Origin of the sequence: Amycolatopsis sp. WQ 127309 (assembly GCF_023023025.1) — a bacterium.
Lineage (GTDB): Bacteria > Actinomycetota > Actinomycetes > Mycobacteriales > Pseudonocardiaceae > Amycolatopsis.
The window spans coordinates 1,362,479-1,417,765 of sequence record NZ_CP095481.1 but is presented as its reverse complement, the minus strand read 5'-3'; the positions used below and the strand labels follow the sequence as shown (position 1 = coordinate 1,417,765).

Below are 55,287 nucleotides of genomic sequence, written 5' to 3'. Positions count from 1 at the left end.
GCGGGCGGCGAGCTGGTCCTCGGCCGAGTCGAGGAACTCGTCGACCTCGCGCTCGTCGTACCCGCGCTTGCCGATCAGGGGCTTCGAGAACACCACGTGGTGCACTTCCGCGGCGGTCAGGTCGTCCTCCTCGGCGAACGTCTTGGCGATGCGCCGGACGAGCTCGTCGACCTCGTGCTTGGCGTAGCCACGGCGACCGATCGGGGCGTTACCGAATGTGACCTCGGCGAGGTCTTCGGCGGTGAACGACATGGAACTCTCTCCGATTCCGGGGTTGGCGGTGCGAACTCCCGTACACCGTCCTAACCCGTGAACAGGCTCCTCGGAAGGGGCAACCCCGAAGCTCACCCCGACGGGCGCCCCGGCGCCCGCCATCGAGTGAGCGGAACTACCCAGCGCCATGTGGCGGGTTTCACACTTCGACCAGCGGGTTCAGCCGCGGCCGAACCACTTCCGGGTGCCCGGCGGCGGGGCTTCGCCGGCCACCGGGGGCGGCGGGGTCCGCAACGCGATCAGCGCCGCCTCGGCTTCGTCGAGGAACATGTCGACCTGCGCCTGGTCGTAGCTGCGCGCGCCGATCGGCATGATCGTGAAGTCGACGTAGTGGATGTCGTCGGCGGTCAGGATGTTGCGCCCGGCGAGCGCCTCGGCGATGAGGTCGAGGAACGCGTCGACTTGGTCTTCGTCGTAACCACGACGGCCGAACCGGGGCTTGCCGAACGCGATCGCCCGGACTTCGTCAGGGGTCATGGAGTCACCTTGCCACCCGTGTCAGCCCGCGTGAAAGGTGTTCTGCGCCGCAGCGAGGCCGGTCCCGACCAGGGCCTCGGTGGCGTCCGCGCAGCGGTCCACCTCGAACGGGAGCTCCTTGCGCTCGACCGTCGAAAAGTCCTTCAGCACGAAGTCCGCCGGGTCCTGGCGGCCGGGCGGGCGGCCGATGCCGAACCGCACCCGGTAGTACTCACGGGTGCCGAGCGACTTCGTGATCGAGCGGAGCCCGTTGTGGCCGTTGTCGCCGCCGCCGAACTTGAGCTTCAGGGCGCCGAAGTCGACGTCCAGCTCGTCGTGCACCACGACGACGCCGGTCGGCGGCACCTTGAAGAACTTCGCCGCGCCGGCCACCGGCCCGCCGGAGAGGTTCATGTAGGACCGCGGCTTCACGAGCACGACCCGGCGGCCGCCGAGACGGCCTTCGACCACGTCCGCGCCGCTCTTGTGCGACTTGAACTTGCCGCCGATCCGGCCGGCGAGCTCGTCCAGCACCAGGAAACCGACGTTGTGCCGGTTGCCGGCGTACTGGGGTCCGGGATTGCCGAGGCCGGCGAGCAGGATCAGCTCGCCGGCCCCGGGCAGGTCTTCGGTCACGCTCGAGCTACTCGCCGGCTTCGGCCGACTCGTCGCCCGCTTCGGCGGTGGCGTCTTCGCCCTCTTCCTCTTCACGCTGCGGCTCGTTGACGGCCACGACGAGGGAGTCCGGGTCGGTGATCAGGACGGCGCCCTGGGGCAGCTCGACCTGGGAGGCGGTGATCTGGGTGCCGATCTCGGCGCCCTCGATCGAGACCTCGAACTGGTCCGGGATGTGCAGCGCCTCGACCTCGACCTGCAGGGTGCCGACGTCCTGGTTGACCAGGCCGCCGGGGCCCGGGTTGCCGGTGACGACGACGGGGACGTCGACGATGATCTTCTCGCCGCGCTTCACGACCAGCAGGTCGACGTGCTCGATGTAGTTCTTGAGCGGGTGCACGACGATGGTCTTCGTCAGCGCCAGCTCGTCGGAGCCCTCGAGGGCCAGGGTGATGACGGCGTTGGAGCCGTTCTCCCGGACGACGCGAGCGAACTCGATGGCCGGCAGCGCGAAGTGCCGCGGGTCCGAGCCGTGGCCGTACAGCACGGCGGGGATCTTGCCGGCGCGACGCGTGCGACGCGCGGCACCCTTGCCGAACTCGGTGCGCGGTTCGACGGACAGACGTACCTCGGACACGGTGTGGCACTCCTTCAAATCACGAACATGGTGCGGTGAACAGCATGCTGCGGCGGGGATGCGATGGTCTTCTCGTTCAGGTGGTCGCGTTCGGCGGCGAGTTTCCGGGCGTGCACAACAGCCGGGAGCTACTCCGAGCCGCCGCGTCGATCACGCCGGGCACCCTGGAAGGGCCCCGCCTCGCCGAGACAACCTCAAGAGTGTAAACCAACCTCATCACGGTGGGTTGCGGCGGGTGCCAGGACCAGGCTAGAACCCTCTTGAGCCCGGGACGTGACGACACAAATCCGGTGGCGGAGCTCCGCCTGCCGGGGTGTGCTCGGCGGAGCGGGAGAGCAGGGGGCGCAGATGCGGGCTCGAGGCACGGTGGCGGCCGTGTTGCTGGTGGGCGGACTGCTGGCCGGCTGTCAGGTGGCGGTCCCCGGCACGGCCGGCGTCTCCGCGGCCGACCGGGAGAAGGCAGACCGGCGCGCCGAGCAGCGCACCGCCGTCGACGCCGCCCTCGCCGCGCTGGAACAGGCGCCCGCGCTCGCGCTGAAGTCGACGCTCAAGGGCGCCGAGCAGCAGTTCCGGGTCACCCGCGGCGGCAGCGCGGCCGGCGCCCTGCCGCTCGACGGCCGCGCCGTCCAGGTGGCGGCCGCCGACGGCCAGTTCTACCTGCAGGCCGACGCCGACTACTGGAAGGCGCACGCGATCGACGAGGGCACGCAGTTCGGCACGAGCTGGGTGCGCTCGCTCGGTTCCGAGCTGCCGCTGGACCCGGCGGCCAGGTTCGCGCCCGCCGCGCTCGCCGGCGCGCTGCGCAAGGCCGTTACCGGGATGGACCAGACGCGGGAGCCGGTCAAGACCAAGCTCCCGGACGGCACCGAGGTCTACGAGCTGGGCGCCGCGCCCAGCGTCCTGCGCGTCAGCACGGCCAAGCCGAACCGCGTCGTCAGCTTCGCTCCGGTGCTGCTCGACCCGCAGGCCGGGCCGAAGTTCGGCGCCGAGTTCCGGGTCACCCCGCTCACCGGGGACGCGCTGAAGACGTTCCACACCGACCTCGACAACACCGTCGGCGGGCTGGGCCAGCCGTTCGAGGGACTGGTGCAGGCGAGCGCCGTCGTCACGAACGACAACCTCGACTGCAAGGACTTCGTCGGCTCGTGCACGACGACCGTGGACGTCTCGACCAGCGTCGTGGGCACGCCGGCGTCCGGCGGGAAGAGCACCGTGCACATCACCCTCTCCGTCGAGGTGAGCGCCGACTCGCTCGGCGCGCAGACCTGCACGGCGGCCGCCGACGCCGAGCCGTACGCGACGGTCAAGATGTCCTGCGCGGTCAAGTTCAAGCTCCCCAACCGCACGGCCAGCTACCAGGTGCTGTCCAAGCCGAACGCGACCGCGGAGGTCCGCGCGGCACTCGACGTCAACGCGGTGAAGCAGAAGCTGGCCACGGAGTTCGCGGCGCTGGGCGGCTGACCTGGACACCTACCCCGGGGTGCGTTGCGCCCGTTGAAGTAGGTGATCTTCCGTTCCTAACATCGGCTGTGACAGCCGAATTCGAACGGAGAACGTGATGGCCAAGCTGGTGGTTTTCGGGGGGACCGGGTACGCCGGGAGCAGGATCGGCGCCGAGGCGCTGAGCCGCGGGCACGAGGTCGTCGGCGTCGCGCGCAACCCCGGCGCGGTGCCCGAAGGCGTCGAAGCGGTGCAGGGTTCGGTGCACGACGAGGACTTCGTCGCGCGGGTGGCGAAGGACGCGGACGTCATCGTGGTCGCCACCCCGGCCCGCGCGCTCGACGGCGAGAAGCTGATCGACGCGGTGCCCGCGCTGTCCCGGATCGCGCGCGAGCAGGGTGTCCGCCTGTCGTTCGTGGGCGGCGCGGCGAGCCTGCTCGTCGCCGAGGGCGGCCCGCGGCTGTTCGACACCCCGGAGTTCCCGGCCGAGTACAAGGAAGAGGCCGGCAACCACGCCGAGGTGCTCGCCCTGATGCGCGAGCAGCCCGCGGACCTCGACTGGTTCTACGTCAGCCCCGCCGCCGAGTTCGGCGCCTGGATCCCCGGCGAGCGCCGGGGCGAGTACCGCGTCGGCGGCGACGTCCTGGTGACCGACGAGAACGGCAAGTCGCACATCGGCGGCGACGACTACGCGATCGCGTACGTCGACGAGATCGAGGACCCGAAGCACCGAGGGAAGCGGTTCACGGTCGCCTACTGACGGCTTTCGGGGGTCCGGGTGGCGGAGCCCCCGGCCCGAGGCGCAGCCTCGGTTGGGCACTGAAGTTCCTTCAGCACCGGCGCGAACGTCTCGAGCATCGGCTCGAAGACGGTGATGTACGTGAAGCCGTAACGCTTCCGCCGTTCTTCCAGTTGCCCGGCGATCTCCTCGACCGTGCCCAGCAGCAGCTGGGGCGCGTCGAGGAGTTCGCGGGCGTCCGGCACGGCACTGCGCTCGGTCTTCTCGTGCCACGCCTCAGCCGCTTGCATCCGGTCGCCGGTGACTTCGACGTGCTGGACCAGCATGTTGTACTCGACGTCCCGGCTCGTTCTGGACCGGAAGTAGCCGACGCGCTCGTCCATCGCCGCGGCGTTGTCGAGCTTGAAGGTGCCGGGCGGCTTGCCGGGCTGCTGCCTCAGGCCCGCGAAACCCACGACGTCCGCGTGTTCCGCGGCCAGTCCGAGGACGCCGTCGCTGTTGCCGGCGATGAGCAGCCGCGGCATTGCGAGGCCTTCGTCGTCGAAGTGGTTCCGCAGGTAGCCGAGGCTTTCGGCGAGGTAGCCGATCCGGGCCGACGCCTTCTGCCACGGCAGGCCGGCGTTGTCGAACTCGGCCTTCATGTGCCCGGAGCCGAGGCCCAGATCCAGACGTCCGTCGAGCAGCGCGGCCGTCGACGACGCTTCGCGCGCGAAGAGCGCGAGGTTGTAGAACGGCACGTTGGACACCAGCGTGCCGAGCCGCGGCCGCTCGGTGACGGCGGCGGCCATGGCGAGCACCGGGAACGGCGCGAACCGCCCGGTACCGAGGTGATCGGGCACGGTGATGACGTCGTAACCGAGCTCTTCGGCCCGCCGGCACTTCGCGATCCACGCGTCCCGGCTGCCGATTTCCCGGAAGCTGACGCCGAACTTGAACTTCCCCATGCCGGCGACGCTAGCTCTGCCGCGGGCCGGGTGTCGCGGCCTTTCGCGGGCAGCGGAAAGCCCGCCCTCCACAAGGGAGAGCGGGCTTTCCGGGGGAACCTCAGGCCTGGCCGTCGAAGAGCGACGTGACCGAGCCGTCCTCGAAGACCTGCTGGATGGCTTCCGCCAGCATCGGGGCGATCGACAGGACCGTCAGGCCCTCGAACCGCTTCTCCTCGGGGATCGGGAGCGAGTTCGTGACGATGACCTCGCGCGCCTTGCACTGCGAGAGGCGCTCGGTCGCCGGGTCCGAGAGGATGCCGTGGGTCGTCGCGATGACGACGTCCGCCGCGCCCTCGTCGATCAGTGCTTCGGTGGCCTTCACGATCGTGCCGCCGGTGTCGATCATGTCGTCGATCAGGACGCAGAGCTTGCCCTCGACCTTGCCGACCACACGGTTCGCGACGGCCTGGTTCGGCTTGTCCGGGTCGCGCGTCTTGTGGATGAACGCGATCGGGCGGTCACCCAGCGTCTGCGCCCACTTCTCGGCCAGCCGCACGCGGCCCGAGTCCGGCGAGACGACGGTGATGTCGGCGTCGCCGTAGGTCTTCTTGATGTGGTCGGCCAGCACGCTCTGGGCCATCAGGTGGTCGACCGGGCCGTCGAAGAAGCCCTGGATCTGCGCGGTGTGCAGGTCGACCGTCATGATCCGGTCGGCGCCCGCGGTCTTGAACAGGTCCGCGATCAGCCGGGCCGAGATCGGCTCGCGGCCCTTGTGCTTCTTGTCCTGGCGCGCGTACGGGTAGAACGGCATCACCACGGTGATCCGCTTCGCGCTCGCCCGCTTGAGCGCGTCCACCATGATCAGCTGTTCCATCACGTACTCGTTGATGGGGGTGGTGTGCGCCTGGATGACGAAGGCGTCGGTCCCGCGGACGGACTCCTCGAACCGGACGAACAGCTCGCCGTTGGCGAAGGTGTGGGCCGTCTGCGGGGTGATCGTCACGTTGAGGTGCTCGGCGACCTCTTCCGCGAGCTCCCGGTGCGCCCGTCCGGAGAAGAGCATCAAGTTCTTCTTCGGCGTACCTGACTTCGGACTCATGCTGGCGACTCCCCGTCGGTTCCTGCTGCTGAATCGGCGTCGAGGGCGGCCTGGGCCGCCTCCGCCGCGGGCGTACCCGGCCGGCGCCGGATCGCCCAGCCTTCGATGTTGCGCTGCGGCGGCGCCGACACCGCGAGTGTGCCCGGCGGGACATCCTCGCGGATCACGGCACCTGCACCACTGTAAGCGCCGTCACCGATCCGCACCGGGGCGACGAACGTGTTGTCCGCGCCCAACCGGACATGTGACCCGATAACGGTCTTGTGCTTGTTGACGCCGTCGTAGTTCACGAACACGCTGGAGCAGCCGATGTTGCTGTTCTCGCCGATCGTGGCGTCGCCGACGTAGGTCAGGTGCGGCACCTTCGTGCCTGCGCCGATGTCGGCGGCCTTCGTCTCGACGAACGCGCCGAGCTTGGCCTTGACACCCAGCTTCGTGCCCGGCCGCAGGTACGTGAACGGGCCGACGTTGACGCGGTCGCCCAGCTCGGAGTCGGAGCCGTGCACCCGCACCACGGAGGCGCCGGCGCCGATCGAGACGTTCGTCAGCGTGCTGTCCGGGCCGACCGTGCTGCCCTCGCCGACCGACGTGGTGCCCTTGAGCTGCACGCCGGGCTCGAGCACGACGTCCCGCGAGAGGGTGACGCCCGCGTCGATCCACGTCGAGGCCGGGTCGACGACCGTGACGCCCTCGCGCTGCCAGCGGCGGACGATCCGGCGGTTCAGCTCGGCGCCGAGCACCGACAGCTGGACGCGGTCGTTGACGCCTTCGGTCAGCCACGGGTCGTCGACGACCAGCGCGCCGACGCCCTTGCCGTCGCCGCGGGCGATGCCCAGCACGTCGGTGAGGTAGAGCTCACCCTGCGAGTTGTCGGTGGAGAGCCGGCCGAGACCGTCCGCGAGGACCGAAGCGTCGAAGGCGTAGACGCCCGAGTTGATCTCGGTGATCGCGGCCTGCTCGGGACTGGCGTCCTTGTGCTCGACGATCGCGGTGACCGCACCCGCGGCGTCCCGGACGATCCGGCCGTAACCGGTCGGGTCGGGCACCACGGCGGTGAGCACGGTGACGGCGTTGCCCGAGCCGGTGTGCTCGGCCAGCAGGGCCGCCAGCGTCTCGGTGTCCAGGAGCGGGACGTCGCCGTAGCTTACGAGCACGGTGCCGGTGAGGTCCGCCGGGAGCGTGGCGAGCGCGCAGGACACGGCGTGGCCGGTGCCCTTCTGCTCGGCCTGCACGGCGGTGCCGACCTCGCGCCCGAGGTCCTTGGCGACGTCGGTGATGCGGTCGCCGACGGCTTCGCGACCGTGGCCGAGCACGACGACGAGGTGGGCCGGGTCCAGGCCGGCGGCGGCGCGGACGGCGTGCTCGACGAGGGGCCGCCCGGCGATCGGGTGCAGCACCTTCGGCGTCGAGGAACGCATACGGGTGCCTTCACCCGCGGCGAGGATCAACGTGCTCAGCGGGCCGGTCAACGACGCTCCCAACGGTTACCAACGAATGGCTTCTGTCGGGCACCGATCCTAACTGTGCTCTTCGGGGTCCCACGCTGGGTCGGTCGGTAGGCCTTCGCTCGCCCACGCCGCGGCCGGGTCGGACGCCATCGAGTTGGCCGACGCCACCTGGTTGCCGCCGCCGCGTTTCGCCTGGTACATCGCCGCGTCCGCCCGCGCGAGGACCTGCTCGCCGCGTTCCTGCGGGCGCAGTGAGACGAGCCCGATCGACAGCGTGACGCCGTGGGAGAGGTGGTGCGGCAGGCCGGCGACGGACTTCACCGCGCGGCCGAGCGCCATCTTCGCCGCCGACACCGGGGTGCCCGGCAGCAGCACGATGAACTCGTCGCCGCCGTAGCGCGCCACCAGGTCGTCGCCGCGCAGGGCGTCACGGAGTGTGCTCGCGACGACACGCAGCACGTTGTCGCCTTCGGCGTGCGACTGCTTGTCGTTGACGCCCTTGAAGCCGTCGAGGTCGACGAGCGCGACGGCCAGCGGCTGCGCGTCGGCCGAGGACGCGAGCTGGCGCAGCTTCTCGTCGAGCGCGCGCCGGTTCGGCAGGCCGGTGAGCGGGTCCTGCAGCGCCTGCTGGGTGATCGCGCCGTGCTCGGCGGACAGCCGTTCGTGCTCGCGGCGGGCGTTCAGCGTGGCGATCTGCGACTCGCGCAGGCTCCACATCTCCGACTCCAGCCGGGTCGCGTAGTCGATCAGCGACTGGCTGGCGCCGGACGCGTAGTCCGGGCTGGTGTCGAGGCGGGCCAGCTCGCGGGCGATGTTCAGCCGCATGGACGGCTGCGAGGAGTCGTCACCCAGTGATTCGCGGGCCTCGCGGAGCACGTTCAGCGCGTCTTCGCGGCGGCCGGCCTTGTCGAAGCAGCGGGCCAGCGCGATCGTCACGATCTCGCGTTCGCCCGGGTAGCCGATGCCGTCGTGGAGGCGCTGCAGCCGGTCGATCTGGTCCTCGTCGGGCTGGTGCAGGGCGAGCGCGGCGGCGAGCACGCCGACCTCGTCGACCGCGGCGACGCCGGCCTGGCGCGGGAACAGCGACTCGCTGTAGGGCCCCTCGATGGCCATCGCCATCGAGGCGGCGGTGCGGAACTTCTCGGCGCTCTCGTCGTACTCTTCGATCCGCTCCAGCCGCAGGCCCCAGCCGAGCAGCATCTTCACCCGGTTCAGCAGCTGCAGGGTGATCTCGTGCGGGGTGGCGCTCTCGCGGATCGCGACGGCGGCGCGGCTGCTGACCTCTTCGGCGGCCTCGTACACACCGAGCTGGTTGAGCACGATCCAGCAGTCGTTCAGCGTCGACCACAAGAGCCGGTTCCAGGCGCGGACGCCGACCTGGCGGTCCGGGGTCGTCGAGTCGTCGAGGATGGCCAGCGCGCGGGCGATCTCGGTGAGCGCGGCGTCCTCCTGCGCGGCCAGCACGAGGCGGCGCCCGCGCAGCGCGTGCGCGTCGGCCCGCAGCAGCGCGAGGCCGTGGCGCCGGGTGTGCGCGAGCATCTCGTCGAGCCGCGGCTCCGCCTCGGCGGCCAGGCCCTTGGTGACCAGCCGCGCGGTCGCGGACGCGCGCAGCAGGCGCGCGACCAGCAGCGGTTCGCCGCGGCGCTGGGTCTCGTCGAGGAGCTCGTCCATCTGCGCGACGATCTCGAGCTGGCTGGCGTAGTCGGACCGTTGGACCACGGCGGTGAGCTCGCGCGCGCGCCCGACGAGCCAGGCGTCGGACATCTCGACCAGCGCTGGTCGCCTGGCCGCTACCGGGTCGGTCGCCTCTTCGGTCAGCGCCAACCTCCCGGTGTCGTGGTTCGGGGTACTCGGCAAATGGTGTTTCCGCTGCTCCGCCGCCAGGATTCGAACCTGAACTGTCAGAACCAAAATCTGAAGTGCTGCCGATTACACTACGGCGGATTGCTCCTGGTCAGGATAGCGACGATCGGGTGTCGTCCGCGCGGGGGATGCGTTACGCGCCCGTCTGCCGGGTACTCGGGTCCGAAGTACCGGTGAGAGGTTCAGCCACTCCCCACCCGGCGGAACCTCCTGTACCGTAACTTACGGCATCGTAGGTTAGGTAACCCTTTGTAGGGGCACCACGCAGGAAGAAGTGAAGCGTATGACGGCCACGCTCGACCGTTCGCAGCCCACCGGGGAGCCGCCGGCTCCCAAGGGGCCCAAACCTGTCACCGAAGGCACCCGCGGAATCGGCGTGCAGCTTTCGGTCTACTTCGGTGTGATCGCGCCGTTGGTGGCACTGCTGGTCGCGGTGCCGTTCGCCTGGGGCTGGGGACTGAGCTGGGTCGACGTCGGCGTCTTCGTGGTGTTCTACGCGATCAGCGGGCTCGGCATCACGGTGTCGTACCACCGCTACTTCACGCACGGGTCGTTCAAGGCCAAGCAGTGGCTGCGCGTCGTCATGGCGATCGCCGGCAGCATCGCGTTGCAGGGCCCGGTCATCACCTGGGTCGCCGACCACCGTCGCCACCACGCGTTCTCCGACCGCGACGGCGACCCGCACTCCCCGTGGGCGTTCGGCACCTCGCCGTGGGCCATCGCCAAGGGCTTCTGGCACGCGCACATGGGCTGGCTGTTCGAGCGCGACCAGACCAACGCCGAGCGCTTCGCGCCGGACCTGGTGAAGGACCCGGCGATCAAGAAGGTCGACGACCTGTTCTGGCTGTGGGCCCTGGTCAGCCTGGCGCTGCCGGCGCTGGCGGGCGGGCTGATCTCGTGGTCGCTGTGGGGCGCCGTGACGGCGTTCTTCTGGGCCGGGCTGGTCCGCATCTGCGTGCTGCACCACGTGACGTGGTCGGTCAACTCGATCTGCCACATGATCGGCGAGCGCCCGTTCGCGGCGCGCGACAAGTCGGCGAACTTCTGGCCGCTGGCGATCTTCTCGTTCGGCGAGTCCTGGCACAACCTGCACCACGCGGACCCGACGTCCGCCCGGCACGGTGTGAAGCGCGGCCAGATCGACATTTCCGCGCGCCTGATCTGGATCTTCGAGAAGTTCGGCTGGGTGCACGACGTGCGCTGGCCGACGCCGCAGCGATTGGCCCGAATCGCCACGGAGAAGAGCTAGCCTCACTGTAGGGTTCGGCGAGTGGCGGGGAGACGACGTTCAAAACGTGAGCAGGTCACCGGGGCACGTCCGGCCGCCCCGGTGACCCGCGTCCGGATGACCGGCACCGAGCGCCGTCAGCAGCTGCTGAACGTGGCGCGGGCCCTGTTCGCCGAAAAGGGTTTCGACGGCACGTCGATCGAGGAGATCGCGCACCGCGCCAACGTGTCGAAACCCGTGGTGTACGAACACTTCGGCGGCAAAGAGGGCATCTACGCGGTGGTCGTCGACCGCGAAACCCAGCTGCTGCTGGAACGCATGGTCTCGACGCTCCACGGCGGTCACCCGCGCGTCATGCTGGAACAGGCGGCGATCGCGCTGCTGTCGTACGTCGAGGATTCCCACGACGGCTTCCGCATCCTGGTCCGCGACTCCCCGGTGGCGAGTTCCACGGGCACGTTTTCCACGGTCCTGAACGACATCGCGAGCCAGGTGGAGCACATCCTGGCCCAGCAGTTCGCCGCGCGCGGTTACGACGAGAAGCTGGCGGCGCTCTACGCCCAGGCGCTGGTGGGCATGGTGGCGCTGACCGGGCAGTGGTGGCTCGACGCGCGGAAGCCGAAGCGCGACGAGGTCGCCGCGCACCTCGTGAACCTGGCCTGGAACGGGTTGTCGCACCTGGAGGACAAGCCCAAGCTCCGGCTGAGGTGAGTCACTTCAAGGCTTGGAGCGCGATCTTGCCGAGCATCGCGGTGAGCGCGGCTTCGAACTCCAGTGAGTTGTCGGATTCGCCGGAGACCGCGTGGGTGAGTTCGTGCAGCAGCGTCGCGCAGTACGCGGCGGCGCCGGCCAGCTGACTGCGGTGGATCACGATCCGGTTCTCGCCCGGCTCCCACAGGCCCAGGGTGGACTCCCCGGTGACGTCGAGGCGCATGGTCTCCGAGATCACGACGCTGTGCACGCCGGCCCGGCGCAGGTCGATCCCCGCGAGGCGGGCGACGGCGTCGGTCAGTGCGTAGACGGAGTTCTCCCGCGGTGACAGCTCGGCCGTGCTCACCAGCGTGAAGACGAAGCTGTCGTTCCAGGCCTCGCGGTAGCCGCTCAGGTCGAGCAACGGCTTGCCGTCGAAGTCGGTCTGCTGGTTCAGCTTCGCCGACACCTCCCCGGAGACGGTCACCAAGCGGTAGCCCTCCTGCTCGGCGTAGCGGAGCTGCGGAGTGCCTTCCTGCAGCTCCGACGGCGTCACGAAGACGACTTTCTCGTGGGTGGCCAGGACCGTGCACGCGTGCAGGGTGATCTCGCGCCAGCTCAGCTCGTCGTGCATCCGGCCGGTGGCGAACTCGGCGAGGTCGTCGGCCAAGGGGGAGGCGACCTGGGCCGAGCGGCACTGCTTGAGGATCGCCTTGACCCGGTCGGTGTAGGCGGACCGGCCGACGTTGCTGCGCTCGCGGTTGAGGGCGCGCCGCAACGGCGCGTTGATGTCGGTGATGTTGTAGGAGAACAGGAAGTTCGGCTCTTCCGCGACGAGGAGCCCCTTGACGTAGATCCGGCCGGGAGCGGCGGGATCGATCCGCTTCAGGACCTGGCCGGCCGAGGTGCTCTCCAGCAGCTCGTCCCCGCTGTAGTGCAGGAAGAACCGCCGGGCCGCCGCGACGTCGTCGTCGGTGACGCCGCGCAGCTCGACGTCCGTGCCGGACAGGCCCGGGTCGGCCGGTGGGCGGATCACGGCGTGCAGGGTGCGCACGTCGGCGAACGACTCCTTCGCCCGCTGCCTGGTGGTGATGTCGCCGTGCCCGCTGCGGATCACCACGTCGACGTCGTGGCGGTCGAACACGGCCAGCGCGTCCTTGAGGCCCATGCCGAACTGGCCGATCACGACGTCGGAGCCGCGTTTCTCGTCGTTCTCCTTCTGCGTGAGGTGCTCGTAACGCAGTCCGCGGCCGAAGTCGGCCACGTGCCACGCGCCCGCGGGGTCCTTGGTGATCACCGGTTCGACGGTCCGGGTGAGCGCGTGCTCGTCGAGGGCGTTGGCGATGATCTCGCGGATCGCGAAGGCCACCGGCCAGTGCTCCAGCACCCGCTCGATGTTCAGGTCGAAGAACTGTTCGGCAGCGTCGTTCATCTCAGCAGTCCTGTTTGGCGCAGGTGGTCGAAAATGATCTTGTCCACGGCCGAAACGCGGTCGCGGTCCGCGTAGCCGAGCCACGTGATCTCTTCGATCTCGCTGCTCGCCACCAGCGTTCCCGTGTACTCCGCCGTGAAGCACGTCATCCGGACCACCACGCCGGACGCCTTGCCGTCCGCTTGGGCCTCGAAGACGCCGGCCGGCGCGATCGTCGGCTCGGTGATCGCCACGGAGACCTCTTCGCGGACCTCCCGGACCAGCGTCTGCGCGTCCGTCTCGCCCGGCTCGCGCTTGCCGCCCGGGAGGTAGTAGACGTCCTTGCCGCGCGAGCGGGTGCTCAGGATGCGGCCGTCCACCAGGTGCAGCCACGCGATCTTGTCGATCTCGGTCATGCCCCGATCGTAGGCACTAGGGTCGGGGACATGGGGAACAGCAGGGAAGTAGTGGTGACCGGCGGCGGCACGGGCATCGGGTACGCCGTCGCGGCGGCTTTCGCGGCGGCCGGCGACCGCGTCACGATCACCGGACGTCGCGAGCAGGTGCTCACGGAGGCCGCGACGCTGCTCGGCGCGCGGCCCGTCGTGTTCGACGCCGCCGATCCCGCGGCCGTCGAGACCGCACTGGGCGAGTTGCCGGACCGGGTCGACGTGCTCGTCAACAACGCCGGCGGCAACACGGACTTCGCCGGGGACACCGAAGAGGGCCTCGCCGGGTTCGCGGCCGCGTTCGAGCGCAACCTCCGGTCCAATGTGGTCAGTGCCGCGCTGGTGACGCACGCACTGCGCGACCGCCTCGCCGACGGCGCCCGGATCGTGACGATCGGCTCGATCGCCGCCCACACCGGCGCCGGCTCCTACGGTGCCGCGAAGGCCGCGGTCGAGGCGTGGAACGTCAGCGTGGCGCAGGAGTTCGGCGCACGCGGGATCACCGCGAACGTCGTCGCGCCGGGACTGATCGGGGACACGGAGTTCTTCCACGGCAAGCTCAGCGACCGCCGCCGCGAGCGGCTGGTCGGGAACACGATGAACAAGCGACCGGGCACGCCGGAGGACGTCACGGCCGCGGTGACGTTCCTCGCGAGCCCGGCGGCGGGCCACGTGACGGGCCAGGTCGTCCACGTCAACGGCGGGGCCTACCTGGGCGGTTAGGGCCTGGTCGAGCCCCGGCCGCGACGCCAGAAGGCCGGCCGCCACCAGTACAGCGTCGTGAAGTCGCTGGGCCCAGGCGATTCCGCGACGCCTCGAGGCTCGAAGTCGTCGAGGGCGAGATCGATGGGCCGCCACCCGTCGTCGATCGGTTCGGACGCGGCGGCCGTGCGCACGAGGCCGGTGAACCTGAACTCCATCGCGCCGAGTTCGGCGTAAGTGCGCTGCGCTTCGATCAGGGAGGGACCGTTCGCGCCGCCGCCGTAGTCGGGCCAGCGCAGCTGGACCCGGTCGTCCTCCCAGAAGCACACGCTGCAGATGTCGAAGGAGCCCGGCGGCTCCCCGAACACCAGGTGCCCGCAGCACGGGCACGGGTAACTCACCTCGGCATCCACAAGGGCTCAGCCTGGGCGGCCGACAGTCGCGGGTCAAGCCGAACAACCAGGACGTTGGAAGCCGGTCCCCGGGCGCCAGGTCGGCGATGGCGCTCGGGGACCGGCGCGGGTGCTGCCGCGGGAACGGGTTCTTCGGACCGCGTCCAACACTCGTCGGTGGCGGGCGAAACTCTTGGTGCACACCATGTTCCGCGATCCGCGCGCGATCCGACAGTGTTCCCGGCACCGGCTCGGTGTGTCTTTCGCATGAATCAGGCGGGCGTGACCTTCAGCAGCTTGTCGTTCGTGCCGTCCGAGGTGGTCACGTACAGGGCGCCGTCCGGGCCGCTGCGGACCGCGCGCAGGCGGCCGAACTTGTCGTCGAACTCCGGGGGCAGCGTGACGTCGAGGACCTTGCCCGCGGGGTCCAAGTGGTACAGCAGCAGCTTCTGGCCCTTGAGCGCGACGACGACGAGCGCGCCGTCGTTCGGCCCCCACTGGGCGCCGGTCAGGAAGGCGTCGCCGCTGATCGCCTCGGTGATCTTGCCGGAGGTCCACAGTGGACTCACCGCGTCCGGGAAGCGCTTGAGGTCGGTCATCGGCACGCTCTCGTCGTAGCTGGAGTCCGTGCCGCCCTTCGACGGGTCCCAGCCGTAGTTCGCGCCCGGTTTCAGCAGGTTGACCTCGTCGTCGAACGTCGGGCCGTGCTCGGCGGTGATCACCTGGCCGCTGCCCGGCCGGATCGCCACGCCCTGCAGGTTGCGGTGTCCGTAGGTGTAGACGAGCCGCTCGTGCGGGTCCGACGACGTGATGAACGGGTTGTCCGGCAACGGCTTCCCGGTCTTCGCGTCCAATCGCAGCACCTTGCCGCCCAGGGAGTGGCGGTCCTGCGAGACGGTCGACTTCGCCGTGTCGCCGGTGCCGACCAGCAGCGCGCCGTCCGGCGCGAACGTCGGGCGGCAGCCGGAGTGCCGGCCGCTCGGGTTGATCGGCAGCCCGGTGAGCAGGTCCTTGACCTTCGTCGCGCTCCCGCCGTCGGCCGCCAGCGTCCAGGTGACCAGCCGGATGTCGACGGGCTTGCCGCCCTCCTGGTGGTCCTGGCAGGTGATGAACTCGCGGCTGGTCGTGAAGTCCGGGCTGATCACCATGCCGAGCAGGCCGCCCTCGCCCTGGGCGAAGACGTCGGAGAAGTCGGCCTGCACCTCGGTGGCCCGGCCGTCGCGGACCAGCGCGAGCTTGCCGGGCCGCTGCGGCACGAGGATGCCGCCGTCGGGCAGGAAGCCGATGTCCCAGCCGTGCTCGAGGCCCGCGGTGACCGTCTCGACCTTGAGCTTCCCGGTCGCCGCCGCCGGAGTGGACGGTGGTGGCGGGACGCTCTGCACGGGCGCGCTCGACGCCCCCGAGCAGCCCGTGACCAGCAGGGACACCACACCGATGAGACCCAGCACACGCCGCATACGGCTCATCCTGCCATCAAGCGGTGAAATCGCCGTTCGCCGCCGCGCGCGTGAGGAACTCCAGGTCCGCGTCGCCGGGGAGGTAGTGCCCGGTGCCGGGCACCAGGTCGACGACGGCGTCCGGTGCGAACGCCTCCAGCCGCCGTTTGGTCGTCGCGGAGTCGACCATGACGTCGTCCGTGCCGGCGACGGCGTAGACCGGCACGGCCAGCCGGGCCAGCGCGGCGTCGTCGAACGCCGGGAACGGGCCGGTGCGGTAGCGGTAGTTCGCCGAGACGAGCAGCTGGTGTTCGAGGACATCGGGCGACCTCGCGTCGCCGAGGACACCGGCCACCGACCTGCGCCGGCCCCGCTCGCCCAGCAGTGCCCACAGCACGGCCTTGACCAGGAAGGCCTTCTTCATCGGGCCGAGGCCGATCGGGGAGCGCAGCACGAGCGCGGTGACGCGGTCCGGGCGCCGGGTCGCGTAGTCGAGCGTGAGCCAGCCGCCGAGCGACGACGCCAGGAACGCCGCCGACGGCACGCCGAAGTGGCCGAGCACGGCGTCCAGCCAGGCCGCGTACCGGTCGGTGCCGAGCGGCGGGCGCGTCTCGGCGCTCAGCCCCGGCTCGCCGACGATGTCGACGGCGTACACCCGGAAGCGCTCGGCGAGCGCCGGCAGCCGGGGCGCCCATTCGCCGGAGTTGCTGCCGGAGCCGTGCAGCAGCACCAGTGCCGGAGCGCCGGCCGGGCCGGAGACGAGCACGAACGTCTCGCCCTCGGGCGTCGGCACCCGGACCTGCTCGTGGGGGACGGGCCACGCCGTCAGGACGTCGAGGTAGCGCTCACGCAGCAGCCGAGCGCCCGCTTCGGACTTGTATATCGTCATGAAACATACTCTAACCTTCCCTATCAAGTGGATAAATAGGGAGTTTTACGCCCCCGGTTGCACCAAGCCGGACTCGTAGGCGAACACCACCGCGTGCACCCGGTCACGCAGCCGCAGCTTGCCGAGGATCCGGCCGACGTGCGTCTTCACGGTCGTCTCGCCGATGTACAGCTTCCCGGCGATCTCGCCGTTGGACAGCCCGCGCGCGATCAGGCCCAGCACGTCCTTCTCGCGCTCGGTCAGGACGTCGAGCTTCGCGACGTCCACCGCGTCGTGGCGGCGGTCGAGGTACCGGTCGAGCAGCCGCCGGGTGACCGACGGCGCGACCATCGCGTCGCCGCGCAGCACGCCCCGGACCGCGACGAGCATCTCTTCCGACGGCGCGTCCTTCACCAGGAACCCGCTGGCTCCGGCGCGCAACGCGGCGTAGGCGTACTCGTCGAGGTCGAACGTCGTGATGATCAGGACGCGCGTGTCCGGCAGCTCCGCGCAGATCCGCCCGGTCGCCGCGACGCCGTCGAGCACCGGCATCCGGACGTCCATCAGCACGAGGTCCGGCCGCAGCTCCCGGGCCTTCGCGACGGCCTCCTCGCCGTTGGCCGCCTCGCCCACGACCACGAGGTCCTCTTGGCTCTCGACGATCATCCGCAGCCCGACCCGCACCAGCTCCTGGTCGTCGCAGAGCAGCACCCGCACGCTCACGGCCCGACCACCAGGCTCGCGCGCACCCGGTAGCCGCCGTCGGCGAGTGGCCCGGTCGTCAGCTCGCCGTGGTACATCTCGACGCGCTGGCGCATCCCCGCCAGCCCGCGGCCGGACGACGGCAGCGGTGGCGAAGGCGCGGCGCCGCCGCCGGTGTTCGTCACCTCGATCCGGGTTTCGCGGGGCCCGAAGGCGACTTCGACGCGGCCGGTCGCGTCGGCCGGGGCGTGCTTGATCATGTTGGTCAGGGCCTCCTGGACGATCCGGTACGCCTGCAGCGCGGCGCTCGCGGGCAGGCCGCCCGGGTCGCCGGTGACGTCGAGACTGACCGCACGCCCGGACTGCTCGACGAGCTCGCGCAGCTCCGCCACGGTCGGCTGCGGGCTGCGCGCGGCCGGGCCGGCGTGCAGGACGTCGAGGAGCCGCCGCAGCTCGGCGAGCGCGTCGCGGCCGGTGCGGCTGATGGTGTCGAGCGTGCGGTCGACGACGGCGGGGTCGCGGTGGCGGGCGAGCTTCGCGCCCTCGGCGTTCAGCACGATCACGCTCATGCTGTGCGCGAGGACGTCGTGCAGCTCCCGCGCGATCCGCGCGCGCTCCTCGGCGGCGACCGCGCGGGTCTGGGCGTCGACGCGTTTCCCCTCCGCCGCGGTGAGCTGTTCCTTGGCGTGGAAGAACTCCCCGAGCGCCCAGGCGGCGATGTGCAGCGGGAGGGTCCCGACGACCGTGAGGGTCGGGTTGTCGGAGTACGTGCCCCAGGTGAAGCCCCACATGACGTCGAGGGCGACGACGCAGGCGGCGATCAGCGCGCCGAACCGCCGGTCGCCCAGCTTCACGAGGGTGAACAGCACCACGGCCATGCTCAGTTCGGCGCGGCCGCGGTCGAACGCCCAGATCTCGTTCGTGTAGGCCGCCGTGGCCCCGGCGATGATCAGCGCCGCGGCGAGCCGCGGGTAGCGGCGCCGCACCAGCAGCGGCAGCAGGAACAGCATCGGGATCGCGCGGGTGGACCACGGCGCGGGCCCGTTCCAGTTGGGCGCCAGGGAGACGAACACGGCGTACAGCGGCAGGTCCACCGTCCACCGGTGCCGCCGCACCCACATCACCAGTCGTTCCACGGACCGAACGTAACGCGGGCGCCGGGCCCGTGGCGTCCTTCCTCCGGTCCGACCTCGTCCTCCTCCGGGAGGACACGCGCGGCCGATCCGGCGGATTCGCGGCCACGTCCGCCGTTCCTAACGTCGGGATCATGTCGATCACCAGCGAATTCCTCCGCCACCCGATGCTGACGGGCGCGATCGCGGCCAGTTCGCCGCGGCTCGCCGAGACGATGACGGCGGGCCTCGGCCTGGAACGCGCGGCCCGCGTCGCCGAACTGGGGCCGGGCACCGGCGTCTTCACCGAAGCCGTCCTCGCGCTGCTTCGCCCCGAAGCGTGCTTCACGGCCGTAGAGATCAACCCGCGTTTCGCGGACGCGCTGCGGGATCGGTTCCCGCAGGTCGACGTCGTGACCGGCTCGGCGGAACACCTTGCCGCCGCACAGTTCGACGTCGTCGTGTCCGGTCTGCCGTGGACGGCCATGACCGCCGAGCGGCAGCACCGCATCCTCGACGCGGTCATGGCGTCGCTCGCCGCGAACGGCCGGTTCACGACGTTCGCGTACGCCCACGCGGCCTGGACGCCACCCGCGCGCCGCTTCGCCGCGTCCCTGCGAAGCCGCTTCGCTGTCGTAGAGCGCACTCCGGTCGTGTGGGGGAACCTGCCGCCGGCGTTCGTCTACCGCGCGGCGCTGCCGGTGAGCGTGGGGAGGACCTGGCGTGGACAGCCTGCTGCGGCCACTGCTTGACGCGCCCGCGGTGGTCGTCTACCCGGTTTGCGGCCTGCTGATCACGGCGGAAACCGCGCTGCTGCCGGGAATCGTGCTCCCGACGTTGTCGGCGGTGCTGTGGGCGGGCGCGGAACTGCTGGTCGGTCAGCTGACGGCGTCGGCCGTCTGAAGCAGGGCTTCCGCGGTTTCGGCGTCCGCCGGCAGGAAGGTCTCCAGCTTCAGCTCCGACACCGTGACGTCGGCCGCGGTCGCGAACGTCGTGATCGCGGTGATCAGCCGCAGCTCACCGACCGAAGTGGACAGCCGGACCGGGACCGCGAACCCCAGGTGGTCCGGGGCCGGCGGGGACGCCGGTGGCAGGTACGACTGGAGCTCGGCGAGCTGCGCGGCCAGCCGGTCGTCGGGGTTGCGCGCGAGGTCGTTGCGGATGCGCTCGAGGATGTGGCGCGCCCAGTCGTCGAGGTTGCGCACGCGCGGCGCCATACCCTCGGGGTGCAGCGCGAGCCGCAGCGTGTCCACCGGCTCCGCCAGCAGCTCCGGCGCGACGCCCTCGGTGAGCAGGCCGAACGCGTCGTTCTGCGCGACCAGCACGCCGTAGCGGTCGACGACGATCGCCGGGTAGGGGCGATGGCCGTCGAGCAGCCGCCGCAGGCCGTCGAGGACCGGCTTGATCGCCGGGGAATCGAGCCGCGTTTCCGGGTACGAGGGCGCGAAGCCGGCGGCGTAGAGCAGGCCGTTGCGTTCGCGCAGCGGCAGTTCCAGCGACTCGGCGACGCGCAGCACCATCCCGCGGCCGGGGAGCGAGCGCCCGCTCTCCATGAAGCTCACGTGCCGTTGCGTCGTCCCGGCGCGCAACGCCAGGTCGAGCTGGCTGAGGTGCCGCCGTATCCGCCAGTCCTTGAGCGCCGTTCCGAAGTTCACCCGACCATCATCGCGGTCCGCGCCATTCCCCGCGAGGAATTGAGCCCATACCCCGGTGCGAACAGGCTTGCGGCATGACGAAATACGGCCTGGTCGTCCCGACCTACCAGCCCATCCTCGACGCCGGGCGGACCGCGCCCGAACTGGTCGAGACCGCCGTCGAGGCCGAACGCCTCGGCCTCGACTCGGTGTGGGTGGGCGACACGCTCGCCCGCGCCCCGATCGACGCGCTGACCATCCTGGGCGCGTTCGCGGCCCGCACGTCCCGCGTCACGCTCGGGACGGCGTCGCTGCTCCCGGCGCTGCGCGACCCGCTCCTGACGGCGAACCAGCTGCTGAGCCTCGACCTGCTCAGCGGCGGCCGGCTCACGGTGGCCGTCGGCGCCGGGTTCGCCGGGCGGAGCGAGCCGGAGTTCGCGTTCACCGGCGTCCCGTGGGCCCGCCGGCGCGCGCGGCTGGACGACATCGTGGCGCTGTGGCGGGCCGCGTGGCGCGGCGAGACGTCGTTCCACGGGCCGGTGCTGGACTACGGCTCCCTGCCGGTGTTCCCGGCGCCCGCGCGCCCGGGCGGCCCGCCGGTGTGGCTGGCGGCGCACACGCCGGGGGCGCTGGAGCGCGCCGGCCGGTTCTACGACGGCTGGCTCCCGTACCCGCCCGACCCCGCGGACTACGCCGCCGGGCTGGCCGGGATCCGCGCGACGGCGTCGCGGCCGGTGACCCCGGCGCTGTTCGCGACGGTCCTGGTCGAGGACGACGCCGATCGCGGGACGGCGCTGCTGGAGGAGTACTGCCGGCGCAACTACGGCATGCCCGCGGACTTCGTCCAGCGCATCCAGATGCAGGTCACGGGCTCGGCCGCGGAGGTGGCGTCGCAACTGCGCGAGTACGCCGGCGCCGAGCACGTGCTGCTGCGGGTCGCGAGCACCGAGCCGAAGGTCTTCGACGAGCAGCTGCCGCGGCTGGCGGAGGTGGCGGCGGAACTGCGGGCCGCGTAACGCGGGCGGGGCGGCACCGACTCATCGGCATGGCGAAGGTGAACTGGTCGGCGCGGCAGCCGCTGCCGGCGGTCCCGGCCTGCCGCCTGACCGCCGTGCTGCGCGAGGCGCGCCGGGCGACCGGCCGCGACCGCGAAACCGGCCGGATCGAGCCGGGCAAAGCGGCGCTGAGCGGGAACTGGCTGGGGGCCGTCGGCTACCTGCTGCTGGTCGACCAGGTGGGGAGCGCCTGCCGGGCGCCCGGCCCGCCGGTCGTCCGGGCGCTGCGGCAGTTCGCGCCCCGGGTGGGTGAACCGGAACGGGAGGCGCTCTACGCCCTGCGCTGCTCGCTCGTCCACGACTTCGGGCTGGTCACCGTCGGCGGACCGGGCCGGACCCACCACTTCATGCTGGACGACGCGGCGGGGTCCGGCCCGGTCGTGCGGCTCCCGCCGGAGCCGTGGGACGGCCGCGCCGAGCACTGCCGGCGGCTCAACGCCACCTGGGTCGACCTGCGGGCGCTGGGCGACCTGGCCGAGGAGGTGGTCCGGCGGTTCGCGGGCCGCCACGACCAGGCACCGGTGCCCCGCGGCCGTCGATCCCGGCCCGCGCGCCGACCGGCTCCGGGCACCCGCGCGGCCAGCGGTGATCGGAAACCTGTCGGTGGTGGCACGTAGGCTGGGGACCGTGACAAACGCTTCACTGTCCGGACTCCTCACCGCCGTACTTCCCGACCCGGCCCTGCGTGGAGTGGTCGAGCGCGCCGGTGCGCCGCTGCTCGAACTCCAAGGGCCGATCGCCGCGCGCCAGCTCGTCGCCGGCGCCCTCGCCTCGGACGACGGCGCCGGGAAACCCGTGCTCGTCGTGACCGCCACCGGCCGGGAGGCCGACGAGCTGACCGCGGCGCTGGGCGCGCTGCTGGGCACGAGCCGGGTCGCCGACTTCCCGTCCTGGGAGACCCTGCCCCACGAGCGGCTCTCGCCCCGCGCCGACACCGTCGGGCGGCGGCTGGAGGTGCTGCACCGGCTGAAGACCGGGGCCGACGACCTGCGCGTCGTCGTCGCCACCGTCCGCAGCCTGATCCAGCCGATGGCCCCCGGGCTCGGCTCGCTCGCCCCGGTCGACCTGGTCGTCGGCGAGGAGCAGAGCTTCGACGCCCTGCTGGAACGGCTGGTCGAGCTGGCCTACACCCGCGTCGACATGGTCGAGAAGCGCGGCGAGTTCGCTGTCCGCGGCGGCATCCTCGACCTGTTCGGCCCGACCGCGCAGCACCCCGTCCGGGTCGAGTTCTGGGGCGACGAGGTCAGCGAGATCCGCGCGTTCGCCGTCTCCGATCAGCGGTCGCTGCCCGGTGAGATCCCGCGCGTCACCGCGCCGCCGTGCCGTGAGCTGCTGCTCACCCAGCCGGTCAAGGACAAGGCCGCGGAGCTGGCGAAGACCTACGAAGCCGACGCGCACCTGTCGGAGATGCTCACCAAGCTGGCCGACGGCATCCCCGTCGAGGGCATGGAAGCGCTCATCCCGGTGCTCTGCGAAGGCGAGCTGGAGCTGCTCACCGACGCGATGCCGGTCGGCACCCACGTCCTGCTGACCGACCCGGAGAAGATCCGCGCCCGCGCCGCCGACCTCGTCCGCACCGGCCAGGAGTTCCTCGAAGCGTCCTGGACGACGGCCGCGGCGGGCGGCCTGGCCCCGATCGACCTCGGCTCGTCCGCCTACCGCGGGCTCGAGGGGATCGCGTCCCACGCGCAGGACACCAAGCGCACCTGGTGGACGCTCAGCCAGCTGACCAGCGAAGACCCGGACGTCTACCGCGTCTCGGTCGAGGCGGCGCCGGCCTACCGCGGCGAGATCGACCGCGCGACGGCGGACCTGCGCGCGCACACCGCGGCGGGCGGCACGGCGGTGCTCGTCGTCGCCGGTCAGGGCACCGCGGCCCGCGCCGTCGAGCAGCTCTCGAGTGCCGACGTCCCGGCGTCGCTGGCGGGTGACGGCGTCACGGGCTCGCTCCCGCCCGGCACGGTCACCGTCACCTGCGGCGCCCTCACCGAAGGGTTCGTCTCGCCGGAGCGCGCCCTCGTCGTGCTGTCGGAAGCCGACCTCACCGGCCGCGGCGCCGGTGCCGGAACGTCCACAAAGGACCTCACCACCAAGATGCCGTCGCGGCGGCGCAACGCCGTCGACCCGCTGGCCCTCAAGAACGGCGACTACGTCGTCCACGAGCAGCACGGCATCGGCCGGTTCGTCGAGATGGTGCAGCGCACCGTCGCCGGCGCGACCCGCGAGTACCTGCTGCTGGAGTACGGCTCGTCCAAGCGCGGCCACCCCGGCGACCGGCTGTTCGTCCCGACCGACCAGCTCGACGAGGTGTCCAAGTACGTCGGCGGCGAGCTGCCCACGCTCAACAAGCTCGGCGGCTCCGACTGGAAGAACACCAAGGCACGGGCCAAGAAGGCGGTCAAGGAGATCGCCGCCGAGCTGGTCCAGCTCTACGCCGCGCGCCAGGCCGCGCCCGGGCACGCGTTCGGCCCGGACACGCCGTGGCAGGGCGAGCTGGAAGACGCCTTCCCGTTCACCGAGACCAACGACCAGCTGGCCGCGATCGACGAGGTCAAGTCGGACATGCAGCGCGGCGTCCCGATGGACCGCGTGATCTGCGGCGACGTCGGCTACGGCAAGACGGAGATCGCCGTGCGGGCCGCGTTCAAAGCGGTGCAGGACGGCAAGCAGGTCGCCGTCCTCGTCCCGACGACGCTGCTCGCCCAGCAGCACCTCAACACCTTCCACGAGCGGATGCGCTCGTTCCCGGTGACGATCAAGGGCCTGTCCCGGTTCACGAACAAGACCGAGTCGGACATCATCCTGGAGCAGCTCGCCGGCGGCGAGGTCGACATCGTCATCGGCACGCACCGCCTGCTGCAGACCGGGATCCGCTACAAGGACCTCGGTCTGGTGATCGTCGACGAGGAGCAGCGCTTCGGCGTCGAGCACAAGGAGCACATCAAGGCGCTGCGCACGCACGTCGACGTCCTGACGATGTCGGCGACGCCGATCCCGCGCACGCTCGAGATGTCGCTGGCCGGCATCCGCGAGATGTCGACGATCCTGACGCCACCGGAGGACCGGCACCCGATCCTGACCTACGTCGGCTCGTACGACGACAAGCAGGTCGGCGCCGCGATCCGCCGCGAGCTGCTGCGCGACGGCCAGGTCTTCTACGTCCACAACCGCGTCTCGTCGATCGAGAAGGCCGCGCGGCACATCCGGGAGCTGGTGCCGGAGGCGCGCGTCGTCACCGCGCACGGCCAGATGAACGAGGACAAGCTCGAAAAGATCATCCAGGGCTTCTGGGAGAACGAGTACGACGTCCTGGTGTGCACCACGATCGTCGAGACCGGGCTGGACATCTCGAACGCGAACACGCTGCTGGTCGAGCGCGGCGACCTGCTCGGGCTGGCGCAGCTGCACCAGCTGCGCGGCCGCGTCGGGCGTGGTCGCGAGCGCGGGTACGCGTACTTCCTGTACCCGCCGGAGGCGCCGCTGACGGAGACGGCGCACGACCGGCTCGCGACGATCGCCCAGAACACCGAGCTGGGCGCGGGCATGGCGGTCGCGATGAAGGACCTGGAGATCCGCGGCGCGGGCAACATCCTGGGCGCGGAGCAGTCCGGGCACATCGCCGGTGTCGGGTTCGACCTGTACGTGCGGCTGGTCGGCGAAGCGGTCGACGCCTTCCGCCGGCACGCGGGCGCGGAGCCGACGGAAGACGAGGAGCTGGCCGACGTCCGCGTCGACCTCCCGATCGACGCCCACCTGCCGCACGACTACATCCCGGGCGAGCGGCTGCGGCTAGAGGCGTACCGCAAGATCGCGGCGGCGCCGGACACCGAGGGCCTGGACGCGGTGCGCGAAGAGCTGATCGACCGCTACGGCCAGCCGCCGGCGCCGGTCAACCGCCTGCTCGCGGTGGCGCGGTTCCGGCACACCTGCCGCGAGGCGGGCGTGACGGAGGTGGCCGTGCAGGGCAACACGATCCGCTTCGCGCCGCTGCCGCTGCAGGACTCGCAGATGGTCCGGTTGAAGCGGCTGTACCCGAAGGCGATGTTCAAGGCCGTGACGAACACCGTGTCGGTGCCGAAGCCCACGGAAGGCGCGGCGGGCGGCCGCATCGGCGCCCCGACGCTGCGCGACGAGGAGCTGCTCGGCTGGTGCGCCAAGCTGCTGACGCAGCTGACGAAGAAACCCGCGGCGGTGTAAGGGAAACGGACGTCCGGTTGCGTACCGGACGTCCGTCGCTCAACCGACTTCGCTGAACATCGGCGGCATCGGGTTCGCCAGCCCCATCCGCACCTGCTCGACCGGCACCGGCACCGCGCCGGCGTCCGACATGGGCTTCGGCCGTGGCCGGCGCGGGTTGCGCGTCCCCGCGCCGCCACCGCGGCCCGGGTACACCAGCAACCCGCGCGCCGGATCGGGCACGGCGTCGAGCGCCGCCGTCACGACCGGCAACGCCCGGAACGCGTCGCGGCTCTCCTCGGAACGGAATTCGATCTCCAGCACGACGCCCCAGCGGTGTTCGTGCCACACCCACTGCTCGGCGCCGTTCGTCAGTGCTGCTTCGGTCAGTGCGTCACCCCGGGCGAGCCGCCACAACGAAGCCGTGGACTCGCCATCGAAGACCTCGATGGTCAGCCAGTGGTCCATGCCGACGACGGTACGCCCGGCGAAACCGAACGGGTGTTGCGTTTCGGCCGCGAAGGTGTGAGAGGGTATGCGCTGTGATGCGGATCATGGGGCGCCCTCGCGCGCTGGTGGCGGTCGTTGCCGGCGCTCTCCTGCTCGCCGGGTGCGGTGCGGGCCCCGGTCAGGTCGGCAGTGCGGTGATCGTCGGCGACCGCTCGGTCTCCCTCGACCAGGTGCAGTCGATGATCGACCAGGCCGTCCGGGACCAGCCGTACGCGCAGAAGCTCGCGCGTGAGCACAAGATCGACCTGCTCGGCCGGGAGATCATCCGGCAGTCCGTGCTCCACGAGCTGACCCTGCGCGCCGCGAAGCAGGAGGGCATCGTCGCCGACCAGGCGAAGATCGCCGGCCTCGCCGCGAAGGAGTCCGCCGCCCCGGTCACCGACACCGGGCAGGGCGACCAGGTCGCCGTCACCGAGATCGTCTCCAAGCTGCGCGACAAGAACGAGACGGCCGGCGACGTCGTCCTGGAGCAGCAGCTCGCCGAGAAGTACCTGCCGAAGCTGTCGGTCGGCGCGGACTACGTCGGGATCAGCGCGGCCGCCGCGAACGACAAGGACGCCCGCGCCCGCGCGTTCGACCTCGCGAAGCAGTTCGCCGACGACCCGGGCAAGATCCAGGGCGCCATCCAGCAGGCGAGCCAGGCGGCGCAGGCCGCGCAGCAGGCCCAGCAGTCCGGCGGCCCCGGCCCGGCCCCCGGCGACGTCTCCGACGCCGGGCTCACCGAGCTCTTCGGCGCTTCGCAGTACCTCGCGCTGGCGCAGACCGCGTTGTTCGGCTCCGCCGCGAACAGCGTCGTCGTGTTCCAGGCGCGGATGCCGACCAAGCCCGACTGGTACGTCTTCGTCGTCCGCACCCGCGGCACCGACAAGGCCGTGCCGGCGGACCAGGAGGCGCAGAAGCCGACCGACGAGCAGCTGACCGCCATCGGCACCCGGCTCCTGCAGCCCTACGTGGGCCCGAGCGGGCTGCGCGTCAACCCCCGGTACGGCGTGTGGGATGTTGTGAGCATGAACCTCGCGACGAACCAGGACGCCACCCAGGGCACCGTGCTGCCCTTGCGCGGTGCCGCTCCCGCGCAGCAGTGAGCCGGGGCGTCGTCGTAGTCGTCCGCGGGGCGACACTGCCCGCCGCGGCGCTGAAGGTCCTTCGTGAGTCCACCGCCGTCTTCGCGGCCTCGGACGTCGACCCCGCGGTGTTCGGGGTCCCGGCGATCACGGAGGCGCTGTCGCTGAAGGGCATCGTGCTGCTCACGACGTCCCGCGAAGAACCCGCCGCGGCCGTGCTCATCGCGACCGGCGCGCAGGTCATCGACACGCCCGTCCCGCCGCTGGTCGAAGCCGCGGACGTGATGGACCGGCTCCGCTCGCCGGGCGGCTGCCCGTGGGACGCCGTGCAGACGCACGAGTCGCTGCGGCAGTACCTGGTCGAGGAGACCTACGAGCTGCTCGACGCGATCGAAGACGGCGACCGCGAGGCGCTGCGCGAGGAGCTCGGCGACGTCCTGCTGCAGGTGCTCTTCCACGCCCGCGTCGCCGCCGAGGACCCGGCGGACCCGTTCGGCATCGACGACGTCGCGGCCGCACTGGTCGAGAAGCTGGTCGGCCGGCACCCGCACGTCTTCGCCGGCGCCGACGAGGTGCGCACGGTCGAGCACCAGAACGCCAAGTGGGAAGAGCTGAAGCAGCGCGAGAAGCAGCGTCTGTCCATTGTGGACGGCGTCGCGCTCGGCCAGCCCGCGGTCGCGCTGGCCGGCAAGCTCGGCCAGCGCAGCGGCCGCGCCGGCATCCCGCTGGACCTCTTTCCCGAGGGCTCGAACGCGGCGGCCCAGCTGTTCCGCATCGCGGCCACGGCCCGCCGCGCGGGCGTCGACCCCGAGGGCGAGCTGCGAGCGCTGGCGAAGGAGTTCGCGCTGGAGGTCCGCGCCGCCGAGCAGGCCGCGCGCGACGCGGGCCTGGAGCCGACCACCCTGGAGGCGGACGGCTGGCGCAAGTTCTGGCCCACCCGCGACTGACCCCGGACGCCACTTTCGCTGGGAAAGATGCGTCCGAGGGCGCCTGGACGTATCTTTCCTAGGGAAAGTGAGCGTGACGCAGGTCACACTCGGGTGAGAACCGGGGGCGATCTTCCGACGTCTTCCCTGGTGTGAGGATGAAGCCACTGGAGGACGCCGACGAGGAGCACCTCGTCCGGCGCACGGCCAAGGGCGACCGCGCGGCGTTCGAGGAGCTCTACCGCCGCACGTCGCCCTGGCTGGCCGTGCGCCTGCGCCGCCGGTGCGCGGACGAGCAGGTCGTCGCCGAGGTCATGCAGGAGACGTACCTGGCCGTCTGGCGCGCGGCGGGCTCGTTCGCGGGGTCCGCGGCCGGCGGTTCCGCGGTCGGCTGGGTGTGGATCATCGCCGCCCGGCGGCTGGTCGACGCGTTCCGCCGGCGGGCGCACCACGCGCAGCCGCCGCCGGTGATGGCGCTCGACGTCGCGCCGGTGCCGGGGGCCGAGGAAGAAGCGCTGGCGGCCGCGGTCGGGGACGAGGTCGGCGACGCGCTGCGCGACCTCGCGCCCGAGCTGCGGGCCGTGCTGCAGGCGATGGTGCTCGACGGGCTGACCGTCCGCGAGACCGCCGTCCTGCTCGGGCTGCCGGAAGGCACCGTCAAGACCCGGGCCCGGCGGGCGCGGATCGCGATGCGGGAGGCACTGTCATGAAGCATCCGTCGGACGAGCTCATCGCCGGCTACACGGCGGGCGACGACCTTCCCGGTGACCAGCTCTGGGGCGTCGAGGCGCACCTCGAGACGTGCGCGGTGTGCCGGGCGCGGCTGGCCGTGCTGAGGCCCGCGCAGCCGGTGGTGGACCTCGTCTGGTCGCGGCTCGCGGTGGACATCGAGCTGTCGGGCACGCCCGCGCACCCGCAGCCGACAGCGCACCCGCGGCGGCGGTGGCTGTTCACCTGGACCACCCCGGTGATGGTGCCGTGGCTGGCGATGATCGTGCTGCTCACGCTGGTCGTGGTGGCGTTCGACCGGATCTGGCCCGCGACGTTCGACACGACGGCGGTGCAGCTGCTCGCGCCGCTGCTGCCGGTGCTCGGCGTCGCCGCGTCGTGGGCGCGGGGCCTCGATCCGGCGTACGAGGTCGTCGTCGCGACCCCGCGGGCCGGGCTGTACCTGATCGCGCGGCGGACGGTGGCGGTGCTCGTCGTCGTCCTGCCGGTGCTCGGCGTCGCGGGCTGGCTGACCGGCACCGGGTTGGCGCTCTGGCTGGTGCCGAGCCTGGCCTTCACCACCGGCACGCTCGCGCTGGGCGGCCTGATCGGCGTCACCCGCGCGGCCGGCGTGCTCGGCGCGGTGTGGGTCGCGGCGGTGGTGCTGCCGAGCGTTGTGGCGCACCGGCAGACAGTTGCGCTCAGTGCCGGTGCGGTGCCGGTGTGGGCGGGGATCTTCGCGCTGACGACGGTGGTCGTCGCCCTGCACAAGGGCGCGTTCACCCGGCTCGGCGTCGGCGACTAGGGAGGAAGACATGCGTGCTGTCGGGGCCGCCGAGATCGCGCCAACGGCCTACGCCTGGGAAATCCGGGCGGAAGGGCTGAAGGTGCGGGTCGGACGGCGGAAAATGGCGGTGGACGGGCTGGACCTGTCGCTGGGCAAGGGGGTGCACGGCCTGCTCGGGCCGAACGGCGCGGGCAAGACGACGCTGATCCGGGCGCTGGCGACGGTGCTGCGGCCGGCGGAAGGCCGGCTGACGCTGCTCGGCGCACCGGCCGGGGGGCACGCCGGGCAGCGCGGCCTGCGCCGCCGGATCGGTTACCTGCCCCAGGACTTCGGCTACTACAAGCGGTTCACGGTCCGCGAGTTCGTCGAATACCTGGCGTGGCTCAAGGAAATGCCGAAGGCGGACATCCCGGGCGCGGTGCAGCGCGCGATCGAGCGCGTCGGGCTGGCCGACCGAGCCGGCGACCGGATGAAGACGCTGTCCGGCGGCATGGTGCGCCGCGTCGGGATCGCGCAGGCGATCGTCAACGACCCGGACATCCTGCTGCTCGACGAGCCGACGGCCGGCCTGGACCCGGCCCAGCGCGTCCGGTTCCGCGAGCTCGTCCAGGAACTGGGCCAGGACTCGTGCGTGCTGATCTCGACGCACCTGGTCGAAGACGTCGGCACGGCGTGTTCCGACGTCGTGCTCTTCGCCGAGGGCAAGCTGGTCTTCCAGGGGACGCCGGGCGAGCTGGCCGCGGCGGGGACCCCGGACCACGTCGGTGACAGCCCGATCGAGCGCGGTTATTCGGCGCTGCTGAACCACGAGCACGGCAAGGGGGCGTGGTGATGGTCTTCCGCATCGAACTGCGGCGCTCCATCGCGCCCTGGGCCGGGCTGGCGCTCGCCGTGGTCGCGCTCGGGTTCCTGTTCCTGCTGTCCGGGCCGTGGTGGAAGGTGCCCGCGTCGTGGACGGCGAACACGACGACCACGGCGTTGTGGCTGCGGTTCTTCTTGGTGTTCCTGTGGCCGATCGCCGTCGGCGCCGGGGCGATCCAGGGCATGCGCGACAGCCGCTCCGGCATGGTCGAGCTGCTGTCCACGACGTCCCGGCCGGGGTGGCACCGGGCGCTGCGGCTCGCCGGAGCGGTGGGGGCGCTGAGCGCGCTCGGGTTCGTGCTGGTGTTCGGCGTCGGCCTGGCCGAGGTGCTGGGGCACGGCGGGTTCGTGTCCGTGAGCTTCCTGCCGGTCCTGTTCGTCGGCCTGCTCGCCATCGTGGCCGGGAGCTGGGTCGGCCTGGCGGTCGGGCGGCTGCTGCCGCACCCGCTGACCGCGCCCGCGCTGGCCGTGCTGACCATGGCGGTGTCGATCCTGGTCTGGGCGTCGGGCGCGCTTTCCGGGGCGTACAGCCGATTCGGGCTGCTGACGCCGGTCTTCAGCGAGCCACGGGGCATGCTGACGACGACCGCGACCTCCGTGGACCTCGGGCAGACGGCGTGGTTCGCGGGTCTCGCGGCGACGGGCTTCCTGCTGCTGGCGGCGGATTCCGCGCGGGCCAGGGTCCTGGGCCTGCTGCCGGTGGTGGCCGCGGCGGCGATCGCCCTGCCGGTCTTCCCGGCCTTCGCCGACGGTCTCATGGCCGCCGACAGCGTCGCCGCGCGGAAGCTCTGCGACGGGCCGATCTGCGTCAGCCGGGCGCACGAGGACAGGCTGGCCGCGCTGGCCGGGCCGGGTCGCGAAGCGCTGGCGCTGCTGGCGAAGCTGCCCGGCGCGCCCACCCGGATCGAGGAGCGGACGGCGCCGTCTTCCGTCACCGATCGGCCTGCCCGCGATCCCGGCGTCGTCTACCTGGACTTCCAGGTCAACGACGACCTGCTGACGGCGGACGCGAGCACCCTGCGCGCGGCGGTGCTGTCCGGCGCCGGGCTGCCCGGGTGCGTGCCACCGAGCTACGGCGACTCGTCAGACCTGGGGGCCCGCATGATCGCGGCGGGGTACTTCACCGGCGAGCTGAAGCAGCTGCCCGAGTACGCCGGGAGCTGGTTCCGCCTGGAGTCCGCTCCGATCGAGCAGGCGTGGGCGAAGTTCCGCGCGCTGCCGGCGGACGTCCAGTTCGCCCGGATCGTCGCGCTGCGCCAAGTGCTGCTGACCTGCGACGGCGACCCGATCGACACGCTCGTGCCGGGGGCGCTGCGATGAGGTGGGCGATCCTCTACGCCCGGTCGAGGCAGCTCCCGGCGGCGTTCGCGGCGCTGCTGGTGGCCACGTTCGGCCTGTGGTTCCTGGGCCGCGATTCGTGGGACACCCTGCTGGTGGTGCTGACGCTGGCGGCCGGGATCGCGGTGGCGGCGATCGGCCTGAGCGGCCAGGACCCGGATCTCGACCGTGCCGCGGCCCTCCCGTGGCCGGTCCGGCGGTTCGCCCACCTGGCCCTGATCGGCGTCGCGACGGGCGCGCTGGTGCTGGGGGTGCAGCACCTGGGCACGCCAATTGTCGACTTGTCGATCATAGTCCGCGACGCGGCGGGCTTGGCGGGCTTGGCCGGCCTCGCGGCCACGGTGGCGGGCGGCCAGTTCGGCTGGACGCTCCCGCTGGCCTGGTGCGCGATCGGCCCGTTCGTCCCGGACGACGACTCGACCGGCGCCCGCATCGCCGCGTGGATGCTGCAACCCCCGGCCACCACGGCGGCGACGTGGACGGCGGCGGTGCTGGCGCTAACGGGAGCGACGACCTACGCGGCCCGGGGCGGCCGCCGGTAGCCACGCACCGGACCGGCCGGGGTGGGCGCCGGGGTGACGGCCGGGGCGGGCGCCGTCTGTGGGGCGTGACCGGCCAGGCGTGAACATCTGGTGCGGGCTCAATCGGAGCCCGCGTCTCGGCGTGGATGCTGCGCCCGCCGGGTACCGCGGCGCCCGCCGGTAGCCACGCACCGGACCGGCCGGGGTGACGGCGGCGGTGGGCGCCACGGCCGGGGCAGGTGCCGTCTGTGGGGCGTGACCGGCCAGGCGGTGAACATCTGGTGCGGGCTCAACCGGAACGCGCGTCTCGGCGTGGATGCTGCGCCCGCCGGGTACCGCGGCGGCCACACCGGAGGAAGCCATGCTGCGCGTGTTGTTCGATGTCGAAGATCTGGCCCGGACCCGGTTCGCCGCCGCCGGCGATCAGGCGGGCTGGCTCCGGGCGGGGATCGGCGACCTGCTCAACGCGCTGCACCCGCGGGTCCGGTGGCAGGCTCCGGTCCTGTCGATCCGCGACCTTCCGGACCGCGCCGTCCGGCTCGGTGGGCGGGGACTGCTCGTCGACTCCACCGCGCGCCGGCTGCGGTTCGTCCCCGAGGCGGCGCAACCGGTGCTCTACTGCCCGGCGGCGCCGCCGGTGAAGCGCTGCCCGGCCGACGCGTTGAGCGACGTGCTGGGCCGGACCCGCGCCGAGATCCTCCGGCTCCTCGGCGACGGCGAACGCTCCACCGCCGAGCTGGCGGAGGCGACGCGGATCAGCCCGTCGCGGGCGTCCCAGTGCGCGACGGCCCTTCGCGCGGCCGGTCTGGTCGCCACGCGGCGGACCGGGCGGTCGGTGCGCCACGGGCTCACCGGGCACGGCCACCGTGTGCTGCGCGGCTGACCGTCCACAGTGGAGCCATTTCGGGATGCGCAAAACCCTGGGGTCTCCCCGGAGCCCGCCACTAGCCTCCCGGAGTCCGGCACGGTGCCGGGCGTGGGGAGGTTTTCCATGCGGGTCATCAGGTCGGTGGTCGCGGCAGCGGCGGTCGTGGCGGCGATGTTCGGTTCGGCGGCCGTGGCCGACGCGGCGGTGACGACGCCGTGGCGGATCGAGTACGGCGCCAGTGTGGCCGCGGGAACCATCGGGTGGAGCGACGGCCGTTCGGCGACGGTGTCCGGCACGATCCACGCGGTCAGCGGCTACCGCGAGGTCTGCGTCTGGGGTGTCAACGGCACCTCCACCAGCCCCGTCGAGTGCGACGCGACGTTCCCCGGGGTCGACCCGTCCTTCTCGGAAGTCCTCACCATCAACAAGGTCGGCGGCGTCCAGGTGATCTACATCCACCTGTCCGACCAGTACGACCACGACTTCGGTCAGCTCCGCTGCACCCGGGCCGGGTGCGTGCACCAGTGACCGGCGCCGGTGCGGGCACCCCCAGCGCCCGCACCGGCGGCACCGACGTCAGACGTTGCGGATGTTCGTCTCCAGCTCCAGCGGCTCCCGGTCCCAGTCCTCGACGCCGAAGGCGAGGATGCGGGCCGGGTGGATGCGGATCACCGCGTCGTCGAAGTGGTTGTCCGGCAGGCTGACGCCGACCAGTGCCTCCGCGCGGCCGCGGATCTCCAGGCAGCGGACCCGCCACGGGTTCGTCGACGGGAGGTCGTCGACGACGAACGCGACCTGGTCGTTCGTCGCGATGTTGCGGAACTTCTTGCTGGTGCGCAGGTTGTGCCCGGTGACGTCGACGGTCTTCTCGTCGGGGTTGTAGCGGAAGCCGACCGGGTTGACCTGGAGCTTGCCGTCGGGCTGGGCCGTCGCCAGGCGGCCGAGGGGCTGGTCAGCGAGGTACGCGAGCTCTGCTTCGGTGAACATGCGTCCAGCATTCAACTTCAAGCGAGCTTGAAGTCAAGAGAAGACGCCGTCGGCGAACACGAGCTTCGTGAACCGCTCGCCGATCCGGCGGTGCGCCGCCGCGTCCGGGTGCAGGTTGTCCGGCAGCGGGAACTCCGCGAAGTCGGCTTCGCCGTACAGCTCGCGGCCGTCGAGGTAGTGCAGCCGGGCGTCCTGCCGGGCCGCCACGATCCGCTCCAGCTCGGCGCGGATGACCTCCAGCGTCAGCTTGCCCGCCGCCGTCTCGGCGGGGTCGCCGGTGGCCCGGAACCGCACCTCGCCCGCGGCCAGCGCCTCGTGGTCGAAGTCGCCCGGCCCCGGCGTCCGTTCGTGGATCGGGCAGAGGATCGGCGAGACGACCAGCAGCGGCGTGTCCGGGTGCCCGTCGCGGATGGTGTCGAGGAACCCGTGCACGGCCGGGCCGAACGCGCGCAGCCGCATCAGGTCGGCGTTGACGACGTTGATGCCGAGCTTGACGCTGATCAGGTCGGCCGGGGTGTCGCGCAGCGCGCGGGCGGTGAACGGGTCGAGCAGCGCGTTGCCGCTGAACCCGAGGTTCACCAGGTCTACTCCGGCGGCGGTGGCGGCGAGCGCGGGCCACGTCCCGGACGGCGTCGCCGCGTTCGAGCCGTGGCTGATCGAGCTGCCGTGGTGCAGCCAGACCCGGCCGCGGGCCGGCACGGTCTCGACCGGCGCGTCGGTGCGCAACGCCACCAGCTCGGTGATCTCGTTGTGCGGCAACCAGATCTCGACGTCCTTGGCGCCGTCGCCCAGCCCGGCGAACCGGACGCGGCCGGTCGGGCCGTCCGCCCGCGACCCGGCGCCGGTGCGCGGATCGACGGTCAGCGTGCTGCCGCCCTCGACCACGCCCGACTGCGCGAGGCGGCCGTCGACGAGCAGGTCGTAGACGCCGTCCGGGCGCGGCGGGGCACCCGCGTACACCAGCTTCGTGGGCCGGGTTTCCAGCTCGACGACGTCGGCGCGGGTCCGGAACCGCAGCCGCACGCCCGCGGGCTGCGCCTCGGCCATGGCCAGCCGCGGGTCGGTGTTCTGGGCCCGCGCGTGGGCGGGCAGCCGGTGCGGCACCAGGCCGAGCTCGGTGGGTTCCAGTTCGAGCGCGCCGAGAACCAGCGATGCGGTGAGGGCGGTGGTGATCATGTCTGCGGCCAATCGCGGAGAAGGGTGTCGAGTACGGCGAGGAGCCGGGTCCAGGATTCCTGCGAGGCGGGGGAGCTGTGGTCGAAGCCGCCCTGGGACTCCAGGTCGACGTAGCCGTGGAAGACGCTGCCCAGCAACCGCACGGCGTGCGTCTCGTCCGGCCCGGTGAGGTCGTAACCCCGCAGGATCGCGCGCATCATCTGCGAGTGCCGGACCCCGGCGCTCGCGGCGGCGGTCTCCGGGTCGAGCCGGAACCGCGCCGCGGCGTACCGCCCGGGGTGCTCCCGGGCGTAGTCGCGGTAGACGTCGGCGAAGGCCACGAGCGCGTCGCGCCCCGCTCGCCCCGCCAGCGCGGCGGCCGCCCGGTCGGCGAGCTCCTCCAGTGCGAGCAGGGCGATCTTCGTCCGCAGGTCGTGGGCGTTCTTGACGTGCGAATACAGGCTCGCGACCTTGACGTCGAACCGCCGCGCCAGCTCCGACGGCGTCACCTGCTCGAAGCCGGCCTCATCGGCCAGTTCCGCCCCGGCGCGCACGACGCGTTCCGTGGTCAACCCAGCACGAACCATGACTACACTCCCTTTTGCCTAAAGCGAGTGTAGATCAACCTAAAGCCTTTAGGCAAACAGGGCGTCGCCCCAGGAGCCGGTCGGCGAAACGCCCGGCGGGACGGCGAAGTGCGCCGAACCCGTGTGCTGGACGTACTCCATCATCGCGTCCTTCGACGAGAGCGCCTGCTGCATCGGGACGTACTGCTTGCGCGTGTCCCGGTTGAACGCCAGGAAGAACAACCCGGCCTCCAGGTGCCCGACGCCGTCCGAGCCGTCGACGAAGTTGTAGCCGCGGCGCAGGATCCGGGTCCCGTTCAGCGCCTGGTGCGACGCGAGCCGGACGTGGGCGTCCTCGGCGATCAGCTTCTCGCCGCCCGCGCCGCCGACGTCCAGGTCGATCTCGTCGAACTCGTTTTGCTGGCCGAGGGCCGCGCCGACGCCCTTGGTGCGGCCGATGATCTGCTGCTGGCCGTCGAGGGTCTCGCGGTCCCACGTCTCGATGTGCATCCGGATCCGGCGCGCCACCAGGTAGCTGCCGCCCGCCATCCAGGCCTGCCCGTCGGCCGGCGTGGCCCACACCTGGTCGCGCAGGAAGTCGGTGTCCTCGGACTTGATGTTGTTCGTGCCGTCCTTGAACCCGAACAGGTTCCGCGGGGTCTGCTGCGCCCGCGACGTCGACGAGCTGCGGCCGAAGCCGAGCTGCGACCAGCGGACCTCGGTGACGCCGAAGCCGAGCCGCACCAGGTTGCGCACGGCGTGCACGGCGACCTGCGGGTCGTCCGCGCACGCCTGGATGCATAGGTCGCCGCCGCTGCGGGCGGGGTCGAGCTTGTCCTTCGGGAACAGCGGCAGGTCGATCAGCTGCGACGGCCGCTTCGCCGCGAGGCCGAAGCGGCCGTCGAACAGCGACGGCCCGAAGCCGATGGTCAGCGTCAGGTGCGACGCCGGCAGGTCGAGCGCCTCGCCGGTGTCGCCCGGCGGGGCGAACTCGCCGCCGCCGACCGCGCCGTTCGCGACGACCTCCTGGCCCGCCGTCATCCGGCGGGCCGCGTCGGTCCACGTCTTGAGCAGCTGCCGCAGCTTCTCGCGGTCCTTGGTGGTGACGTCCAGGGCGGCGAAGTGCAGGTTCGCCTGGGCCGGCGTGACGATCCCGGCCTGGTGCTCGCCGTGGAAGTCGACGGTGGTCACCGCCGCTTCGGCGTTGCCGCTGGTCGCTTTGTCGATCCCGATGCCCGCCGCGGCCCCGGCCCCGGCGAGCGCGACACCCGCTCCCGCCAGGCCGAAGAGCTTCCGACGGGAGACGCGGGTGCCGTTCTCGGTCACTTGGAAACAACCTCCGCAACCTTGCTCAGCGGCTCGCTCAGCGCGTCGACGGCACTGGCGAACGCCTTGATCTCGTCCTGCGACAGCTGGTCGTACAGCTTGTAGCCGTCACCGACGCGGGTCTTGTCGAGCAGGCCCTGCACGTTCGCGAACTCCTTGTCCAAAGTGGACACGAGGGCGGGGTCGCGCTCCTGCAGCAGCGGCCGCAGCGAGGCGATCGCGCCCTTCGAGCCGTCCACGTTGGCCTGGAAGTCCCACAGGTCCGTGTGCGAGAAGGTCTCCTCCTCGCCGGTGATCTTGCCGGTGGCGACCTCGTCGAGCAGGCCCTTCGCGCCGTTCGCCAGGTCGAGCGCGGTCAGCTCGAGGGTCTTCGTCTTCGAGACCAGGTCCTTGACGTCGGTGAGCAGCTTGTCCGCGATCTGCGGGCTGTCCGGCTTGAGGCCGGTCACGTAGAGGTCCTTCTCCAGCCGGTGGAAGCCGGTGAACTGCTGGCCCGGCTCGAGGTCGGCCTCGCGCACGTCGATGGCCGGGTCCAGGTCGCCGAACTTCTCGGCCACCGGCTCGATGCGCTCGTAGTAGACGCGGGTGGTCGCGTACGCGGCCTTCGCCTCGTCGACCTTGCCGGCCTTGACGAGGTCGACGAACTTGCCCGTCTGCTCCTCCAGCGCGGCGGTGTTGTTCGCGACGTAGTCGGCGTAGCTCTTGGTGGCCGCGGCCTTCTGCGCGTTGGCGTCGGCCTGCTTCGGCGCGCCGCCGGTGATGGTGAAGTCGCCGCGGATGCCGTTGCCGGCCATGCCCGGCTTGCACGCGGTCTGGTACTTGCCCGCGTCGGACGCCTCGACGATCAGCCGCCGGTTGAGGCCGGGAGCGATGTTCTCGACCTCGCCGATGATCCGGTCGCCCTCGGCGTAGAGGTAGAACTCGGTGACCTTGGCGCCCTTGTTGGTGATCTCGAAGGTGACGTTGCCCGCGGCCGCGGTGTTGACGGAGACGGTGCACGTGGTGTCCGAGGCCTCGACCTTGATCGGGCCGCCGGCCGCGCCGGTCTGGGCCGCGTCGCCGCTGCCGCCCTGGCCGTCGCACGCGGCGAGCGTCACCAGCGCGGCGGCGCCGGCCACCAGGGCCAGCGGGGTTCTGTGGGTCTTGCGCACGGTCACTCCTTCGGGGCGGCCGCGGCGGCGGGCGCCGGCGCGGTCTTCTTGCTGGGCTTGAGGAAGAGGGGCAGCACGATGACGACGTAGGCGACCCACGCGATGGCCTGCAGCACGGTCGTCTGCTGCGAATAGTTGAGGATGCCCTTGAGCAGAGCGCCGTACCAGGACGTCTCCGGCAGCACGTTGGACGCGTCGAAGGCGAGGGTGCCGATGCCCGGCAGGAACGCGGCCTCCTGGAGGTCGTGCAGGCCGTAGCCGAGCACGCCGGCGGCGACGAACACCAGCAGCACGCCGGTGATCGTGAAGAACTTGCCCAGGTCGAAGCGGACGGCGCCCTTGTAGAGCAGGAACGCCAGGACGACCGCGGCCGCGATGCCGATGGCGAACCCGATCAGCGGCTGCGCGGTGTCCGACTGCGCGGTCTGGACGGCGGAGTAGAAGAACACGGCGGTTTCGAGGCCCTCGCGGCCGACCGCGAGGAAGGACAGCAGCAGCACGGCCATCGGGCCGACGTCCAGCGCGTCGTCCATCTTCCCGCGCAGCTCGGCGGCGATGCTCTTGGACGCCTTGCGCATCCAGAAGATCATCGCCGTGACGAACACGACGGCGACGATCGACAGGCTCCCGCCGAGCAGCTCCTGGTGCTCGAACGAGAGCTGGGCGGTCGTGTAGGTCAGGACCGCGCCGACGGCGATCGACAGCAGCACCGCCGCGCCGACCCCGGGCCACACCCAGCGCAGCGCGTGGCGTCGCTCGGTCTTGACCAGGAAGGCCACGAGGATGCTGACGACGAGCGCAGCCTCCAGGCCTTCGCGTAGCCCGATCAGCGCGCTCGAGAACAACACCGGTCCACCTCCCTGTTCTTCTGGTCCCGTGAAGTTTTTAGGTAAGGCTCACCTGTAAGTCCAGCGAGCGCACGTCCGGGGAAGCCCGAAGAACCGGGCAAAAGGGACCGAGGGTGGAAGTTAGGTTAGGGTAACCGCAGGTCAGCGCACTGCGCGTCGACTCGATAACAAAATCTGTGACGTCGCTGGCAGCAGACCTGTTTTTACCCTGCGTTTGCCTGGTCAGGCGTCCGTGGTCCCTCTTGAGTGGCTCCGTAACCTGATCGGGTGGCCGAAACCGCTCAGCCGACCGTCACGCCTCCGGACTCGCCGCCCTCGGGTGGTCCACCGCGGCGCTATCTCGGCCGGGCGGCGCTCGCGGTGGGTCTGGTGCTCACCGGAGTGGTCCTCGTGCTCACCATCGGTGTCCGGAACCCGGACGCGCCGGCGGCCCCGCCCCCGGCCCAGCCGGCGCTCGCGATCCCGGTGCAGCGCCCGCAGCCCGGCGCGGAGTCGCCGCGGGCCGGGCTCGCCGCGCCGGTCGACCGGCCGCAGGTGTCCGACCAGGCCGAGCTCGACGCGTGGTCGGCGCGCGTCGCGGACAAGACGCACATCCCGGCGCGCGTGGTTTCGGCGTACGGCCGGGCGGAGATGTGGATGCAGCGCCAGAAGCCGACGTGCCACCTGTCGTGGGCGACGCTCGCGGGCATCGGCCGGGTCGAGGCCGAGCGCGGGAAGTTCGACCTCTCGGCGATCCGGCCGGACGGCCGCGTCGTCATGCCGGTGGTCGGCCCGCCGCTGGACGGCTCTCCCGGCGTCCCGGCGGTGCACGACACCGACGGCGGCAAGCTCGACGGCGACAAGTCGTGGGACCACCTGATCGGCCCGCTGCAGTTCCCGCCGGCGACGTGGAAGAAGTACCAGGAGCGCGCCAACGGCGACGGCGGTACGCCGGACCCCCAGAACGTCGACGACGCGGCCTTCACGGCGGCGCGCTACCTGTGCTCGGGCGGCGACGACCTGGGCACCCCGGCCGGCTGGTGGCGGGCGGTGCTGTTCTACAACTCGGCCGTGACGTACGGCCAGGACGTCTTCAGCGCGGCGGACGCCTACGCGGAGGCGAGCGTCGCGCCGTAACGGCTCACAGCTCGCGGTCGGCGAACAACGGCGTGACGGCCATCAGCACCAGCAGCAGCACTCCGGCGTAGGCACCCAACGTGGCGAAGATCCCCATTTTCGTTCCCTCCTGGTTCCTTGCGGTCTGGAACCAGCTTCGCCCGCGGAGGGGGGTTCGCGGATCGGCCGAGGGGCCCGGAGAGATCGGCCGAAAGTACGGTCCTCCGGCCCTGGTGCCCGGTCCTTCGGGGGAGGTGCTCAGTCGCGCAGCGCGATGTGCGCCTTGACCTCGCTGATCGCTTCCAGGTACTCCGGCACCGGGTTCATCGCCGAGGCCATCCGCATCTGCGCCAGTGCCTCGACGAACCGGCCGAGGCGCTGGAGGGTGCGGCCCAGGATGAAGCGGGCGTAGTGGTCCGTCGGATCCAGCTCCAGCACCCGCGTGAACGCCTGCTCGGCGCGCCGCAACTGGGCGGAGTGGAAGTAGGCGCGCCCGGCGAGCAGGTGCACCGACGGTTTGTCCGTCTCGGATTCCAGGAGCGGTTGCAACGCCTTCAGCGCGTCGAGCGGGCGACGGCGGCCGACGAGGTCTTCGGCCTGGCGGAAGGCATGGAACCGCGACTCCTCGGGAGGCTGCGAAGCAGCTGCGGCGTCCGTCATGGTCACTCCCACTTTACCTCGGGAGAGGGGCTAACACACGTCCGTGAACGGGACGTGATGGACTGTGCCGCCATGAGCAGCGGGTACCGGGGCTTGGCGCCCTACCTCTACTACGCCGACGCCACCGCGGCGCTGGCCTGGCTGACCAGGGTCTTCGGGTTCACCGAGGAGGTCCGCTTCTGCGACGCCGCGGGCGAGGTCTTCCAGGCGACGCTCCGCGCGGGCGACGCGCGGATCCAGCTCGCGGGCGTCGGCCCGGACTACTGGCAGGCCAAGGGCGTCGACGGCCCGGTCGGCCAGCTCAACATCCTGTACGTCGACGACGTCGACGCCTGCTACGAGCGGATCGCGGCGGCGCTCGGCGACGAGGGCGAGCTCGACCCGCCGCAGGACCAGCCCTACGGCGCGCGGGTGTTCACCGTCGCCGATCTCGGCGGCAACAGCTGGACGTTCTGGCAGCAGACGTCCGACGTCGTGGAGCTGCCGCCGGGCTGGCGGGCCGTCCGCGCGGACGGCTGAAGACGCTCGCGGACCGGCCGCTACCGGCCGTGCCTCCAACGGGTGAACTGCGGTGACGGCTAGGCTGGGCGCGAAACCGCAGGCACGACGCACCGAGGAGCATGGCGTGGCTCTCATCGAGCAGGTAGGCGCGCGCGAGATTCTGGACTCGCGCGGCAACCCGACCGTCGAGGTGGAGGTCGCCCTCGACGACGGCACCCTGGCCCGGGCCGCTGTCCCGTCGGGAGCGTCCACCGGCGAACACGAGGCGGTCGAGCTCCGTGACGGCGACACCGGTCGCTACAACGGCAAGGGAGTCGAGCGCGCGGTCGCCGCGGTGCTCGACGAGATCGGCCCGGAGATGGTCGGCATCGAAGCCGTCGACCAGCGGATCGTCGACCAGAAGCTGGTCGACCTCGACGGCACGCCGGCGAAGTCCCGCCTCGGCGCGAACGCCATCCTCGGCGTCTCGCTGGCCGTCGCGAAGGCCGCCGCCGAGTCGGCCGAGCTGGAGCTGTTCCGCTACCTGGGCGGGCCGAACGCGCACGTGCTGCCGGTCCCGATGCTGAACATCCTCAACGGCGGTTCGCACGCGGACAGCAACGTCGACGTCCAGGAGTTCATGATCGCGCCGATCGGCGCGGAGACCTTCCGCGAGGCCCTGCGCTGGGGCGCCGAGGTCTACCACTCGCTGAAGTCGGTGCTGAAGGGCCGCGGCCTTTCGACCGGTCTGGGCGACGAGGGCGGCTTCGCGCCGAACCTGGCGAACAACCGCGAGGCGCTCGACCTGATCCTGCAGGCCATCGAGAAGGCCGGGTACACGCCGGGCCGCGACGTCGCGCTCGCGCTCGACGTCGCCGCGACGGAGTTCTTCGCCGACGGCGCGTACACCTTCGAAGGCAGCAAGAAGAGCGCGGAGCAGATGTCGGCGTACTACGCCGAGCTGATCCGCGACTACCCGATGGTCTCCATCGAGGACCCGCTGAGCGAGGACGACTGGGACGGCTGGGTCACCCTGACCGCCGAGGTCGGCGAGAAGGTCCAGATCGTCGGCGACGACCTGTTCGTCACCAACCCGGACCGGCTCGAGGAGGGCATCACCCGCCGCGCCGCCAACGCGCTGCTGGTGAAGGTCAACCAGATCGGCACCCTGTCCGAGACGCTCGACGCGATCTCGCTGGCCACGTCGTTCGGCTACAAGTCGATGATGAGCCACCGCTCCGGCGAGACCGAGGACACGTTCATCGCGGACCTCGCGGTCGCCACGAGCGTCGGCCAGATCAAGACCGGCGCCCCGGCCCGCGGCGAGCGGATCGCCAAGTACAACCAGCTGCTGCGCATCGAGGAGACCCTCGGTGACGCCGCCCGGTACGCCGGCGAGCTGGCCTTCCCGCGGTTCAGCGCCGAGGGCTGAGCCTGCTATGGCGGACCGGGGGAGGGCACCACGCAGCCGGGGCGGCAGTAGCCGCGCCGCCGGCGGCGGTGCCACGCGGGTAGGCGGGTCGTCACGGGCCCGCCGCCCCGAGGCGGCGCGGGCCCGCCGCACCGGCGACGCGGAGACGACGAGGGACCGGCTGCGCCGGGGCCTCGCGCAGAAGCGCGCGTCGGGTGCGGCGAAGGTGCTCGGCATGTCCACCACCCGCCGCGCGGCGGTGGTGGCGATCGTGGTGTGCGCCTTGGCGTTCACCATCGCCGTGCCCCTGCGCACGTACCTCTCCCAGCGGACCGAGATCCGCCAGCAGCAGGCACAGCAGGCGTTGCTGCAGCAGACGGTCGCTCAGCTCCAGGGCCGCAAGGCGGAGCTGAGCGACCCGGCGCAGATCGAGGCGGAGGCGAGGCGCCGGCTGCGGTACGTCAAGCCGGGCGAGACGCCGTACATCGTCCAGCTGCCGGAGGACAAGGCCCCGGACGCGGTCCCGCAGCCGGGACAGCAGCAAGTCCCGGACGGTTCCTGGTACGACAACCTCTGGAACCAGGTCTCCGGCGGCTGACGTCCCCCCGGCTTCCCAGCGCCCCAATGTGGCGTTGGGTGCATCTGACGCACCCAATGTGGCGTTGGGTGCGTTGAACGCACCCAACGCCACATTGGGGCGTATGGGTCGCGGCCGGGTGGTGAGCCCCACGCATTAACCTTGGGTGCGTGAACAGCACGCAGCAGCACCGGTTCGAGCCCGTCACCGACGCCGACCGCGAGGTCATCGCGGCGCAGCTCGGGCGGCCGCCGCGAGCCCTGCGGGCCGTTGCCGCCCGGTGCCCCAGCGGGCATCCCTCCGTGGTGCAGACCAGCCCGCGGCTGGAGAACGGCACGCCGTTCCCGACGCTCTACTACTTGACCTGCCCGAAGCTGAACTCGATGATCGGCACGATCGAGGCGTCCGGGGTCATGAAGGAGATGACCGAGCGGCTCACCACCGATCCCGAGCTGGCCGCGCACTACCAGCGCACCCACGAGACCTACCTCGCCGAGCGCGACGCGATCGAGCCCCTCGGCCACCAGGTCACCGCCGGCGGCATGCCCGGGCGCGTCAAGTGCCTGCACGTGCACGTCGCGCACTCGCTCGCGGTCGGTCCCGGCGTGAACCCGTTCGGTGACGAGACCCTCGCGCTCCTTAAGGCGAACGGGTGGCCCACGGGAGACTGTGCCGAGTAACGAACGCAGGCCGTGAGGAGATAACTGGTCTGGGTGAGCGAAAACCCCGATCCGGGAAGATCCCGACTCCCGAAGGGGTGAAACCGTGCCCCGGGTACGGCAGGCTGTCACCCGAGGGGTTCCGGCCAGGAGGGTTTCGAGTTATGCGTGTGCGGCGACTGCCTGACGCAGTCGGGAGCTACACCCGAAGATTCGGGATCCGCCACCGCAGCGCGTACCCGATCGTCCTCGGCGTCCTCGCGGTGATCCCGGCCCTGGTCGCCGGCGGTGGCGTCCTCGGCTGGCTCGGCGGCAGCGGTGACCACCCCCGCGACGCCGCGCTCGCCCAGGGCTACGACCCCGGCCGCGCCGCCATCCAGCAGATCGCCGTCGACGGCACCCTCCCCGGCGCGCCCATCCCGCTGCCGCTGCCGGCCTACGAGCTGCCCGACGGCCCCCTCGGCATCCCGGCCACCGCGCTCGCCGCCTACCACAACGCTGCCGACATCCTCGGCCGTGAGCAGCCCGCGTGCCACATCGACTGGGCGCTGGTCGCCAGCATCGGCCGCATCGAGTCCAACCACGCCCGCGGCGGGTACGTCGACGCCGCCGGCACCACGCGCGAGCCGATCCTCGGCCCGGAGCTCAACGGCCAGGGCGGGTTCGCCGCGATCCCGGACACCGACCAGGGCCTGCTCGACACGGACCCGGTGTGGGACCGCGCGGTCGGCCCGACCCAGTTCATCCCGGGGACCTGGCGCGGGTACGCCTCCGACGGCAACGGCGACGGCAAGTCCGACCCCAACAACATCTTCGACGCGGCCCTGGCCACCGGCCGCTACCTCTGCTCGGGCGGCTTCGACCTGGGCAACCCGGACCAGCTGCGCGGCGCGATCTACCGCTACAACAACTCCGACACGTACGTGAACACGGTCGTCCTCTGGGCCGACGCGTACCGCAGCGGCATCATGCAGATCCCGGACAGCACGATCCCGATCGGCGCGCCCAACGCGGCGTCCGGGCCCCCGCCGCCGTCGATCCCGCCCCCGCCGGTCCCGACGACGACCCCGGCCGCCCCGCCGACGACGACCACGCCGGGCGGCACCTCGACCGCGCCGCCGACGACGTCGAAGCCGTGCGCCCCGCCGACGACCACGCCGACCACGACGACGGAGATCAGCGTCACCACGGTCCCGTCCCCGACGACGACGCCGGCGGACCCCAGCACCACGCCCGGCGGTCCGACCACGACGCCGACCCCGAGCTGCGGCGCGGTCGTCACCTCGGTCAGCACGTCGACCACCACGACCACGACGACACTGGCACCCACCAGCTGAGGCGAAGGCGTCACTTTCCCTAGGAAAGATGCGTAAACGGCCCCGCGAGTGACACTTTCACGACGAAAGTGACGGGTTGGCTAGGGTGGATCCCATGCCTCGTGTTGCCGCGATCGACTGTGGGACCAACTCCATCCGCCTGCTCGTCGCCGAGCTGACCCCGCGCCACGACGGCACGGTGGACCTGCGCGACCTGCACCGCGAGATGCGGATCGTCCGGCTCGGCCAAGGCGTCGACGCCACCGGTGAGCTCGCGCCCGAAGCGCTCGAACGCACCCGCGTCGCGCTCGCCGACTACACGATCGCGGCCCGCCGCAAGGGCGCCGAGAAGGTGCGCATGGTCGCCACCTCCGCGACCCGCGACGCGAAGAACCGCGACGACTTCTTCCGCATGACGCGCGAGACCCTCGGCGTCGAGGCCGAGGTGATCAGCGGCGACGAGGAAGCCCGGCTCAGCTTCACCGGCGCCGTCGGGGAGCAGGATCCGGACGACGGCCCGTTCGTCGTGGTCGACGTCGGCGGCGGCTCGACCGAACTCGTCCTCGGCACCTGGGACGGCCGCAAGGCCGAGGTGCTCGCCGCGAAGTCCGTCGACATCGGGTGCGTCCGGATCACCGAGCGCGCCCTCAAGAGCGACCCGCCGACCGCCGCGGAGATCGCCGCTGCCCGCGAGCTCGCCGGGAAGGTGCTGGCCGAGGCGTTCGACGTCGTCGACGTCTCGCGCGCGAAGACCTGGGTCGGCGTCGCCGGCACGGTGACGACGCTCTCGGCCATCGCGCTCGGCCTCGCGGAGTACGACAGCGAGCGCGTCCACCTGTCCAAGCTGGACGCCGCGGACATCGACCGGCTCGCCTCGGGCCTGCTGCACGCCGACCACGCCACCCGCGCGGCGAACCCGGTGATCCACCCCGGCCGGGTCGACGTGATCGGCGGTGGCGCCGTGGTGGTCCAGACCCTCGCCGCGCAGCTCGCGGCCCGCGGCGGCCCGACGGAGCTGATCATCAGCGAGCACGACATCCTCGACGGCATCGCGCTTTCGCTCGTCTAGACCGGTCACGGTCGGTCACTTCGACATGACGCGCGCGCGGCGGTGGCCAGGCCTCCGCCGCCCGTTCGCGGGCCCGAAAGGGCTTGTGCCACAACGGGTTTCGCGACCCACCCTGGGTGAGCGCGCGATGACAAGGCGTCCGGACTACTCCGTCCGGCGTATCCGGTTTCCTACGTTGGTTGTGCTCCAACCAGGTGGTCCTGACGGTCGTCACACATTTGCAACACCGCACTCCTGTGATCACCTTCGCCGCCCCCGATAGCGTGCGTCCCATCTTTCGGACAGCCGGATTGTGGAGGGGATCATGCGTCGTTCGCGCAGGCTCTGGGGAAGTTCCGCGGTGGTGACCACGCTGGCACTGGTGCTCGCCGCCTGTGGCGGTGGTAGCTCAGGCGACTCCACGGGCTCGGGCGGGACGGACCCGGACGGCACGGTCAGCGTCTACGGCACGGAACCGCAGAACGCGCTGGTCCCGACCAACATCAACGACCTCGGCGGCACCAAGGCCATCCAGGTCATGTTCGCCACGCTGGTCGGCTTCAAGGGAGCGGACGCACAGCCGTTCAACCTGATGGCCGACTCGATCACGACGACCGACTCCAAGGTCTACGACATCAAGATCAAGCAGGGCTGGAAGTTCCACGACGGCACCGAGGTGAAGGCGCACAACTTCGTCGACGCCTGGAACTACGGCGCCTACGCCCCGAACGGGCAGCTCAACACCGACTTCTTCTCGAACATCCAGGGCTACAAGGACGTCCACCCCGAGGACAAGAACGCCAAGCCGGCCACGGACAAGATGTCCGGCCTGGTCCTCAAGGGCGACTACGAGTTCCAGGTGACGCTGGACGGGCCGTTCTCGGTGTTCTCGATCAAGGTCGGCTACCAGGCGTTCGCGCCGCTGCCCGACGTGTTCTTCAAGGACCCCAAGGGCTTCGAGCAGCACCCGGTCGGCAACGGCCCGATGAAGTTCGTCTCGCGGACGCCGAACCAGGACATCAAGCTCACCCGCAACGACGACTACAAGGGTGACGACAAGGTCCACTTCAAGGACCTGAACATCAAGATCTACGCCAGCCAGGAGACGGCCTACCAGGACCTGCTGAGCGGCCGGCTCGACTTCATGGAGGCGCTGCCGCCGTCGGCCGTCGCGGGCGGCAAGTACAAGGCCGACCTGGGCGACCGCCTGGTCACCGGCCACCTGCTCGGGATCAGCACCATCGCGCTGCCGTACTACGTCCCGGGTTACGACAACCTGGAGCTGCGCAAGGCGGTCTCGATGGCGATCGACCGGGCCCAGATCACCAAGACCGTCATGAACGACACCTACGTGCCCGCGGACAGCTACATCGCCCAGGGCATCCCGGGTGCGCGCGCCGGCGTCTGCCAGTTCTGCAAGTTCGACCCGGCCGCGGCGAAGGAAGCCTTCGCGAAGTCCGGCTTCAAGGGCAAGCTGACGATCGCCTCCAACGCGGACGGTGGCCGCAAGGAACCGCTGACCGCGGCGTGCAACAGCATCAAGAACACCCTCGGAGTCGAGTGCGACTTCGTGCCGGCCACCGACTTCGGCCAGTGGCGCAGCATCGTGACCGGCAAGAAGCTGACGGGCATGGGCCGGTCGGACTGGTCGGCGGACTACCCGTCCATCGAGGACTTCCTCAACCCGATCTACAAGACCGGTGGCTCCTCGAACGACTCGTCGTACTCGAACCCGCAGGTCGACTCGGTCCTCGCCCAGGCGGACGCCACGGCCGACAAGGACGCCGCGGTCAAGCTGTACCAGCAGGCCGAGGACCTGATCGCGAAGGACCTGCCCTCGATCCCGGTGTGGGACGAGAAGGGCGTCGCGGCGAAGTCGAAGAACCTCAAGTCCGCGGGCCTGGACTTCCGGCGCATGCCGGACTACCCGTCCATCGAGGTCCTGAAGAAGTGACGCGCTGACCTGCCGTAACCACCACACGGCGTCGTGAGTGGTAATGAGGGTTCCAACCCGAATTACCACTCACGACGGCCGGCGCGCACTAGGAATCCGTCATGATCCGCTATGTCCTGCGACGGCTGCTCCAGCTGATCCCGGTCTTCTTCGGCACCACGTTCCTGATCTACGTCCTGGTCTGGGCCGTGCCCGGCGACCCGTTCGCCGGCAAGTGCGGGCAGACCGCCTGCCCCCAGGCCTACATCGCGCAGATGACCGAGAAGTTCCACCTGGCCGACAACATCTTCGTCCAGTACTTCAAGTACCTCGGGAGCCTGTTCACCGGCGACTGGGGCGAGACCTTCAACGGCACCTCGGTCGGCGAGCTGATCGCGACGTCGTACCCGATCACGCTGCGCCTGGCCGTGGTCGCGGTGGTCATCGAGGCCGTCATCGGCCTCACCGCCGGCGTGCTGACCGGCTTGCGCGGCAAGGGTTTCCTCGACAACCTGGTGCTGGTCTCGACCACGTTCCTGATCTCGCTGCCGGTGTTCGTCACGGCGATCGTGCTGCAGCTGGCCCTGGGCACCAACGGCCTCGGCCTGATCGAGGCCAGCGTGTCCGACAACCCCAGCATCGGCGAGCTGATCGTGCCCGGCATCGCGCTGGGCAGCCTGTCCATGGCCTACGTCGCCCGGCTGTCGAGAACGAGCATCGCCGAGAACCGCCGCGCCGACTACGTCCGGACGGCGATCGCGAAGGGCCAGCCCACCAGCCGCGTCGTCGGCGTCCACCTGCTGCGCAACTCGGTGATCCCGGTGCTGACGTTCCTCGGCACCGACCTCGGCGCGTTGATGGGCGGCGCGATCGTCACCGAAGGCGTGTTCAACATCAACGGCCTCGGCGGCCTCATCTTCCGCGGCATCCAGAACCGGGAGAGCGCCACCGTCGTCGGCGTGGTCGTCCTGCTGGTGCTGGTGTACCTGCTGATGAGCCTGATCGTCGACCTGCTCTACGCCGTTCTCGACCCGAGGATCCGCTATGACTGACCCGAACCTGGTGGGCGGCGGCGGGGCCGACGCGGCCGAGCTGTCCCGCATCGACGACTCCGCGACCAGCCCGCAGAAACCCCGCAGCCTGGCGGCCGACGCCTGGCGCCAGCTGCGGCGCAAGCCGGCGGTCGTCGTCTCGGCGGTGATCATCCTGGTCATCGTGGCGATCGCGATCGCGCCCGGCCTGTTCAGCTCGCGCGACGCGGGCTTCAGCGACCTGACCCACGCCAACGAAGGCCCGTCCGGGGCCGCCTGGTTCGGCTACGACAACCAGGGCGCCGACGTCTACGCCAGGGTGATCTACGGGACCCGCGCGTCGCTGCTGGTCGGGGTGTTCTCGACGCTGCTGACCGTGCTCTTCGGCTCGCTCGTCGGCATCGTCGCCGGGTACTACGGCCGGTTCGTCGACAGCCTGCTGTCGCGCTTCGGCGACATCTTCGCCGGCCTGCCGTTCGTGCTCGGCGCGATCGTCATCCTGACGACGTTCAACGCGCCCGGCACGAGCCCGGGCGCGGTCACGATCATCGTCCAGGTGGTGTGCTCGATCGCCGTGCTGAGCTGGCCGGTCGCGATGCGCATCATGCGGTCGGCGACGCTGGTGGCCAAGCAGCTCGACTACGTCAAGGCCGCGCGCGGCCTCGGCGCGAGCACGCCGCGGATCATCTTCCGGCACCTGCTGCCGAACACGATCGCGCCGGTGCTGGTGTACGCGACCATCGCGCTCGGCGCGTTCATCGGCGCCGAGGCGACCCTGGCCTACCTGGGCATCGGCGTGCGCGCGCCGGTGATCTCGTGGGGCGTGATGATCAGCGACTCGCGGGACTACTTCCGCAGTGACCCGCACATGCTGCTGTTCCCCGGTGCCTTCGTCACCCTGACCGTGCTGGCCTTCGTGATGCTGGGCGACGGCATCCGCGACGCGCTCGATCCGAAGTCGAGGTAGATCCCCTTGTCCGACAACGAACTCCTGCTCGAAGTAGAGGATCTGCACGTCGAGTTCCGCACCTCGGACGGCGTGGCGAACGTGCTCAACGGCGTCGGCTACTCGGTGCACGCCGGGGAGACCCTGGCGGTGCTCGGCGAGTCCGGCTCCGGCAAGAGCGTCACAGCGCAGACCGTGATGGGCATCCTCGACACGCCGCCCGGCGTGATCACCGGCGGCGCCGTGCGCTGGCGCGGCGAGGACCTGCTGACGGCGTCCGAGGACCGCCGCCGGGAGGTGCGCGGCAGCGAGATCGCGATGATCTTCCAGGACGCGCTCTCCGCGCTGAACCCGGTGTTCACCGTGGGGTTCCAGATCGAGGAGCAGCTGCGGGTGCGGCTCGGGATGTCCCGCAAGGACGCCCGCAAGCGCGCGATCGAGCTGCTGGACGTCGTCCGCATCCCGGCCGCCGACCGGCGGCTCAAGGACTACCCGCACCAGTTCTCCGGCGGGATGCGCCAGCGCGCGATGATCGCGATGTCGCTGGCCCTGGACCCGGACCTGCTCATCGCCGACGAGCCGACCACCGCGCTCGACGTCACCGTGCAGGCCCAGATCATGGACCTGCTGGGGGAGATCCAGGCCGAACGCAAGATGGGGCTGGTGCTCATCACCCACGACCTGGGCGTGGTCGCCGAGGTCGCGGACCGGATCGCGGTGATGTACGCGGGCCGGATCGTCGAGCAGGCCGACGTCGTCGAGCTGTTCCGCGCGCCGGCCCACCCCTACACCGCCGCGCTGATGGACTCCCTGCCCCGGCTCGACCTCAAGGGACAGACGCTGGAGACCATCAAGGGCCTGCCGCCGAGCCTGCTCGACGTCCCGCCCGGCTGCCCGTTCCACCCGCGCTGCAAGCGGGCCGAGGACCGCTGTTCCTCGGAAGTCCCGGCGCCCCGCGGGATCGGCTTCGGCCGGACCAGCGCGTGCCACTTCGCCGAAGAGGTGGTGAACTCCCGTGCCTGAGCCCATTCTTTCGGTCACAGACCTCAAGAAGTACTTCCCCGTCCGCACCGGCGTCCTGTTCAAGCGCACGGTCGGCCAGGTCAAGGCGGTCGACGGCGTCTCGTTCGACCTGCTGCCCGGCGAGACGCTCGGCGTCGTCGGCGAGTCCGGCTGCGGCAAGTCGACGCTGGCCCAGGTGCTGATGCGCCTGGAGGAACCGACGGGCGGCACCGCGAAGTTCGAAGGCCGCGACATCTTTTCGATGCGCGGCAACGAACTGCGCAAGCTGCGGCGCGAGATCCAGATCGTGCTGCAGGACCCGTACACGTCGCTGAACCCGCGGATGACCGTCGGCGACATCGTCGGCGAGCCGTTCGAGATCCACACCGACGTCGCGCCGAAGGGCTCGCGGGCGAAGAAGGTGCAGGAGCTGCTGGAGGTGGTCGGGCTCAACCCCGAGCACCTCAACCGCTACCCGCACCAGTTCTCCGGCGGGCAGCGCCAGCGCATCGGGATCGCGCGGGCGCTGGCGTTGCGGCCCAAGGTGATCATCTGCGACGAGCCGGTGTCCGCGTTGGACGTCTCGATCCAGGCGCAGGTGATGAACCTGCTCGGCGACCTGCAGGGCGAGTTCGGGCTGTCGTACGTCTTCATCGCGCACGACCTTTCGGTGGTGCGGCACCTGTCCAACCGGGTCGCGGTGATGTACCTCGGCAAGGTCGTCGAGATCGGCACCGACGAGGAGATCTACGAGCGACCGTCCCACCCGTACACCCAGGCGCTGCTGTCCGCGGTGCCGGTGGCGGACCCGGCGCTGCGCGGGCAGCGGCAGGTCATCCGGCTGACCGGCGACGTGCCGAGCCCGCTGGATCCGCCGTCCGGCTGCCGGTTCCGCACGCGGTGCTGGAAGGCGCAGGACATCTGCGCCACGGAGGTGCCGGAGCTGGTGCCGCGGACCGACGGGCACTTGTCAGCATGTCACTTCGCCGAGCAGAAGTCCGTTGTTCCATAACGTACGTTTGGCCGTTGTAACCCCATTGTCCGATCTATACGGTCCGGAGGGAACCGCTTTCCGAGGAGGAGAAACGTGAAGAGACCCAGGCTTCTCGCCGCGGCGCTGGCCGTCCCGCTGTTCGGGGCGCTCACCGCGGTGGCGGTCCCGGTGGCGTCCGCGCAGCCCGCGCTGGCCGGCCCGGCGACCGAGTTCACCGTGCTCGCCAAGGACGTCCAGAGTGTCGCGAGCGCGCAGAAGGCGATCCGCGACGCGGGTGGCACGGTGCTGGAGACCAACAGCGCGGTCGGCCTGATCAAGGCCAGCGCCCCGGCGACCGGCTTCACCGAGCGCGTCTCGGCGAACCGGTCCGTGTTCGGCGCGGCCAAGGCGCAGGTCATCGGCTCGGTGCCGAAGGACGGCAAGAAGGCCAAGAACAACAACGTCGAGAAGGAAGGCCGCGGCACGGCCAAGGGGAACGCCGCCGCGAAGAAGGCCGTCGGACTGGACCCGCTGGACGACCAGCTCTGGGGCCTCAAGTCCGTCCGATCGGACCTTTCCCGCACCAAGCAACCGGGCAGCAAGCAGGTCAAGGTCGGCATCATCGACACCGGCATCGACGGCACGCACCCGGACATCGCGCCGAACTTCGACGCGGCCGACTCGCGCAACTTCGTCAAGGACATCCCGTTCGACGTCAACGGCGTCGAGGTCGACGGCCCGTGCGAGTTCCGCGGCTGCGTCGACCCGGTGAACCACGACGACGGTGCCCACGGCACGCACGTCGCCGGCACGATCGCCGCCGCGGCCAACGGCTTCGGCGTCTCCGGTGTCGCGCCGAACGTGACGCTGGTGAACATCCGCGCCGGCCAGGACTCGGGCTACTTCTTCCTGCAGCCGACCGTCGACGCGCTGACCTACGCCGGCGACGCCGGCATCGACGTGGTCAACATGAGCTTCTACACCGACCCGTGGCTGTACAACTGCACCGCGAACCCGGCCGACTCGGCCGCGGAGCAGGCCGAGCAGCGCACGATCATCGAGGCGACGCAGCGCGCGCTGAACTACGCGCACCGCAAGGGCGTCACGATGGTGGTCGCGCTGGGCAACCAGCACACCGACCTCGGCGCGCCGCAGCCGGACACCACCAGCCCGGACTACCCGGCGAACACCACGCACCCGCGTCAGGTCGACAACGCCAGCTGCCTCAACCTGCCGGTCGAGGGCAACCACACGATCGGCGTCGGCGCGTTCGGCCCGTCGCAGGCGAAGGCGGACTACTCGAACTACGGCACCGAGCAGATCTCGGTTTCCGCACCGGGCGGCTACTTCCGCGACGGTTTCGGCACGCCGTGGTTCCGCACGGTCGAGAACGAGATCCTCTCGACGTACCCGAAGAACGTCGCCCTCGCCGAAGGCAACATCGACGAGGCGGGCAACGTGACGCCGGCCGGTGTCGCACTGGGCGTCCAGAAGGCCACGGCCACGGACGGCCGCGTCGGCTACTACCAGTGGCTGCAGGGCACGTCGATGGCGACGCCGCACGCGGCGGGCGTCGCGGCGCTGATCGTCTCGCAGTACGGCAAGAAGTCCGGCGCCGGTTTCGGCCTGGACCCGGACAAGGTCCAGCGCGTCCTCGAGGGCACGGCGTCGAAGATCGCCTGCCCGGTCCCGCGCACGGTCGACTACCTGGACGAAGGCCGCGACGCCACGTTCACGGCCACCTGCACGGGTGACGCGTCGTTCAACGGCTTCTACGGCCACGGCGCCGTAGACGCCTACGCGGCGGTGACCCACGGGTCGCAGTACCTGAAGTAGCTCGCACGCGAACGGCCCGCTTCCCTTCGGGAGGCGGGCCGTTTTCGCGTCAACCTTTTGACCGGTTCGTGCGTGTACTCCCCGAGGCGAGGGGGAGACGTGTACGAACCGACGAAGGCCGAGGTCGAAGCGGCCGGTTTGTGGCTGGCCAAACGCGGCGTCGAGGTGGCGCGGCCGACGCCGTTGCTCGCGTTGCGGCTGGGTGCGCGCCGGGCCGCGCGGCCGCCGGGGTACTGGGCGTGGTGCTTCCTGGTGCTGGCGGTGGTCGTGCTCGCCGGTGGCGTCCTGCAGTTCCTGGCGCTCTGGCTCCACACGCCCATGGGTGGCGTGTTCTTCGCGGCCTACGCCGGTGTGGTGGTGCTCGTCTGGCTCCCGGTGCGCTGGGCGGACCGGCGGGCCGCCCCCTTGCTGGGCGATCGACGGCTCGACGTGCCCCGGCCGTCGTGGCGGGAGGCGCTCGACGGCTGGTACCTCGCCTCGGTGCTGATCACCTTCGGCGGCGGCGCGCTCCTGGCCGTCGCGATGTGCGTGACGACGTCCGCGTGGGTCTGGGCGGTGGGCTGGCTCGGGATGCTCGCGCTCGGCGCGCTCGTGGTGGCGGTGGTCCTCACCGGCGTGGTCCGGCGGCCGGTCCTCGCCGAGGACGAGACGTCGCTGGTGATCGACGCCGTCGTGCGGGCCGAGGACCCGTACATCACCTTGCCCGCGTTGTTCGCGCTCCCGGTGCTCTTCGACCCCCTGACGTCGGGCCGGCAGCCGCACGAGTTCACGCCGTGGCTCGTCGGCTACGTCGTCCTCGCCTTCGCGACCCTGCTCGTCGGCCGCTACCGGCAGTACCGGCGCCGGTCGCTGCCGGCAGGGATCTACGAGGTGGCGGTCCGATGATCATGGTGACCGCCGCGGAGCAGGAAGCGGCCCGGCGCTGGCTGGCCAAGCGCGGGCAGCGGGTCGAGCGGCCGACGCCGGTGCTGACCGCGTTGATCGCGACGAGGCAGGCCTTCAACGGCCGCTGGTTCCCGCGCTACGTCGGCTACGTGCTGCTCGTCTTCGTCGGCGGGCTGGGGTACACGCGGCTCTTCGGCCCGGGGATGACCGAGAGCTATCCCGTCTACTTCATCTACTTCGCGCTCCAGCTCGCCGCCCGGGACAGCGGTCACCTCCGCTCACGGGAACTCCGTGAGTACGTCCCGTCGACGAAGCCGGCGGAACCGTGGTGGCCGGTCCTCGGCGGCTGGTTCCTCGCGTCCGTCGCGGTCGCGTTCGGCGGTGGGATCGCGCTCGCCGTCACGATGTACGCGACGACGCCCGCCCGGACGTACGCCGTGAGCTGGCTGGGGCTGCTCGCGTTGAGCG

The 55,287-nt window shown here is 71.2% G+C and carries 58 protein-coding genes, 1 tRNA gene and 1 pseudogene (2 of these 60 only partly in view); 35 read left to right on the top strand and 25 right to left on the bottom strand.

Annotated features, from left to right (window positions below; all coding sequences use genetic code 11):
- From MUY22_RS06090 to MUY22_RS06070, 4 genes are all read right to left on the bottom strand, one after another.
- Positions 1 to 252 carry the 5' portion of a DivIVA domain-containing protein gene (locus MUY22_RS06090; RefSeq protein WP_247057948.1) on the bottom strand. Its footprint begins 105 nt before the window's first position, so the window shows 252 of its 357 coding nt (coding positions 1-252); the start codon lies at positions 250 to 252; its stop codon lies off the left edge, out of view.
- A gap of 180 nt (positions 253 to 432) precedes the next feature.
- On the bottom strand, positions 433 to 750 hold the full coding sequence (locus tag MUY22_RS49605; protein WP_305879357.1) for a DivIVA domain-containing protein: 318 nt from the start codon (positions 748 to 750) through the stop codon (positions 433 to 435).
- Between the two features lie 21 nt (positions 751 to 771).
- Positions 772 to 1,365, bottom strand: coding sequence for an aminoacyl-tRNA hydrolase (pth, locus tag MUY22_RS06075; RefSeq protein WP_247057946.1), 594 nt, complete (start codon positions 1,363 to 1,365; stop codon positions 772 to 774).
- Between the two features lie 7 nt (positions 1,366 to 1,372).
- Positions 1,373 to 1,981 (bottom strand): 50S ribosomal protein L25/general stress protein Ctc, encoded by a 609-nt coding sequence (locus MUY22_RS06070; protein ID WP_247057943.1) that lies wholly within the window; start codon positions 1,979 to 1,981, stop codon positions 1,373 to 1,375.
- Positions 1,982 to 2,016: 35 nt separating this feature from the next.
- Between MUY22_RS06070 and MUY22_RS06065 the strand changes: the two genes are divergently transcribed.
- The 3 genes from MUY22_RS06065 (at position 2,017) to MUY22_RS06055 (ending at position 4,181) form a co-directional block, all read left to right on the top strand.
- Positions 2,017 to 2,187 carry a hypothetical protein gene (locus MUY22_RS06065; RefSeq protein WP_247057941.1) on the top strand — a complete coding sequence of 57 codons (171 nt, stop codon included), beginning with the start codon at positions 2,017 to 2,019 and terminating at the stop codon, positions 2,185 to 2,187.
- A 160-nt stretch (positions 2,188 to 2,347) separates the two neighbouring features.
- Positions 2,348 to 3,442: a hypothetical protein gene (locus MUY22_RS06060; RefSeq protein ID WP_247063676.1), complete on the top strand. Its 1,095-nt coding sequence runs from the start codon at positions 2,348 to 2,350 to the stop codon at positions 3,440 to 3,442.
- Positions 3,443 to 3,539: 97 nt separating this feature from the next.
- Positions 3,540 to 4,181: an NAD(P)-dependent oxidoreductase gene (locus MUY22_RS06055; RefSeq protein WP_247057939.1), complete on the top strand. Its 642-nt coding sequence runs from the start codon at positions 3,540 to 3,542 to the stop codon at positions 4,179 to 4,181.
- On the opposite strand, the gene MUY22_RS06050 is transcribed toward MUY22_RS06055, so the two are convergent.
- The 5 genes from MUY22_RS06050 to MUY22_RS06030 form a co-directional block, all read right to left on the bottom strand.
- Positions 4,175 to 5,104 carry a TIGR03621 family F420-dependent LLM class oxidoreductase gene (locus tag MUY22_RS06050; protein ID WP_247057937.1) on the bottom strand — a complete coding sequence of 310 codons (930 nt, stop codon included), beginning with the start codon at positions 5,102 to 5,104 and terminating at the stop codon, positions 4,175 to 4,177. The genes MUY22_RS06055 and MUY22_RS06050 overlap by 7 nt on opposite strands.
- Before the next feature lie 100 nt (positions 5,105 to 5,204).
- Positions 5,205 to 6,185 carry a ribose-phosphate diphosphokinase gene (locus MUY22_RS06045; protein ID WP_247057935.1) on the bottom strand — a complete coding sequence of 327 codons (981 nt, stop codon included), beginning with the start codon at positions 6,183 to 6,185 and terminating at the stop codon, positions 5,205 to 5,207.
- Positions 6,182 to 7,654, bottom strand: coding sequence for a bifunctional UDP-N-acetylglucosamine diphosphorylase/glucosamine-1-phosphate N-acetyltransferase GlmU (gene glmU, locus MUY22_RS06040; RefSeq protein WP_247057933.1), 1,473 nt, complete (start codon positions 7,652 to 7,654; stop codon positions 6,182 to 6,184). The genes MUY22_RS06045 and glmU overlap by 4 nt, the downstream gene beginning before the upstream one ends.
- Before the next feature lie 48 nt (positions 7,655 to 7,702).
- Entirely contained in the window at positions 7,703 to 9,457 is a 1,755-nt protein-coding gene (locus MUY22_RS06035) for a diguanylate cyclase (RefSeq protein WP_247057931.1), read from the bottom strand.
- A 48-nt stretch (positions 9,458 to 9,505) separates the two neighbouring features.
- A tRNA-Gln gene (locus MUY22_RS06030) sits at positions 9,506 to 9,577 on the bottom strand.
- 202 nt (positions 9,578 to 9,779) lie between these two features.
- On the opposite strand from MUY22_RS06030, the gene MUY22_RS06025 reads away from it, so the two are divergent.
- Positions 9,780 to 10,745 (top strand): acyl-CoA desaturase, encoded by a 966-nt coding sequence (locus tag MUY22_RS06025; RefSeq protein ID WP_247057929.1) that lies wholly within the window; start codon positions 9,780 to 9,782, stop codon positions 10,743 to 10,745.
- Positions 10,746 to 10,841: 96 nt separating this feature from the next.
- Positions 10,842 to 11,435, top strand: coding sequence for a TetR/AcrR family transcriptional regulator (locus MUY22_RS06020; RefSeq protein WP_247057927.1), 594 nt, complete (start codon positions 10,842 to 10,844; stop codon positions 11,433 to 11,435).
- 1 nt (position 11,436) lies between these two features.
- Here the strand turns inward: MUY22_RS06020 and MUY22_RS06015 are convergent, their stop codons facing one another.
- Entirely contained in the window at positions 11,437 to 12,846 is a 1,410-nt protein-coding gene (locus MUY22_RS06015) for a hypothetical protein (protein WP_247057924.1), read from the bottom strand.
- Complete coding sequence (locus MUY22_RS06010; protein ID WP_247057922.1) at positions 12,843 to 13,241, bottom strand: NUDIX domain-containing protein; 399 nt, start codon at positions 13,239 to 13,241, stop codon at positions 12,843 to 12,845. The genes MUY22_RS06015 and MUY22_RS06010 overlap by 4 nt, the downstream gene beginning before the upstream one ends.
- A gap of 30 nt (positions 13,242 to 13,271) precedes the next feature.
- Here MUY22_RS06010 and MUY22_RS06005 point away from each other — a divergent pair, with 30 nt between their 5' ends.
- Positions 13,272 to 13,997 (top strand): SDR family NAD(P)-dependent oxidoreductase, encoded by a 726-nt coding sequence (locus tag MUY22_RS06005; protein ID WP_247057921.1) that lies wholly within the window; start codon positions 13,272 to 13,274, stop codon positions 13,995 to 13,997.
- Here MUY22_RS06005 and MUY22_RS06000 read toward each other — a convergent pair.
- The 5 genes from MUY22_RS06000 to MUY22_RS05980 all read right to left on the bottom strand — a co-directional run bounded on the left by MUY22_RS06000 (position 13,994) and on the right by MUY22_RS05980 (position 18,495).
- A complete protein-coding gene (locus tag MUY22_RS06000; protein WP_247057919.1) occupies positions 13,994 to 14,389 on the bottom strand; it encodes a CPCC family cysteine-rich protein in 396 nt (131 codons plus the stop codon). The genes MUY22_RS06005 and MUY22_RS06000 overlap by 4 nt on opposite strands.
- Before the next feature lie 251 nt (positions 14,390 to 14,640).
- Positions 14,641 to 15,825 (bottom strand): sorbosone dehydrogenase family protein, encoded by a 1,185-nt coding sequence (locus MUY22_RS05995; protein ID WP_247057917.1) that lies wholly within the window; start codon positions 15,823 to 15,825, stop codon positions 14,641 to 14,643.
- 16 nt (positions 15,826 to 15,841) lie between these two features.
- Positions 15,842 to 16,693 carry an alpha/beta fold hydrolase gene (locus tag MUY22_RS05990; protein ID WP_247057915.1) on the bottom strand — a complete coding sequence of 284 codons (852 nt, stop codon included), beginning with the start codon at positions 16,691 to 16,693 and terminating at the stop codon, positions 15,842 to 15,844.
- 45 nt (positions 16,694 to 16,738) lie between these two features.
- Positions 16,739 to 17,395 (bottom strand): response regulator transcription factor, encoded by a 657-nt coding sequence (locus MUY22_RS05985; RefSeq protein WP_247057913.1) that lies wholly within the window; start codon positions 17,393 to 17,395, stop codon positions 16,739 to 16,741.
- Positions 17,392 to 18,495 carry a sensor histidine kinase gene (locus MUY22_RS05980; RefSeq protein WP_247063675.1) on the bottom strand — a complete coding sequence of 368 codons (1,104 nt, stop codon included), beginning with the start codon at positions 18,493 to 18,495 and terminating at the stop codon, positions 17,392 to 17,394. The genes MUY22_RS05985 and MUY22_RS05980 overlap by 4 nt, the downstream gene beginning before the upstream one ends.
- Before the next feature lie 146 nt (positions 18,496 to 18,641).
- On the opposite strand from MUY22_RS05980, the gene MUY22_RS05975 reads away from it, so the two are divergent.
- Positions 18,642 to 19,238, top strand: coding sequence for a class I SAM-dependent methyltransferase (locus MUY22_RS05975; protein ID WP_247057910.1), 597 nt, complete (start codon positions 18,642 to 18,644; stop codon positions 19,236 to 19,238).
- A pseudogene (locus tag MUY22_RS05970) lies at positions 19,210 to 19,347 on the top strand (DedA family protein); the annotation flags it as partial. The gene MUY22_RS05975 and the pseudogene MUY22_RS05970, both read left to right, overlap by 29 nt.
- Before the next feature lie 17 nt (positions 19,348 to 19,364).
- Here the strand turns inward: MUY22_RS05970 and MUY22_RS05965 are convergent.
- Entirely contained in the window at positions 19,365 to 20,141 is a 777-nt protein-coding gene (locus MUY22_RS05965) for a helix-turn-helix transcriptional regulator (protein WP_247057906.1), read from the bottom strand.
- A gap of 74 nt (positions 20,142 to 20,215) precedes the next feature.
- Between MUY22_RS05965 and MUY22_RS05960 the strand changes: the two genes are divergently transcribed.
- Genes MUY22_RS05960 through mfd form a run of 3 tightly spaced genes read left to right on the top strand, consistent with a single transcriptional unit; the run spans position 20,216 to position 25,372 of the window.
- Positions 20,216 to 21,136, top strand: coding sequence for an LLM class flavin-dependent oxidoreductase (locus tag MUY22_RS05960; protein WP_247057904.1), 921 nt, complete (start codon positions 20,216 to 20,218; stop codon positions 21,134 to 21,136).
- Between the two features lie 29 nt (positions 21,137 to 21,165).
- A complete protein-coding gene (locus tag MUY22_RS05955) occupies positions 21,166 to 21,792 on the top strand; it encodes a hypothetical protein (RefSeq protein WP_247057902.1) in 627 nt (208 codons plus the stop codon).
- A gap of 25 nt (positions 21,793 to 21,817) precedes the next feature.
- The gene (gene mfd, locus MUY22_RS05950) at positions 21,818 to 25,372 is read left to right on the top strand and encodes a transcription-repair coupling factor (RefSeq protein WP_247063672.1); all 3,555 of its coding nucleotides are present in this window, start codon (positions 21,818 to 21,820) and stop codon (positions 25,370 to 25,372) included.
- 39 nt (positions 25,373 to 25,411) lie between these two features.
- Here the strand turns inward: mfd and MUY22_RS05945 are convergent, their stop codons facing one another.
- Positions 25,412 to 25,819 (bottom strand): hypothetical protein, encoded by a 408-nt coding sequence (locus tag MUY22_RS05945; RefSeq protein WP_247057900.1) that lies wholly within the window; start codon positions 25,817 to 25,819, stop codon positions 25,412 to 25,414.
- 86 nt (positions 25,820 to 25,905) lie between these two features.
- Here MUY22_RS05945 and MUY22_RS05940 point away from each other — a divergent pair, with 86 nt between their 5' ends.
- The 9 genes from MUY22_RS05940 (at position 25,906) to MUY22_RS05900 (ending at position 33,462) form a co-directional block, all read left to right on the top strand.
- A complete protein-coding gene (locus MUY22_RS05940) occupies positions 25,906 to 26,946 on the top strand; it encodes a hypothetical protein (protein WP_247057898.1) in 1,041 nt (346 codons plus the stop codon).
- Complete coding sequence (locus MUY22_RS05935) at positions 26,943 to 27,872, top strand: MazG family protein (protein WP_247057896.1); 930 nt, start codon at positions 26,943 to 26,945, stop codon at positions 27,870 to 27,872. Before MUY22_RS05940 ends, MUY22_RS05935 begins: the two co-directional genes overlap by 4 nt.
- 137 nt (positions 27,873 to 28,009) lie before the next feature.
- Entirely contained in the window at positions 28,010 to 28,561 is a 552-nt protein-coding gene (locus MUY22_RS05930; RefSeq protein ID WP_247057895.1) for an RNA polymerase sigma factor, read from the top strand.
- On the top strand, positions 28,558 to 29,364 hold the full coding sequence (locus tag MUY22_RS05925; RefSeq protein ID WP_247057893.1) for a zf-HC2 domain-containing protein: 807 nt from the start codon (positions 28,558 to 28,560) through the stop codon (positions 29,362 to 29,364). The genes MUY22_RS05930 and MUY22_RS05925 overlap by 4 nt, the downstream gene beginning before the upstream one ends.
- Before the next feature lie 10 nt (positions 29,365 to 29,374).
- Entirely contained in the window at positions 29,375 to 30,178 is an 804-nt protein-coding gene (locus tag MUY22_RS05920; protein WP_247057890.1) for an ABC transporter ATP-binding protein, read from the top strand.
- Positions 30,178 to 31,527: a hypothetical protein gene (locus MUY22_RS05915; protein WP_247057888.1), complete on the top strand. Its 1,350-nt coding sequence runs from the start codon at positions 30,178 to 30,180 to the stop codon at positions 31,525 to 31,527. The genes MUY22_RS05920 and MUY22_RS05915 overlap by 1 nt, the downstream gene beginning before the upstream one ends.
- Entirely contained in the window at positions 31,524 to 32,087 is a 564-nt protein-coding gene (locus tag MUY22_RS05910) for a hypothetical protein (RefSeq protein WP_247057887.1), read from the top strand. The genes MUY22_RS05915 and MUY22_RS05910 overlap by 4 nt, the downstream gene beginning before the upstream one ends.
- Positions 32,088 to 32,427: 340 nt before the next feature.
- Positions 32,428 to 32,949, top strand: a complete 522-nt coding sequence (locus tag MUY22_RS05905; protein WP_247057885.1) for a helix-turn-helix transcriptional regulator — start codon at positions 32,428 to 32,430, stop codon at positions 32,947 to 32,949.
- A gap of 108 nt (positions 32,950 to 33,057) precedes the next feature.
- Entirely contained in the window at positions 33,058 to 33,462 is a 405-nt protein-coding gene (locus MUY22_RS05900; protein ID WP_247057883.1) for a hypothetical protein, read from the top strand.
- A 48-nt stretch (positions 33,463 to 33,510) separates the two neighbouring features.
- On the opposite strand, the gene MUY22_RS05895 is transcribed toward MUY22_RS05900, so the two are convergent.
- The 6 genes from MUY22_RS05895 to efeU are packed head-to-tail and all read right to left on the bottom strand — an operon-like array spanning position 33,511 to position 38,967.
- Positions 33,511 to 33,921 carry a PPOX class F420-dependent oxidoreductase gene (locus MUY22_RS05895; protein WP_247057880.1) on the bottom strand — a complete coding sequence of 137 codons (411 nt, stop codon included), beginning with the start codon at positions 33,919 to 33,921 and terminating at the stop codon, positions 33,511 to 33,513.
- Positions 33,922 to 33,954: 33 nt separating this feature from the next.
- Positions 33,955 to 35,097: a GDSL-type esterase/lipase family protein gene (locus MUY22_RS05890; protein ID WP_247057877.1), complete on the bottom strand. Its 1,143-nt coding sequence runs from the start codon at positions 35,095 to 35,097 to the stop codon at positions 33,955 to 33,957.
- Positions 35,094 to 35,663 carry a TetR/AcrR family transcriptional regulator gene (locus tag MUY22_RS05885; protein WP_247057875.1) on the bottom strand — a complete coding sequence of 190 codons (570 nt, stop codon included), beginning with the start codon at positions 35,661 to 35,663 and terminating at the stop codon, positions 35,094 to 35,096. Before MUY22_RS05885 ends, MUY22_RS05890 begins: the two co-directional genes overlap by 4 nt.
- A 48-nt stretch (positions 35,664 to 35,711) precedes the next feature.
- On the bottom strand, positions 35,712 to 36,968 hold the full coding sequence (efeB, locus tag MUY22_RS05880) for an iron uptake transporter deferrochelatase/peroxidase subunit (RefSeq protein ID WP_247057873.1): 1,257 nt from the start codon (positions 36,966 to 36,968) through the stop codon (positions 35,712 to 35,714).
- A complete protein-coding gene (efeO, locus tag MUY22_RS05875) occupies positions 36,965 to 38,125 on the bottom strand; it encodes an iron uptake system protein EfeO (RefSeq protein ID WP_247057871.1) in 1,161 nt (386 codons plus the stop codon). The genes efeB and efeO overlap by 4 nt, the downstream gene beginning before the upstream one ends.
- Complete coding sequence (efeU, locus tag MUY22_RS05870; RefSeq protein WP_247057870.1) at positions 38,122 to 38,967, bottom strand: iron uptake transporter permease EfeU; 846 nt, start codon at positions 38,965 to 38,967, stop codon at positions 38,122 to 38,124. The genes efeO and efeU overlap by 4 nt, the downstream gene beginning before the upstream one ends.
- A gap of 369 nt (positions 38,968 to 39,336) precedes the next feature.
- On the opposite strand from efeU, the gene MUY22_RS05865 reads away from it, so the two are divergent.
- Positions 39,337 to 40,083, top strand: coding sequence for a murein transglycosylase (locus MUY22_RS05865; protein ID WP_247063670.1), 747 nt, complete (start codon positions 39,337 to 39,339; stop codon positions 40,081 to 40,083).
- A gap of 237 nt (positions 40,084 to 40,320) precedes the next feature.
- Here the strand turns inward: MUY22_RS05865 and MUY22_RS05860 are convergent, their stop codons facing one another.
- Positions 40,321 to 40,722: a tetratricopeptide repeat protein gene (locus MUY22_RS05860; RefSeq protein WP_247057868.1), complete on the bottom strand. Its 402-nt coding sequence runs from the start codon at positions 40,720 to 40,722 to the stop codon at positions 40,321 to 40,323.
- A gap of 72 nt (positions 40,723 to 40,794) precedes the next feature.
- Here MUY22_RS05860 and MUY22_RS05855 point away from each other — a divergent pair, with 72 nt between their 5' ends.
- The 14 genes from MUY22_RS05855 to MUY22_RS05790 form a co-directional block, all read left to right on the top strand.
- Positions 40,795 to 41,241 carry a glyoxalase/bleomycin resistance/extradiol dioxygenase family protein gene (locus tag MUY22_RS05855; RefSeq protein WP_247057865.1) on the top strand — a complete coding sequence of 149 codons (447 nt, stop codon included), beginning with the start codon at positions 40,795 to 40,797 and terminating at the stop codon, positions 41,239 to 41,241.
- 106 nt (positions 41,242 to 41,347) lie between these two features.
- A complete protein-coding gene (gene eno / locus MUY22_RS05850) occupies positions 41,348 to 42,634 on the top strand; it encodes a phosphopyruvate hydratase (RefSeq protein ID WP_247057862.1) in 1,287 nt (428 codons plus the stop codon).
- A gap of 214 nt (positions 42,635 to 42,848) precedes the next feature.
- Entirely contained in the window at positions 42,849 to 43,211 is a 363-nt protein-coding gene (locus tag MUY22_RS05845; RefSeq protein ID WP_247057860.1) for a septum formation initiator family protein, read from the top strand.
- Positions 43,212 to 43,360: 149 nt separating this feature from the next.
- Positions 43,361 to 43,870, top strand: a complete 510-nt coding sequence (locus MUY22_RS05840; RefSeq protein WP_247057858.1) for a DUF501 domain-containing protein — start codon at positions 43,361 to 43,363, stop codon at positions 43,868 to 43,870.
- Between the two features lie 143 nt (positions 43,871 to 44,013).
- Entirely contained in the window at positions 44,014 to 45,186 is a 1,173-nt protein-coding gene (locus MUY22_RS05835; protein ID WP_247057855.1) for a lytic transglycosylase domain-containing protein, read from the top strand.
- 94 nt (positions 45,187 to 45,280) lie between these two features.
- Complete coding sequence (locus tag MUY22_RS05830) at positions 45,281 to 46,234, top strand: Ppx/GppA phosphatase family protein (RefSeq protein ID WP_247057854.1); 954 nt, start codon at positions 45,281 to 45,283, stop codon at positions 46,232 to 46,234.
- 304 nt (positions 46,235 to 46,538) lie between these two features.
- Entirely contained in the window at positions 46,539 to 48,167 is a 1,629-nt protein-coding gene (locus tag MUY22_RS05825) for an ABC transporter substrate-binding protein (protein WP_247057852.1), read from the top strand.
- A gap of 101 nt (positions 48,168 to 48,268) precedes the next feature.
- A complete protein-coding gene (locus tag MUY22_RS05820) occupies positions 48,269 to 49,198 on the top strand; it encodes an ABC transporter permease (protein ID WP_247057850.1) in 930 nt (309 codons plus the stop codon).
- The gene (locus tag MUY22_RS05815; RefSeq protein ID WP_247057848.1) at positions 49,191 to 50,144 is read left to right on the top strand and encodes an ABC transporter permease; all 954 of its coding nucleotides are present in this window, start codon (positions 49,191 to 49,193) and stop codon (positions 50,142 to 50,144) included. The genes MUY22_RS05820 and MUY22_RS05815 overlap by 8 nt, the downstream gene beginning before the upstream one ends.
- Before the next feature lie 6 nt (positions 50,145 to 50,150).
- Positions 50,151 to 51,146: an ABC transporter ATP-binding protein gene (locus tag MUY22_RS05810; protein ID WP_247057846.1), complete on the top strand. Its 996-nt coding sequence runs from the start codon at positions 50,151 to 50,153 to the stop codon at positions 51,144 to 51,146.
- The gene (locus MUY22_RS05805; RefSeq protein WP_247057844.1) at positions 51,139 to 52,137 is read left to right on the top strand and encodes an ABC transporter ATP-binding protein; all 999 of its coding nucleotides are present in this window, start codon (positions 51,139 to 51,141) and stop codon (positions 52,135 to 52,137) included. Before MUY22_RS05810 ends, MUY22_RS05805 begins: the two co-directional genes overlap by 8 nt.
- A gap of 75 nt (positions 52,138 to 52,212) precedes the next feature.
- A complete protein-coding gene (locus tag MUY22_RS05800) occupies positions 52,213 to 53,934 on the top strand; it encodes a S8 family serine peptidase (protein WP_247057842.1) in 1,722 nt (573 codons plus the stop codon).
- A 99-nt stretch (positions 53,935 to 54,033) separates the two neighbouring features.
- Positions 54,034 to 54,819: a hypothetical protein gene (locus MUY22_RS05795; RefSeq protein ID WP_247057840.1), complete on the top strand. Its 786-nt coding sequence runs from the start codon at positions 54,034 to 54,036 to the stop codon at positions 54,817 to 54,819.
- Positions 54,816 to 55,287: the 5' portion of a hypothetical protein gene (locus MUY22_RS05790; protein WP_247057838.1), read on the top strand. It continues 347 nt past the right edge of the window; 472 of the gene's 819 nt are visible here — the first part of the coding sequence; the start codon lies at positions 54,816 to 54,818; its stop codon lies off the right edge, out of view. Before MUY22_RS05795 ends, MUY22_RS05790 begins: the two co-directional genes overlap by 4 nt.

Coding starts and splice junctions, on each gene's coding strand:
- MUY22_RS05955 (WP_247057902.1), top strand. CDS start 21,166: ATGGCGAAGGTGAACTGGTCGGCGCGGCAGCCGCTGCCGGCGGTCCCG.
- MUY22_RS05920 (WP_247057890.1), top strand. CDS start 29,375: ATGCGTGCTGTCGGGGCCGCCGAGATCGCGCCAACGGCCTACGCCTGG.
- MUY22_RS05890 (WP_247057877.1), bottom strand. CDS start 35,097: ATGATCACCACCGCCCTCACCGCATCGCTGGTTCTCGGCGCGCTCGAA.
- MUY22_RS05885 (WP_247057875.1), bottom strand. CDS start 35,663: ATGGTTCGTGCTGGGTTGACCACGGAACGCGTCGTGCGCGCCGGGGCG.
- MUY22_RS05960 (WP_247057904.1), top strand. CDS start 20,216: ATGACGAAATACGGCCTGGTCGTCCCGACCTACCAGCCCATCCTCGAC.
- MUY22_RS05835 (WP_247057855.1), top strand. CDS start 44,014: ATGCGTGTGCGGCGACTGCCTGACGCAGTCGGGAGCTACACCCGAAGA.
- MUY22_RS05830 (WP_247057854.1), top strand. CDS start 45,281: ATGCCTCGTGTTGCCGCGATCGACTGTGGGACCAACTCCATCCGCCTG.
- MUY22_RS05860 (WP_247057868.1), bottom strand. CDS start 40,722: ATGACGGACGCCGCAGCTGCTTCGCAGCCTCCCGAGGAGTCGCGGTTC.
- MUY22_RS06050 (WP_247057937.1), bottom strand. CDS start 5,104: ATGGGGAAGTTCAAGTTCGGCGTCAGCTTCCGGGAAATCGGCAGCCGG.
- MUY22_RS05945 (WP_247057900.1), bottom strand. CDS start 25,819: ATGGACCACTGGCTGACCATCGAGGTCTTCGATGGCGAGTCCACGGCT.
- MUY22_RS05820 (WP_247057850.1), top strand. CDS start 48,269: ATGATCCGCTATGTCCTGCGACGGCTGCTCCAGCTGATCCCGGTCTTC.
- MUY22_RS05925 (WP_247057893.1), top strand. CDS start 28,558: ATGAAGCATCCGTCGGACGAGCTCATCGCCGGCTACACGGCGGGCGAC.
- MUY22_RS05915 (WP_247057888.1), top strand. CDS start 30,178: ATGGTCTTCCGCATCGAACTGCGGCGCTCCATCGCGCCCTGGGCCGGG.
- MUY22_RS05995 (WP_247057917.1), bottom strand. CDS start 15,825: ATGCGGCGTGTGCTGGGTCTCATCGGTGTGGTGTCCCTGCTGGTCACG.
- MUY22_RS05825 (WP_247057852.1), top strand. CDS start 46,539: ATGCGTCGTTCGCGCAGGCTCTGGGGAAGTTCCGCGGTGGTGACCACG.
- MUY22_RS05905 (WP_247057885.1), top strand. CDS start 32,428: ATGCTGCGCGTGTTGTTCGATGTCGAAGATCTGGCCCGGACCCGGTTC.
- MUY22_RS06015 (WP_247057924.1), bottom strand. CDS start 12,846: ATGAACGACGCTGCCGAACAGTTCTTCGACCTGAACATCGAGCGGGTG.
- MUY22_RS05990 (WP_247057915.1), bottom strand. CDS start 16,693: ATGACGATATACAAGTCCGAAGCGGGCGCTCGGCTGCTGCGTGAGCGC.
- MUY22_RS05930 (WP_247057895.1), top strand. CDS start 28,010: ATGAAGCCACTGGAGGACGCCGACGAGGAGCACCTCGTCCGGCGCACG.
- MUY22_RS06020 (WP_247057927.1), top strand. CDS start 10,842: ATGACCGGCACCGAGCGCCGTCAGCAGCTGCTGAACGTGGCGCGGGCC.
- MUY22_RS05815 (WP_247057848.1), top strand. CDS start 49,191: ATGACTGACCCGAACCTGGTGGGCGGCGGCGGGGCCGACGCGGCCGAG.
- MUY22_RS05980 (WP_247063675.1), bottom strand. CDS start 18,495: ATGTGGGTGCGGCGGCACCGGTGGACGGTGGACCTGCCGCTGTACGCC.
- MUY22_RS49605 (WP_305879357.1), bottom strand. CDS start 750: ATGACCCCTGACGAAGTCCGGGCGATCGCGTTCGGCAAGCCCCGGTTC.
- MUY22_RS06025 (WP_247057929.1), top strand. CDS start 9,780: ATGACGGCCACGCTCGACCGTTCGCAGCCCACCGGGGAGCCGCCGGCT.
- MUY22_RS06045 (WP_247057935.1), bottom strand. CDS start 6,185: ATGAGTCCGAAGTCAGGTACGCCGAAGAAGAACTTGATGCTCTTCTCC.
- MUY22_RS05895 (WP_247057880.1), bottom strand. CDS start 33,921: ATGTTCACCGAAGCAGAGCTCGCGTACCTCGCTGACCAGCCCCTCGGC.
- MUY22_RS05910 (WP_247057887.1), top strand. CDS start 31,524: ATGAGGTGGGCGATCCTCTACGCCCGGTCGAGGCAGCTCCCGGCGGCG.
- MUY22_RS05940 (WP_247057898.1), top strand. CDS start 25,906: ATGGGGCGCCCTCGCGCGCTGGTGGCGGTCGTTGCCGGCGCTCTCCTG.
- MUY22_RS05900 (WP_247057883.1), top strand. CDS start 33,058: ATGCGGGTCATCAGGTCGGTGGTCGCGGCAGCGGCGGTCGTGGCGGCG.
- MUY22_RS05975 (WP_247057910.1), top strand. CDS start 18,642: ATGTCGATCACCAGCGAATTCCTCCGCCACCCGATGCTGACGGGCGCG.
- MUY22_RS06005 (WP_247057921.1), top strand. CDS start 13,272: ATGGGGAACAGCAGGGAAGTAGTGGTGACCGGCGGCGGCACGGGCATC.
- MUY22_RS05855 (WP_247057865.1), top strand. CDS start 40,795: ATGAGCAGCGGGTACCGGGGCTTGGCGCCCTACCTCTACTACGCCGAC.
- MUY22_RS06010 (WP_247057922.1), bottom strand. CDS start 13,241: ATGACCGAGATCGACAAGATCGCGTGGCTGCACCTGGTGGACGGCCGC.
- MUY22_RS06055 (WP_247057939.1), top strand. CDS start 3,540: ATGGCCAAGCTGGTGGTTTTCGGGGGGACCGGGTACGCCGGGAGCAGG.
- MUY22_RS05845 (WP_247057860.1), top strand. CDS start 42,849: ATGTCCACCACCCGCCGCGCGGCGGTGGTGGCGATCGTGGTGTGCGCC.